The organism is Bacillus sp. AFS018417 (assembly GCF_002560985.1).
Taxonomy (GTDB): Bacteria; Bacillota; Bacilli; order Bacillales; family Bacillaceae_G; genus Bacillus_A; species Bacillus_A rhizoplanae.
Genome location: NZ_NTTM01000053.1, coordinates 1 through 57671 on the forward strand (window position 1 = coordinate 1; position 57671 = coordinate 57671).

A 57671-nucleotide genomic window follows, 5' to 3' on the forward strand; every position below is an offset into this window, starting at 1 on the left:
CGTTCATGAAAGGAAGTTTCACTTTATAAAGTCGTTAAAAAGTTACAAAAGTTTCGCAATGGTTGTTTTTTGTTGTAAAATAAAAGTAGAGTATGTATATTCGGTTGTAATCATATGATGGAATATGTAAAGAAAAACTAAGAAATGAACGATAAAGATGTTTTTTTGTGATTTTTTCGGAATTTAAGAAAGTTTTAAAGGGGATTTTCACATAATTGTCGAACAATTCATGTAGTCTAGAAGCTAATACTTTATGTCGGGAGAAATCATTTGTAGGGAGGAAAAGCTGTGGAGAAAATTAAAGTGTGTCTCGTGGATGATAATAAAGAACTTATATCTATGTTAGAGAGTTATGTTGCCGCTCAAGATGATATGGAAGTGATTGGGGTAGCTTACAATGGTCAAGAGTGCTTAAATTTATTAAAAGAGAGACAACCGGATGTACTGGTCCTTGATATTATTATGCCACATTTAGATGGACTCGCAGTGTTAGAAAAAATGCGTCATATTGACCGTTTCAAACAGCCAAATGTTATTATGCTAACAGCGTTTGGGCAAGAGGATGTGACAAAAAAAGCTGTTGAGTTAGGTGCATCATATTTTATATTAAAACCATTTGATATGGAAAACTTAACAAGTCACATTCGTCAAGTGAGTGGAAAATCAAGCGCTACAATTAAACGTCCACTATCAGCTTTTCGTTCTGTAACAACGTCTGATGGAAAACCAAAAAATTTAGATGCGAGCATTACAAGTATCATTCATGAAATTGGTGTACCAGCTCATATTAAAGGGTATATGTATTTGCGCGAGGCGATCTCAATGGTATATAACGACATTGAGTTGCTTGGATCAATTACAAAAGTACTATATCCAGATATCGCAAAGAAATATAATACAACGGCAAGCCGTGTCGAACGTGCAATCCGTCATGCGATTGAAGTTGCATGGAGCCGAGGGAATATTGAATCTATTTCTTCTTTATTTGGTTATACTGTCTCCATGTCAAAAGCGAAACCTACGAACAGTGAATTCATCGCGATGGTTGCAGATAAATTAAGGCTTGAGCATAAGGCGAGCTGAATCAACGATATCAATAGATGAAGCGGTTTTGTTTATAAAAGTAAGTTCAGCAATAAATTTCTTTTTTAATCAATAAATCATTGATATACAAATCGATGAACATTCCTTTTATGGTAGTTTTAGATAACCATCATGAAAGGAATGTTCATTTTTTATACCGCATTAACGGGCAGTAAGCGCCTCACCTCAAGATTCAGAGAAAAGCAAAGAAGATAGGTGGGGGATAACTGCTGGCATGTGCCTGATTGGTTCAACTAACCATCAGCATCAGTGGGGGATGAAGAAAGCTTCCGGTGATGGAAGTTTCACTTCATAAGAAAAGTCCTGTGCATAACAGGACTGTCTATTCTGTATCTTTATTTTGTTTTTCTAATTCAACAAGTTTTTGAATTAAAATATGCTGAGGCATATGCATAAGCTGTTCAAGTGGAACACCGAGAGCTTCAGATAACTTAATAGCTGTGTCTGGTGAAAGTTGTAATGGTTTCATAAAAGTACCTCCTTTTTGTATAGTATAACATAAAGAGAAGTCGTCATTGGCGGGAGATTCGCTAATGGTAGTAGCTCGTAAGGTTTGTAACCTGCAATGATTTCTTACTAGCAGTTAGAGCAGATAAGATTTGAGGTGAGAAGATGACGCTTATTTTTGGACATCGCGGGGCTGCGGGAACATACCCAGAAAATACAATGGTTTCTTTTCAAGCGGCGGAGCAGTTCGGAGCGGATGGAATTGAATTGGATGTTCAGTTCACAAAAGATAGAAAAATTGTTGTTATTCATGATGAAACAGTAAATCGAACGACGAATGGAAAAGGTGCAGTTCGGAATTATTTATATGAAGATTTGCGTTCGTTAGATGCCAGTTATACATTTTATGATAAGGTCGGTGTGTGCCGTATTCCTTTATTAGAAGATGTGTTAGAATGGCTAGAAACAAACAACCTTTTTCTTAATATCGAATTAAAGAATAATAAGGTGCCGTATCGAGGGTTAGAAGAAGAGGTGATTACGCTCGTTCGAAAATATAATATGGAGGAGCGAATTATTCTATCTTCTTTTAATCATTATAGTATGAAAAAGTGTCATATGATGGCTCCTGATATTGAAACAGCAATTTTATATAAAGAAGGGCTGCATAGTCCGTGGGCTTATGTGAAAAAGATGGGAGCCAGTGCTATTCATCCGAACTATCGTTATATTTCGGATGGGATTATAGAATTAACGATGATAAATGGTGTAGCGGTGCGTCTATATACGATTAATGATGAAGAAGTGATGAGAAAGTTTTTGAGGATGAATGTGACCGCTATTATTACAGACTATCCAGAGCGTGTGAAAAAGCTATTACAAAGTGGAAAATGAGACCTTTCTTCAGAGAAGGTCTCATTTTTCGTATGAACGTTTGATATTGTGGAATATTTCAAGGTGAAGAATTCTATTCGGTTATTCGCAAGCAGTAAGCCCCCCACCTCAAGATGGAGAGAGAAGCGAAGAAGATAGGTGTGGGATGACTGCCCGTAAAAGCCCAATTGGTTCAACTAACTATCAGTGGGGGGATGAAGAAAACCCCACCGATAGAAGTTTCACTTTATCTTCGAAAGCGAGCTTGTACTTTATTTCGTTTTCGGTCACGATATAAAACGAATCCGCCAAAAATATAAAAACCAATCGCAAAGCAGAGTGCTCCAATTAAAAATTGTAACCATAATACAGGGATTGGAGAGAAAAGAATACCGAAGACAGTATCTCTCATCAGTTTAATACCTAGCACAGCTAGTAAAATAGGGATAACTGCTAAAAAAAGAGCGAGGTAACGCTGCATGTGGAAAACTCCTTTTCAGACAATTTAGTATATACAAAATGATGTTATAATTTGTATTCGTTTGTCAAGAGGTTTCGGAACAAGTAAGATAGAGGTGTGAAAAATTTTGCAGAGGTGCTGCGGAAGGATTGGTGGCATATGAGACAAAGAGCATTAATTATTGGAGCGGGTGCTGGGGGTAGTGCGATTCTAGGTCTGCTGCAAAAATCGAATATATTTGAAGTGGTTGCGATTGTGGATATTGATGAAAAGGCAAAAGGTATACAACTTGCAAAGGGTCTTTATATTTCTACAGGAAGTGATTGGGAAGCGTTTATACGAGAGGATATTGATGTCATCTTTGATATGACAGGTGACTACAGTGTGTATGAAAAGGTTTTAGTGAAGAAAAAAGAAGATGCACTGCTTGTCCCGGGTGACGTTGCGAATATTGTTGTTAAGCTTGCGCATGAAAAAGAAATGTTAATTGGGCAGTTGAAAGAACAAACGCAGCAGCGTGACCTGATTTTAAATTCAACGCACGATGGTATGATTGTTGTTAATAAAGATGGGAATGTACTATTATTCAATAAAAGTGCGGAAAGAATGATAGGCTATAAAAGCGAAGATGTTGTTAATAAGTACATTTTAGAAGTAATTCCAACAAGTAAGTTACTTCGTATTGTTCGTACGAAACAAATTGAGATTAATCAAGAATTAACATTACATAATGGAAAGAAAATTATTTCAACGCGCATTCCAATTTTAAATGAAATTGGAGAAGTGCAAGGGGCGTTTGCGGTTTTTAAAGATATTACCGAAATTGTAAATTTGGCTGAAGAAGTGACGAATTTAAAAGAAATTCAAACGCTGCTAGAAGCAATTATTCATTCTTCTGAAGAAGCGATTTCCGTTGTTGATGAACAAGGACGAGGGCTTGTTATTAATCCAGCCTATACAAAATTAACAGGTCTTTCTGAAGAGGATATTATTGGTAAACCGGCGACAACGGATATTGTAGAAGGAGAAAGTATGCATATGAAAGTGCTCCGGACACGCAGAGCAGTGCGTGGTATTCACATGAAGATTGGTCAAAAAAAGAGAGATGTTATTGTAAACGTAGCCCCGGTTATTGTTGATGGGATTTTAAAGGGAAGCGTTGGTGTGATTCGTGATGTATCCGAAATTCAAAAGTTAACAAATGAATTAAATAGGGCAAGACAAATTATTCGTACGTTGGAGGCGAAATATTCATTCGATGATATTGTTGGAACGTCAGAAGAGATTATAGCGGCAATTGAACAAGCGAAACTAGGAGCGAATACACCAGCGACGGTACTACTGCGCGGAGAGTCAGGAACTGGAAAAGAATTATTTGCGCATGCCATTCATAATGGCAGCAATCGGAAGTACAATAAGTTTGTTCGGGTGAATTGTGCAGCAATTTCCGAATCGCTATTAGAAAGTGAACTATTTGGTTACGAAGAAGGAGCATTTTCCGGCGCGCGACGCGGAGGGAAGCGTGGTTTTTTTGAGGAAGCAAATAATGGAAGTATTTTCTTAGATGAAATAGGAGAACTGTCTGCGAATACACAGGCGAAATTACTCCGTGTTTTGCAAGAGAAAGAAATTGTGAGGGTCGGAGGTACGAAGCCGGTTCCTATTAATGTTCGAGTTATTGCCGCAACGCATGTGAACTTAGAAAAGGCAATTTTAGATGGTGATTTTCGGGAAGATTTATATTATCGCTTAAATAAAATTCCGATTCATATTCCATCTCTCGGTCAACGTAAAGAAGATATTGCTGAAATTGCTGATCGGTTAATTCAAAAAATTAATCAAGATTATGGGCGCAATGTCGAAGGACTAACGGAATCAGCGGTGCAGTATTTGCAGTCGTATGATTGGCCTGGAAATGTTCGAGAGCTTGAAAATATTTTAGGGCGAGCAATTATTTTTATGAATTATAATGAAATGTATATTGATGTATATCATTTACCTCCGTTACATCAAGATGACCAATCTGAATTGAAAGGGAGCAATTTACTTCCTGACTTAGAAGAAAAGCCTCTTGATGATTTAGTAGCTGAATTTGAAGGGAATATTATTCATGAGTACTTATCTAGATTTGATGGGAATAAAACGAAAACGGCCCAAGCATTAGGGGTTTCGGTTCGGAATTTATATTATAAACTAGAAAAATACGAACGTGCAAAAAATGGCATGCAATAAATTTCATACCGTGCAAGAAATTGCACGGTAAATATAATGCGGCAAAATTAGACGGAATTTTTTGTTTAGTTACAAAATGTTGATTTTTCTACGTTTTGAATGCGTTTTCAAAAATATTTAAAGGGGATTTAAAAGTTGGCACGATATTTGCTTTAATATAAGCGAGGGACGACGAGGAAGGGTTGATTACAAAATATGAAGTTACAAACTTTAATTGATCAGGCAGCAGAGCAGCCGAAAAAAACAGTTGCTGTTGCAGTAGCTGAAGATCATGAAGTAATTGAAGCAGTTGCAAAGGCTGTTCAATTACAGTTAGCTCAATTTCGTCTATATGGAAATCAAGAAACGATTATGAATATGTTACAAGGACATGGATTACAGCCTTCAGAACATATTGAAGTAATCTCTGCTACATCTAATGCAGAAGCTGCTGAATTAGCAGTAAAAGCTGTAAGAGGCGGAGAAGCAGATGTACTTATGAAGGGGAATATTCCAACCGCTAGCATTTTGAAAGCAGTATTAAATAAAGAATGGGGTCTTCGTAAAGGCGGTGTGTTATCACACGTTGCAGCTTTTGAAGTACCCAATTATGATCGCTTTATCATTGTAACAGATGCAGCGATGAATATTGCTCCAGATGTGCAGCAAAAAGCGGCTATTGCACAAAATGCAGTTGAAGTTGCCCGGGCAATAGGAGTGGAAGTACCGAAAGTAGCTCCGATTGCTGCTGTGGAAGTTGTAAATCCAGTAATGCAAGCAACGATTGATGCAGCAATGTTAACGCAAATGAATCGTCGAGGACAAATTAAAGATTGTATCATTGATGGACCACTTGCTTTAGATATTGCCGTTTCACAAATTGCAGCAGAGCATAAAGGAATTCAAAGTGATGTAGCTGGCAAAGCAGATATTTTACTCGTCCCAACAATTGAAGCTGGAAATGTATTATATAAATCGCTTGTATACTTTGCAAATGCAAAAGTAGGAGCGATTATCGCCGGAGCAAAAGCACCGATTGTGTTAACATCTCGCGCAGATTCAGCAGAAACAAAAGTGTATTCATTAGCATTGGCAGTTACGACTGCTTCTAAATAAACTTTCTTGCAGTACATGTTTTATTTTCATTAATGATTAAGGAAATGAGTCCAGTATAACGGGCTAAAATCGAAAATGTTAAACATATCAAGGGGGAAATTACAATGACATTAGAAATTTTCAAATACTTAGAAACTTACGATTACGAGCAAGTAGTATTCTGTCAAGATAAAGAATCAGGATTAAAAGCAATTATTGCAATTCATGATACAACTCTTGGACCAGCTCTTGGCGGAACAAGAATGTGGACATACGATTCTGAAGAAGCTGCAATTGAAGATGCTCTTCGTCTTGCAAAAGGAATGACATATAAAAACGCAGCTGCTGGTTTAAACTTAGGCGGTGCAAAAACAGTTATTATCGGCGATCCACGTAAAGATAAGAGCGAAGCAATGTTCCGTGCATTAGGCCGTTACATTCAAGGTTTAAATGGCCGTTACATTACAGCAGAAGATGTTGGTACAACTGTAGATGATATGGATATTATTCATGAAGAGACAGATTTCGTAACAGGTATTTCACCTTCATTCGGTTCTTCTGGTAACCCATCTCCAGTAACTGCTTACGGTGTATATGTTGGTATGAAAGCAGCTGCAAAAGAAGCGTTCGGTACAGATAGCTTAGAAGGTAAAGTAATTGCTGTTCAAGGTGTAGGAAATGTAGCTTATCACCTATGTAAACACCTACATGCAGAAGGTGCAAAATTAATCGTTACAGATATTAATAAAGAAGCTGTACAACGTGCTGTAGATGAATTTGGTGCAACTGCTGTTGAACCTAACGAAATTTACGGTGTAGAATGTGATATCTATGCACCATGTGCATTAGGAGCAACAGTAAATGATGAAACAATTCCACAATTAAAAGCGAAAGTAATTGCTGGTTCTGCAAATAACCAATTAAAAGAAGATCGTCATGGCGATATCGTTCATGAAATGGGTATCGTATATGCACCAGACTATGTTATTAACGCAGGTGGCGTAATTAACGTAGCGGATGAGTTATACGGATACAATAGAGAGCGTGCATTAAAACGTGTAGAAGCAATTTATGACACGATTGCAAAAGTAATCGAAATTTCAAAACGTGATGGCGTGCCAACATATGTAGCGGCAGATCGTCTTGCTGAAGAGCGCATCGCAAGCTTAAAAAATACACGCAGCACATTTTTAAGTAACGGCCACAACATTTTAAGCCGTCGCTAATTAATAGAAAAAGTAAATATGAAAGCAGTAGCGGCTTCATTTAGACGTTGCTACTGTCTTTCTAAATATAAATGGTGGAGGGAGCAGCTTTGTCCGTGAATCGAATTCTTGTCATTAATCCTGGTAGTACATCTACGAAGATTGGTGTTTTTGATAATGAAAGACCTGTTTTAGAAGAAACAATTCGTCATGACGAAGAACAGATTGGGAAATATAAGCGTATTATTGATCAATATGAATTTCGCAAGCAAACTATTTTAGAGGTGCTTCATTCCCATGGCATTAATATTTCTAAGTTAAATGCTGTATGCGGACGCGGCGGATTACTTCGCCCGATTGAAGGCGGTACGTATACAGTAAATGAAGCTATGCTAGAAGATTTAAAAAATGGTTATAGTGGCCATCATGCTTCCAATTTGGGAGGTATTTTAGCATATGAAATCGCTTCTGGACTTAACATTCCAGCGTTTATTGTTGATCCAGTAGTTGTAGATGAAATGGATGATATTGCCCGTATTAGCGGAATAGCTGGCATGGAGCGAAGAAGTATTTTTCATGCGCTAAACCAAAAAGCAGTAGCTCGTAAAGTTGCAAAAGAACTTGATCGTAAATATGAAGATTTAAACTTATTAATTGCACATATGGGCGGCGGTATTTCAGTTGGTGCTCATAAAAAAGGAAAAGTTATTGATGTAAATAACGGTTTAAATGGAGAAGGACCATTCAGCCCAGAACGTGCAGGAACAGTTCCGGTAGGTCAGCTTGTAGAAATGTGCTTCTCTGGTGACTATTACCGTGATGAAATGATGAAAAAAATCGTTGGACAAGGAGGCTTAGTAAGCTTACTTGGTACAAATGATGCAATTAAAGTAGAAAAGATGGTAGAACAAGGTGATCCAGAAGCAACACTTGTTTATACAGCGATGGCATATCAAGTTGCAAAAGAAATTGGCGGATCAAGTGCAGTTCTTCATGGGAAAGTAGATGCAATTGTTTTAACTGGTGGACTTGCATATAGTAAAATCCTTGTTGATGAAATTAAAGAGCGCGTTCATTGGATTGCCGATGTAATTGTACATCCAGGAGAAGATGAACTACAAGCATTAGCAGAAGGTGCGCTTCGTGTACTTCGTGAAGAAGAAGTTGCAAAAGAGTATGTTGTAAGGGAAAAAGAAACCGTAGCTAGGGGTTGAAAAATATGGCAAAAGAGTACGATTTAGTTATTGTTGGTGGCGGTACAGGCGGATACGTTGCTGCTATTCGTGCATCACAATTAGGACTAACAACAGCGCTTGTTGAAAAAGAGAATCTTGGTGGCACATGTTTACACAAAGGTTGTATCCCAAGTAAAGCGTTGCTTCGTAGTGCGGAAGTATACGCAACGGCGAAAAAAGGGGAAGAATTTGGTGTTGTTACAAGCGATGTTTCATTAAACTTTGCAAAAGTACAAGAACGTAAAGAAAAAATCGTTAGCCAACTTCATAAAGGTGTTCAGCATTTAATGAAGCAAGGGAAAATCGATGTATATGAAGGAATTGGTCGTATCCTTGGCCCATCTATTTTCTCACCGATGCCGGGAACGATTTCTGTTGAATTAGCAAGTGGTGAAGAGAATGAAATGCTTATTCCGAAAAACGTAATCGTTGCAACAGGATCACGTCCAAATTCTTTACCAGGACTTGAGCTTGATGGTGAATATGTTATGTCATCTGACCACGCTTTAAAAATGGAAGCGCTTCCTGAATCTGTTATTATTGTTGGTGGCGGTGTAATCGGTATTGAGTGGGCGTCTATGCTTGCTGATTTCGGTGTCGAAGTAACTGTACTTGAATATGCAAAACATGTTCTTCCACTTGAAGATCAAGACGTTTCTAAAGAAATGCAGCGTTTGCTTAAGAAAAAAGGTATTAAGATTGTAACTGGTGCAAAAGTATTATCAGAAACTTTAGTAAAAGATAATGGTGTTACAATTCAAGCGGAATTTAACGGTGAAAATAAAGAATTTAAAGCTGAAAAAATGCTTGTATCTGTTGGAAGACAAGCAAACACACAAAATATCGGCTTAGAAAATACAGATATCGTTGTTGAAAAAGGTTATATTCAAACAAATGAATATTATCAAACGAAAGAATCACACATTTATGCGATTGGCGATGTAATTGGCGGCTTGCAACTTGCACACGTTGCTTCTCATGAAGGAATTGTAGCAGTTGAACATATTGCTAGAAAAGAGCCGATGCCAATTGATTACTCTATGGTATCTAAATGTGTATATAGTAGCCCAGAAGTTGCTTCTGTCGGTTTAACAGAGCAAGAAGCAAAAGAAAAAGGCTATAAATTAAAAATAGGTAAATTCTCATTCCGTGCAATCGGTAAAGCGCTTGTATATGGAGAATCTGATGGTTTTGTGAAACTTGTTGTTGATGAAGAAACAAATGATATTCTTGGTGTTCATATGATTGGACCACACGTAACAGATATGATCTCAGAAGCAGGTCTTGCAAGAGTATTAGATGCAACGCCTTGGGAAGTTGCACATACAATTCATCCGCATCCATCATTATCAGAAGCAATTGGTGAAGCTGCGTTAGCAGTTGATGGAAAAGCGTTACACGGATAAAAGTGAACCATTGGGAATGGATAGTGTATCGTTCTTGCTTTATAATAGAGCGGGGTAAAAAGGATTTAGGAGGGTGTTAAAATGGCTGAAGTAAAAGCAAAGCGCCATGAAGAGCTTGGCTTAAGCGATGAGCAAGTATTAGAAATGTATCGCACGATGTTACTCGCACGTAAAATTGACGAGCGTATGTGGTTATTAAACCGTGCAGGGAAAATTCCTTTTGTAATTTCTTGTCAAGGACAAGAAGCTGCACAAGTAGGCGCAGCATTTGCACTTGATCGCGAAAAGGACTACGCATTACCATATTACCGTGATATGGGTGTCGTGTTAGCATTTGGTATGACAGCAAAAGAGCTTATGCTATCTGGATTTGCAAAAGCAGAAGATCCAAACTCTGGCGGACGTCAAATGCCTGGACACTTTGGACAAAAGAAAAATCGCATCGTAACAGGTTCTTCACCAGTTACAACGCAAGTACCGCACGCAGTAGGTATTGCATTAGCAGGACAGATGGAAGGAAAAGATTTAGTAACGTTTGTTACATTTGGAGAAGGTTCTTCTAACCAAGGTGACTTCCATGAAGGTGCAAACTTTGCAGGAGTACACAAATTACCAGTTATTTTCATGTGCGAAAATAACAAATATGCAATCTCTATCCCAGTTGAAAAACAATTAGCTTGTAAAAATGTATCTGATCGTGCAATCGGTTACGGTATGCCAGGATACACAGTAGACGGAAATGATCCGCTTGAAGTATATAAAGCTGTAAAAGAAGCGGCAGATCGTGGTCGCCGTGGTGAAGGTCCAACATTAATTGAAACGGTATCTTATCGTTTAACAGCTCACTCTAGTGACGATGATGATCGTGTGTACCGTGACAGAGAAGAAGTAGAAGAAGCAAAGAAAAAAGATCCAATCTATACATTTGCAAACTACTTAAAAGAAGTAGGTATTTTAACAGAGGAATCTGAAAAACAAATGTTAGATGACGTGATGCATATCGTAAACGAAGCAACAGAATATGCAGAGAATGCTCCGTATGCAGATCCAGAATCTGCATTAAAGCACGTATACGCGGAATAAGGGGGAACGTTTCATGGCTGTAATGTCTTATATTGACGCGATTACATTAGCAATGCGCGAGGAAATGGAACGCGATGAGAAAGTATTTGTATTAGGAGAAGACGTTGGTAAAAAAGGTGGCGTATTTAAAGCGACAACTGGATTATATGATCAATTTGGTGAAATGCGCGCGCTTGATACACCACTTGCAGAATCGGCAATTGCTGGGGTAGCAATCGGTGCAGCGATGTATGGAATGCGCCCAATTGCAGAAATGCAATTTGCAGACTTCATTATGCCAGCGGTAAACCAAATTGTTTCTGAAGCAGCAAAAATTCGTTACCGTTCTAACAATGACTGGACTTGTCCAATCACGATCCGCGCACCATTTGGCGGCGGTGTTCACGGTGCATTGTATCATTCTCAATCTGTAGAAGCACTTTTTGCAAATCAACCTGGTTTAAAAATTGTCATTCCTTCTACACCGTATGATGCAAAAGGTTTATTAAAAGCAGCAATTCGTGATGAAGATCCAGTATTATTCTTTGAACATAAACGTGCATATCGCTTAATTAAGGGTGAAGTGCCGGAAGATGATTATGTATTACCAATCGGAAAAGCAGACGTAAAACGTGAGGGTGATGATATTACTGTTATCACATACGGATTATGTGTTCACTTTGCTCTTCAAGCTGCTGAAAAATTAGCACAAGATGGCATTTCTGCTCACATTCTTGATTTACGTACTGTATATCCGTTAGATAAGGAAGCAATTATTGAAGCAGCTTCAAAAACAGGTAAGGTTCTTCTTGTAACGGAAGATAATAAAGAAGGAAGCATTATGAGTGAAGTAGCAGCAATTATCGCAGAAAATTGCTTATTCGACCTTGATGCACCAATTGCTCGTCTTGCAGGTCCAGACGTTCCAGCAATGCCATATGCACCAACAATGGAAAAATTCTTTATGGTAAATCCAGATAAAGTTGAAAAAGCAATGCGCGAACTTGCGGAATTTTAATCGGGGGGACTATACATGGCTGTAGAAAAAATTACGATGCCTCAGCTTGGGGAGAGTGTAACGGAAGGTACAATTAGTAAATGGCTTGTTTCTGTTGGTGATCATGTAAATAAATATGATCCGCTTGCAGAAGTAATGACAGATAAAGTAAACGCAGAAGTACCATCTTCTTTCACTGGGGTTGTTACAGAGTTAATCGCTGGCGAAGGTGATACATTAGCTGTTGGTGAAGTGATTTGTATGATTCAAGTTGAAGGTGCAAATGAAGTAGCTGCAACAGCTGTAGAAGAAAAAACAGAAGAGGCACCAAAAGCAGAGACAGCTGCATCAGCACCAGCAGCGCCAAAAGCGAAGCAACCAACTGATGGTAAGCCACGCTTTTCACCAGCTGTATTAAAACTTGCAGGTGAACATAATATTGATTTAGATGTAGTAGAAGGTACGGGAACAAATGGCCGTATTACGCGCAAAGATATTTTAAAATTAGTGGAATCTGGAAATATTCCACAAGCAGGTGCGAAGAAAGAAGCAGCAGCTGCACCAATTACGCAAGAAGCACCAAAGGCTGCGCCAGCACCAGCAGCTCCAAAAACAGAAGCGGCAAAACCAGTATCTGTACCAACAATGCCTGGAGATATTGAAATCCCAGTGACTGGTGTGCGTAAAGCGATTGCTGCAAACATGCTGCGCAGTAAGCATGAAGCACCGCATGCTTGGATGATGATTGAAGTGGATGTAACAGACCTTGTTTCATACCGTAATTCAATTAAAGGTGAATTTAAAAAGCGTGAAGGCTTCAACTTAACATTCTTTGCATTCTTTGTAAAAGCTGTTGCACAAGCATTAAAAGAATACCCACAAATTAATTCTATGTGGGCTGGCGATAAAATTGTTCAGAAGAAAGATATCAATCTTTCTATCGCAGTTGCAACTGACGATGAACTATTCGTTCCAGTTATTAAGCATGCTGATGAGAAAACAATTAAAGGTATCGCTCGTGAAATTACTGAGCTTGCAACGAAAGTACGTACGAAGTCATTAAAAGCTGACGAAATGCAAGGTGGAACATTTACAATCAATAATACAGGATCGTTTGGTTCTGTTCAGTCTATGGGTATTATTAATTATCCACAGGCGGCAATTTTACAAGTGGAATCTATCGTGAAACGTCCAGTGATTATGGATAATGGTATGTTCGGTGCACGTGATATGGTTAACTTATGTCTATCCCTTGACCATCGCGTACTGGACGGATTCATTTGCGGTAAGTTCTTAGGCCGTGTGAAAGAAATTCTTGAGAATACGTCTGCAGATAACACTTCTGTATATTAATCATAGGAAGGCCCGCCAATTGGCGGGCTTTTTTTACGTATATGAATGAGAAGTTTTTAAGTGGAAGCATATTTCCTATGTAAATTTGCAACTTAGCTGAAGATTTACATTGTTTTTTACATAGACAATACGGATAAACATAAACTAAAAGGAGGAATTTTGTTAAGGGGTGCCATTTATGCATATATTTGAAGGAGCAAAGCATCTTTCGAATTTCGAATGGGTGATCCGTGCCATATTGGCATATATGTTTTTAATTATTGTTGCAAAAGCAATGGGACAACGCTCTATTGCTCAGCTTCGTTTTTTAGATCTTGTGCTAGTACTATTATTAGGCGGAAATATATCGAACGCATTATCTGATGAAAGAGTAGGCCTTCTCGGTTCTCTGATTACAACATTTGTTCTCGTAGTACTTCATATAGTAAGTTCCGTTTTGACATTAAAGGTGGATTGGTGGAGACGTTTTTTAGAGCCTGCACCGATTATTCTGATACATAATGGTTCTGTTCAGTTTAATAATCTAAAGAAGGCACGGATTACAGTAGAGTATTTATTTTCTGAGCTGAGATTGCAAGGTATTACAGATATTCAAACAGTAAAACTAGCCTTATGGGAAGCAAGTGGAGTTGTTTCTGTATTTCAATATGCAGCATATGAAAAAGTGTCTCGAAAAGATATGAAAATATATGCAGAGCAATCACCTATTACATTTATCTTGGTAAAGAATGGGGATATCCAAAAGGATGTTCTCGCTTTAATAGAAAAAACAGAAGAGTGGGTAAAAGATGAGTTAAAGCAGAAAGTACCAATTCAATTGATTCAATTAGCAACGATAGATGAAAAGGGACAAATAAACATTTTGCTTAAAAAGTAAAAAAATTACGCATTTTTCCATTTTATACATATGATACAATGGTGTGGACAACGAAATAAAAAAGAAGGGTTTGTTACGATGGGATATGTCGAAGAGTTACGAAAAATAGTTGGTCATCGCCCTTTAATTTTAGTCGGTTCAGTTGTTCTTGTATTGAATGAAGATGGAGAAGTGCTATTACAACAAAGGCAAGAACCGCATGGGAAATGGGGACTTCTTGGTGGATTAATGGAGTTACGGGAATCACCAGAAGAAACAGCGTGTCGTGAAGTTTATGAAGAAGCCGGTATTCATGTGAAAAATTTGCAGTTAATTAATGTGTTTTCGGGTGCCAAATATTTTGTGAAACTAGCAAATGGTGATGAGTTTCAAACCGTAACGGCTGCATATTATACGAGTGATTATGAAGGAGAACTTTCTGTAAATAAGGAGGAAGCGATACAACTAAAGTTTTTTCCGATTACAGAGTTGCCAGAGTATATTGTAGGATCGCATAAAAAAATGATTGAAGCATACGTAGAAATAATACAAAGCAAGTAAAAATGTCATATAATGGTGATATAGAAATGCAAAAACACAGTTCCGGTTGGTAGTCCGGACGCATAATTTTTATGTCAGTAACCTTCCCCTCCGGGATGTCCAGCATTTCTGAATATGTTTTTAAAGGAGGGGCTGTCAGTGAAATTGACAGTATATCATGATGGTCAGTATTTTGTAGGAATGATTGAGCGAGAAGAATCCGGGAAATTGTATGCAGTGCGGTACATGTTCGGTGCTGAACCGTCAGATGAAGAAGTACTTTTGTTTGTACAGGATATGTTGTTACCGTATTTTGATCGTTTTGCAATATGCGGAGTAGAAATCAAACAGCAGCAACGTCCGAAAAATGTAAAGCGTCTTATTCGGCAAGCAGCAAAAGAATTAAAGACATCAAAATTTACGAAAGCACAAGAAGCTATTCAGTTATCGTATGAAGCTCATAAACAAGAGAAGCAGGTGCAATCGAAAGAGATGCAGGAAATCGAGAAACGGAGAAAACGTGCAATAAAAGTACAAAAAGCGAAGCAGAAACATCGTGGCCATTAAGAAAAACGTCTTAGAGCGGGGGCTCTAAGGCGTTTTCCTTAATGAATTATGACTACAAAGCAAGTAAGTTTACTTGTATTTTAGAAATAGTTATTGGTAAGATACAGATAGGTATATGTGAGGAGGGAAAACTTTGATGAATTTCAACTTTTTTATGAATGATGTTGTCCGTCAAGCACGCGAAGAAATCGTGGCAGCTGGCTATACAGAATTAACAACAACAGAAGCGGTAGAGGAAGCATTACAAAAGAAAGGCACAACGCTTGTAATGGTAAACTCTGTGTGTGGTTGTGCAGGTGGTATTGCACGTCCAGCAGCAGCACATTCGGTTCATTATGATAAACGCCCAGACAATCTTGTTACTGTATTTGCAGGTCAAGATAAAGAAGCAACGGCACGTGCTCGTGAATATTTTGAAGGATATCCACCGTCTTCTCCGTCGTTTGCATTATTAAAAGACGGTAAGATTGTGACAATGGTTGAGCGTCATGAAATTGAAGGCCATGAACCAATGCAGGTAATTGCTAAATTACAATCGTACTTTGAAGAACATTGTGATGAAATGTAATATACCTTTTTAGAACCGTTAAGAATAGAATCTTAACGGTTCTTTTTTTACATAAAATCAGCTGTTTATGCATAAAATTATACAGTGTACACACTGTTAATGATGTTGTGGAAAGAAAAAATAAATTAATTTTTATTTTATTTATTGCATAAAAATTAATTTATTGCTACAATACATTCAACGAATAAAAATTCTATAAAATCTTTAAATATACATTAACTAGGAGGAGAAGTAATGAAGAAATTTTTATCCATTTCATTTGCACTTATTTTAATCGTAAGTATATTCGGAGCTTGCAGTAAGCGTGAAGAAGCAGGAAGTACTGATAAAAATAAAGTTTTAGTTATGGGAACTTCTGCAGATTACAAACCATTTGAATATGTCGATGCGAAAAAGAGTGAAGATATTATCGGTTTTGATATCGATGTTATGAACTATATCAGTAAAGAATTAGGCTATAAAGTTAAAATCAAAGATATGGATTTTAGCGGACTGTTAGCATCATTAGAAGCTGGAAAAGTTGACTTTGTAATGGCTGGACTGACACCGACAGCAGAACGTAAGAAAAACGCTGATTTTACAGATATTTATTTCACGTCAAAAAATGTGATTATTTCTAAAGAAGGTTCAAATATTAAAACATTGCAAGACTTGCAAGGGAAAAAAGTAGGGGTACAAACAGGATCAATTCAAGAAGAAAAGGCAAAGGATCTACAGAAACAAGTATCGTTCCAGTCTGAAGGACGCGATCGTATACCAGAACTAATTCAAGAAATTCAAGCAGGTCGTTTTGATGCAATTATTTTAGAAGATACAGTAGCAAAAGGATATTTAGAAAAAAATAAAGAGTTAAAGAGTGTAGAAATTCCGGAAGCTGCGGATGAAGCTGGTTCAGCAATTGCACTTCCGAAAAATAGTGATAAGACAGCGGAGTTTAATAAAGTGATTAAGAAAATGAAAGAAAATGGAGAAATGGATAAATTAGTGAAGAAATGGTTTGGCGGCGAGCAATAAGCCGCCTTTCCATATTATGGAGAGGAATGACTTAGGATGAACTTGGATTTTTCGCAAATTACGCCGTCAATACCATATATGTTAAAGGGCTTAGAAGTAACATTGAAAATTGTTTTTGTATCTTCTTTGCTCGGCTTTGCGCTAGGTGCGTTATTAGCGCTTTGTAAAATTGCCAGAATTAGAGTTTTAAGTATTATTGCTGATTTTTATACATCTATTTTTCGTGGTACACCGCTTGTACTACAATTAATGCTTATTTATTACGGTCTCCCTCAAATTACAGGATATGATATTTCAGCATTTTTAGCAGCAGTTTTAGCATTTAGCTTAAACTCAGGTGCATATATGTCAGAAGTTATTCGCGCTGGAATTCAGGCGGTTGATAAAGGACAAACAGAAGCAGCGATGGCTCTAGGTATTCCATATGGAAAAATGATGCGAAATATTATTTTTCCGCAAGCATTAAAAAATATTTTACCTGCATTAGTAAATGAGTTTGTTACATTAACGAAAGAGTCGGCAGTTGTTACTGTGATAGGCGCAACAGATTTAATGCGCCGCGCATATATTGTTGGTGGAGAGACATTGTCATATTTTGAACCACTTTTATTTGTCGGTATGATTTATTACATCCTTGTTATTATTCTTACATTCATCGGCAAAGCGGTTGAAGGGAGAATGAAGAAAAGTGATTAAAATTACAAACCTTCATAAATCATTTGGAAATAACGAAGTATTAAAAGATATTACAACAACAATTGGACAGGGCGAAGTAGTAGCGATTATTGGGCCGTCTGGTTCAGGAAAATCAACGTTTTTACGTTGCATGAATTTATTAGAAGTACCATCGGACGGACAAATTTGGATTGGCAATCAAGAGGTAACAAATCCAAATACAAATATTATGGAAGTTCGTCAGCATGTTGGGATGGTATTTCAGCATTTTCACTTATTCCCTCATATGACAGTGTTAGAAAATATTACGTATGCTCCTCTTACGGTAAAAGGTGTCTCAAAGGACGATGCAGTGAAAAAGGCTGAAGAATTATTAGAAAAAGTGGGATTACTTGAGAAAAAGGATGCATATCCAAATCGCCTTTCTGGTGGACAAAAACAGCGTGTTGCAATTGCAAGAGCCTTGGCAATGGAACCAGACGTTATGCTTTTTGATGAACCGACTTCAGCACTGGACCCAGAGATGGTAAAAGAAGTACTGGAAGTTATGAAATCTCTTGCAACGACAGGAATGACGATGGCAATTGTTACGCACGAAATGGGCTTCGCAAAAGAAGTAGCAAATCGTGTTCTGTTTTTGGATGGTGGAAAACTTGTAGAAGACGCGAACCCAGAGCAATTTTTTACAGCACCGGAAAGCAAACGTGCACAAGAATTTTTACAAAAAATGTTGTAACATGTAAAAATTACGTGAATAATAATGGAAAAAGGATGACATTGTGTCATCCTTTTCTTTATACTTATTTTGAAAGAAGTTCGTACATAATAGGAGCGTTAATATGTTTAAAATTGGATATCGAACAGTGAAAACAGCAGCTGGAACTGCCTTGGCTGTGTGGATTGCTCAATTATTTCATTTGGAGTTTTATAGCACAGCCGGCATTCTTGTTATTCTATGTGTGCAAAATACAAAAAGAAAATCATTAGAAGTATCTATTCATCGCTTTTTAGCTTGTTTACTTTCTATGGTGTTTGCATTTTTTATTTTTGAATCGATAGGATATACATCGCTAGCACTTGGACTTCTATTACTTCTGTTTATTCCAACTGCAGTTATGCTTAAGATTCAAGAGGGGATTGTTACAAGCTCTGTTATTGTTATGCATTTATTTTCATTGCAAAAAATTACGTGGTCAATTGTTGGAAATGAGATTGCAATTTTAACGGTTGGAATTAGCGTTGCTTTGTTAATTAATTTGTACATGCCAAGTGTTGAAAGTGAGTTAAAAGATTATCAACAAAAAGTAGAATCTAATTTTAAAACGATTCTTTTTGAAATGGCTGCATATTTAAGAAATCGTGATAGTGTGTGGAATGGAAAAGAGCTAATTGAAACGGAAACATTACTTGAGAAGGCAAAAGAATTGTCTTTTAAAAAGCTGGAAAATCAGTTTATGCGTGAAGATGATTATTACTATCGTTATTTTCAAATGCGTCAGCAACAGTATGAAATTTTAGAAAGAGTTATGCCGCTAGCCGCTTCGTTATCTTGGTCGTATGAACAGGCGGGGATGGTGGCGGATGTAATTGAAAATGTTGGGAATGCAATTCGCCCAGAAAGTACGGGGGTTATTTCATTAAGGCAACTTCAGGAGATGCGAGAAATCTTTCGAGAAATGCGGCTTCCAGAAACACGAGAAGAATTTGAAATGCGGGCCAAGCTCGTTCAGCTCGTGTATGAAATAGAACAATATTTACTTATTAAAAGTCGATTCAAAGGGAAATATAACATCAAAGAATTAATATAAGAAGGAAGGAATGAGGTATGCCATATCTTCTTTCATTCATATTATTTGTTTCCCTATCGCCGCTTTGGCCGCTCGGTGATAATCCACGTGTTGGCGATCCGCTTATTATCGTCAATAAACAAACGAACCAGCTTGCATATATTCATGATGGAAAGATACAAAACACATTTCCAGTTGGGACAGGTAAAACGAATGATTTAACGCCAGAAGGTACATTTGATGTTGTGATGAAAGTGAAAAATCCATATTATATTGCAAAGAACATCCCAGGTGGTTCCCCGAAAAATCCGCTCGGTTCTAGATGGATTGGGTTTAATGCCCGAGGTACAGATGGTAGTAAATATGGAATACACGGAACAAATCAGCCAAGCTCGATTGGCAAATATATTTCGCAAGGTTGTATTCGCATGTATAAAAAAGATGTAGAGTATTTATACGATCAGGTTCCAATTGGAACAAAAGTATGGATTGTTAAGTCGAAAAAGTCATTTGAGCAGCTTGCGAAAGAAAAGGGTGCGATTGCTTACGAAAAAAGCCAACAGTATATGTTGGCTTTTTGTCATATCACATCTTGTCTTGACATGTGTATATATAACATGCGTTAATGAGAGATATATAAAGATTTGGTGAAAAGGGGTTGCTGTTGTGTATATAAATCAGAGCTTACCATACATCCAATTTTTTGTAGGTTTTCTTTCCGTTATTGCTTTTATATTGGCTATTTTTAATATCTTTCCACTCACTATAGCTATCTTCTTTATTTCTCTTCTCAATTTTACTTTTGCAATAGGTGCTTTTTATCAGCAACATTACAGCAGCTTCATACTAGCACTGGCGATGGGATTTGCATTTAGTGTCGCTGGCGTTGTGATTATAATAAAATAACAAGGACAAAGTAGCCCTTGTTTACCAAAACATGCTTATCCCAGTAAGTAGTGTTGTTACAAGCATTGCAATTAACATAACATAAACCATAATTTTTTGAGTTTTTTTATTCATGTTGATCCTCCTTGCGAATCTCTTCTATCTATTGTAACGAGAAATAAAAAAGGAGACAAGGGATTTACTTAGACAAAATTGAAAGTAGATAAGTTGCTATATTTCTAAAAATCTGAATAAAAAGACGATAAAAAGAAGGCATTTTAGTGATGGATATTGTTGAACGAATGATAATAAGAGAAGCAATTTAGTAAAGAGATATAATGTAAATAACCTCTTGTACCACCTCTTTCGAAAATTTTACGAAATTCTGTTATAATAGTCATTGTTACATACATAACAGGAGGCGCATTCTCATGATTAATCAAGAACGTTTAGTGAATGAATTTATGGAACTTGTGCAAGTAGACTCTGAAACAAAATACGAAGCTGAAATTTGCAAAGTATTAAAAGAAAAATTCTCTTCTTTAGGCGTTGAAGTATTTGAAGACGATACAATGGGTGAGACTGGTCATGGTGCTGGTAACTTAGTTTGTACATTACCTGCAACAAAAGAAGGAGTAGATACAATCTACTTTACTTCTCATATGGATACAGTTGTTCCTGGTAAAGGAATTAAGCCTTCTATTCAAGATGGTTATATCGTATCAGACGGCACAACGATTTTAGGTGCTGATGATAAAGCTGGACTTGCATCAATGTTTGAAGCAATTCGCGTGTTAAAAGAGAAAAATATTGCGCACGGAAAAATCGAATTCATCATTACAGTTGGTGAAGAATCTGGTCTTGTTGGTGCAAAAGCATTGGATCGTGAACGTATTACAGCGAAATATGGCTATGCATTAGATAGCGATGGAAAGGTTGGAGAAATCGTTGTTGCAGCGCCAACACAAGCAAAAGTAAACGCAATTATTCGCGGTAAAACAGCTCATGCAGGTGTAGCACCAGAAAAAGGTGTATCTGCGATTACAATTGCCGCAAAATCCATTGCAAAAATGCCGCTTGGCCGCATTGATTCTGAAACAACTGCAAATATCGGTCGTTTTGAAGGCGGTACACAAACAAATATCGTTTGTGACTATGTAGAAATTTTTGCTGAAGCACGTTCCTTAGTAGACGAAAAAATGCAAGAGCAAGTTCGCAAAATGAAAGAAGCATTTGAATCTACAGCTAAAGAAATGGGCGGACAAGCAGAAGTAGAAGTAAAAGTAATGTACCCAGGATTCAAATTTGCTGATGGCGATCACGTTGTAGAAGTTGCTAAACGTGCTGCTGAAAAAATCGGTCGTACACCATCCCTTCACCAAAGCGGTGGTGGTAGCGATGCAAACGTAATTGCGGGTCACGGTATTCCAACAGTAAACTTAGCAGTTGGTTACGAAGAAATTCATACAACAAACGAAAAAATACCTGTTGAAGAATTAGTAAAAACAGCAGAAATGGTTGTTGCGATTATTGAGGAAGTAGCGAAGTAATCAAAGAATCGGCTAAGTTGAAACGCATGGGTGAAATTACCCATGCGTTTTCTTATTACTTAACGTAAATGTTCTTCAACTAGCTTAACAATGTAATAGTTCTTTTAGTGTTTTTACATTTTGATGATATATTTGTGGAGAAGGCCAATTTTTGTAGTCGTTAGGTAATGGAATAGTTTCGATCTCGTTGTTTTTTTGTGCAATTGCAGTTAAGTTATGTATATAATCGATTACTTGTAAGAAATTGATCTTTGTACCAATCGAACCATGCCCTGATATGGCTATATCAATATCCATACTTTCAACCTCTTTTAAAATATGAATCCAACTTTGTGGATTTGATTCTTCGAAAAATGTGGGATGGCAATCAACAAATAATAAATCACCCATGAATATTATTTTATCTTCTGGAATATAAAGCATAGCATCGCAAAGGGAATGCCCGCCGCCTAATGTGAAAAGCTTTGCACTACGTTTCGTTCCACGGAAAATGACTTCATCTTTAAATGATTGTTGTGGTAGTACTAACTCTAGTGTAGGTAATGAGATTTCTAACTCACTTAAAAAATTGATTTGATGTTCTAAGTTAATATCATAAGTTTGAGTTACTTGGTCCTTTAAAGAGCAAATATAATTTCTTAGACCATGAATATCATTTTTTTGTTTAGTGATCCGTGATGGATGAATAGTCTTCATTTTGTCATATGTAATTTGGCTTGAAATAATAGTGCTATCCTTAAACGTTTGGTTACCTCGAATGTGGTCTCCGTGCCAATGACTGTTTATCACCCATGTAACGGGCTGATTTGTTATAGTTTCTGCTGCATATTTTAAATCTTCGGCAGCTTGTTGTGTATTAAATGTATCAAAAACAATGGTTGTATCCCCTAAATCAATAAAACCAGCATTTGCTGCAGCACCGCCACCTTCTTTTGCAATTGCCGCATATATCCCGTTACGAATTTTTTCGAGTCTAAAGTGTTTGCTATCAAATTCTTCATTCATTTTCTTCTCTCCTTAAGAGTGTTAGTTATTTGGATTCTACTGCCTTTACAAGGCGGATAAACCAGTACAAAAAAATCCATGGAAGAATGTACAAAGTTGAAAATGACAATAGAGACGAAAGAAATCCGTGAGCATCAACGCCTATGATTGGAAGTAGGGAATAGATGAGCAACAAAAAGAAAACAGATAGTAAAATTAGATAAAGGGGTTTTGGATATGTAGTCATTTCTTTTTTAACCTCCTTAAAATTCCCGTGTGGACGTACTTCTATATATTAACAATTTCCTCCTCTCTAATATTGATTTTTTTATAATGTTTTTGATAAAATAAGAACGAATGTTCTTGTGAGGTGAGAAAGATGCGCGAAATGTATCCGAAAAATGGCCGCGTCATTTTGCATGTTGATATGAATTGTTTTTATGCATCTGTTGAAATCGCACATGATGCATCGTTGCAAGGTAAAGCGTTAGCGATAGCTGGGGATGCGAAGGAACGGAAAGGAATTATTGTAACGTGCAGTTATGAAGCAAGGGCGAAGGGAATTCGTGCGACAATGCCTGTTTGGGAAGCAAAACGATTATGTCCGGAACTTGTTATAAAACATCCAAACTTTGAGTTATACAGAGAGGCTTCTTTTGCTTTGTTTCAAATTCTTGCGCGGTTTACAGAAAAAATCCAACCTGTTTCAATCGATGAAGGGTATTTAGATATTACAGATTGCTATGGGCTCGGTTCACCGTTAGAAATTGCTCAAATGATTCAACAAACATTACTAACAGAATTACAGCTTCCATGCAGCATTGGGATTGCTCCAAACTTATTTCTAGCCAAAACAGCCTCTGATATGAAAAAGCCGCTAGGTATTACAGTGCTTCGTAAACGTGATGTACAAGAGCTTCTTTGGCCGCTTCCAGTTGAAAAGATGCATGGGATTGGGAAGAAAACAGCAGAAAAATTAAAAGATGTACATATACATACGATTGGTGACTTAGCCGTTGGAAAAGCTCATATTATTCGTTCTGTGATTGGAAATCATGGGCTGGATTTGCAAAAACGTGCAAATGGCATAGACAATAGAGATGTTGATCCAAGTCAAATGGGACAATACAAAACGATCGGAAATTCTATAACGTTGCCAAAAGATGTGGACGAAGAGAAGGAATTGCTAGATATGTTAGAGCGCTTGTCTCAATCTGTGAGCCGAAGATTACAAAAACGTGCTCTCGTTACATATAATATTCAAATTATGATTAAATACTATAATCGCCGAACGATTACGCGCAGTAAAATGTTAGAAAATGCAATTTGGGAATCACCAGATATTTTTCAAGCAACAATAAGGCTATGGAAAAAACATTGGGATGGTGACCCTGTGAGATTACTTGGCATTACTGCCTGTGAATTAGAATGGAAAACAGAAGCGATTAAGCAGCTTGATTTATTTTCTTTTGAAGAAGATGCGAAGGCAGAACCGCTTTTGACAGTGATGGAACAACTAAATAGTAAATATGGTACGAAGGTTATTCAGCACGGCAGTCAAGTGTTTCGACAACAAGAGAGAACATTTCAGCAGAATTTAGAGAATAAATTTATATGAAACATTAATATGTAATAGCATTTGCTATAGAAAAATCTCGCAGGAGGTATCTTCTGCGAGATTTTAGAGACAATAAAATTTTTCTTAAGAAACATGATAAGTTGTTGTTAATACTTTTTAAATTCACTTTTAACGAGCGGTAGGGAATACTCTCTTAACGGCTTCATTAAATTCTTCAACTAACCCTTCTACTGGCTCGCCTCGCTTGATTTTTTCTGCATAGTCCCTCATCCGATTGGCAAAATCAGGGTTTGACGATACAAATACATTTCGAATATCTGGATCTGTAGCTCTTACTTGATCGGCAATTTTCTTTTCTAGCTGATCTGTTATGTTTCCTTGTACTCCATTTTTTAAGACAACTGCAACATAGGCATTGTTGTTTGTAACGATGACATTTGCCTGGTCGACTTCATCTAATTCAGCAATTCGGTCAGCGGCCTTATTAGCCACTTCTAGTCGTGTTTGGTTGTTATCATTTATACGATTATTTCTATCGTTTTGAATACCAGCATTGTTGCCTTCGTATCGAACATTTTGCATTGCATTATCTTTACGATTGTTCAAAGCTTTTTCTTTTTGATTTCCTGCGCATCCAAACAATGAAATAATTGATAGAAAAAATACAACAAGGATGTTTATTTTTTTCATATATGCTCCTCCTTACTCAATTTTATATTTTAAAATGACCAATTCTTTGGTTTTTATGCGTAAATCATGGAAGAATCATATGAAAATAAAGTGAAACTTCCATCAGTGGGGGGGCATACTGACCGTTAATGCGGGATAATTTAAAGGTACTATTATGTGGAAGAGATTGAATACTTTGAAGTGCACTGAGAAAGGCTGGCAAAATGCCAGCCTTTCATATTTAAAATTAAGCTAAGAGCTTGTATATAAAGTCTTCTCTTCAGCGTACAATACATTTTTAAGCTTTACTTAATCCACAATCGTTATTAATTTTGATTCCATTACTTCTTTTGTTTATTTGGAGTTATTTCATTACCAAATTCCACATTTGCCAAATTTAAATTGTTTGGCATAACTGTTTTTGTTGTATTTTTAAGGCCTCGAAAGAAACGTTGAGCCGGCCGCATCATATTGAAGTTTCGGCGTGCTGCTAAACCAAAAACTGTTCCTATACCTAGTAAAGAAATCCAAATCCAATTTCGAGTGTTTCGTCTATTTCTAAACAATCGGAACACTTGCTGAGTTCCTCTTCTAAAAGCGAATAATGATATGAACCATCTTAGAATATTCATGTTCGACTCCTTGTAGAAAAATTTATGAATAGATATTAAGCTCCATTCTACATGATTTATATTGCGAAATTTATGGAGATTTATGATGGCAACTTATGCTAATGTATTTTCCAGAATATAAAAAGAAAAGCTTCGTATAATAACAGAAGCTAATGTAAAGACAATGAGGTGATTACATACATGCCAATGTTGGATGTGGACGGTAGCAACCTATACTATACGGTAAAGGGACAAGGGATTCCTATTGTTTTTATTCATCCTCCTGTACTTACTTCTGTAAATTTTGAGTACCAAGTAGAAGAATTATCTCAAAAGTTTCAAGTTGTTACTTTTGATATTAGAGGTCACGGAAGAAGTCAGTATTCAAAACAATCGATAACTTATCCATTGATCGTTGAAGATATTAGATGTTTATTGGATCATTTGAACATCAAAAGAGCATTTATATGCGGGTATTCAATTGGAGGTTCTGTCGTATTGGAATTTTTGTTGCATTATGCGGATAGGGCCTTAGGGGGTATTGTAATCGGAGGGATATCAGAAGTAAAGGATAACTATCTAAGGAATAAAATTTCTTTAGGTATAACACTTGCAAAAGCACGAGCTATTCATGTTCTAACATTGTCCATTGCATGGAGCAATTCGAATACACAGAAATTATTCGTAAAGATGTTTAAAGAAGCGCGAAAAGGAAATGCGAAAAATATCGAACAATATTATCGTTATAGTTTGCATTATAATTGTACAAGTCAACTTAGAAAGATTAAGCTTCCTGTTTTGTTAGTTTATGGTAAGGAAAATAAACCATTTTACAGTTATGCGAAGCTACTGTATGAAAAATTGCCATGTAATAAATTAAATTTTATTGATAATGTAAAGCATCAGATTCCCACAAAAGCAGCGAAGGATTTAAATGAAATGATTAAGCAATTTGTAACAATACATAACAATTGATAGGAATTTTGTATTTATCCCGCATTAACGGGCAGTAAGACCCCCACCTCAAGATGCAGAGAAAAGCAAAGAAGATAGGTGGGGGATGAAGAAAACCCCCACTGATGGAAGTTTTACTTTATCACTCATATGCTCCCTATCTTCTACATTGCTTAACATATTTATTTAATATATAAGTATAACGTTTGTGGAAGATTAACTTTTACGGATTTTTCAAGATGATAAATCCGTGATTTATATGCATCATAATTCAAAAACGGCGCCTGTCTATGTACTTCATTTTGTATTTAAACAAGTCGTTTTGCTTATTCATCCCAACATAAAAAGGTATCGGAAGCCGATACCTTTTTATGTTTTAATACGTAAACATATTATGACATAGAAGGACTTTCGTAAATCACAATGTCTGTATTAGTTGGCGTAGAAATACGCTGTGCATAATATGTGATGGAAGAAGAGATGTATTCTGGTACCGCTTGAACTGTATGCAATGCTATATACTCATGAATTAATTCTTTTAATGTAGACCATTGTAATTCTGCTGGTGTTTCAGAGATAAATGAACTTACCCAGCGATCAAAAGAAGAAGAAAAGTCAGTTTGTAAACGAAATAATTCTTTCATTGTTTCAGCCACCTTGTATAAATAATAGTATTATTTTACTACAAAAAACGAACGAGTGTGAATTTTTTTGTAATGAATGTTCGTATTGTATAGTTGTCTAGATAAGTGGTTTATACAAAGTTTATTTGCCATTTTTGTTTATATTCCGTAAGATAGCGATAGATATTATGAAATGCTTGGAGGATGCAACGTGGAATTTGTATTTTTAGGAACGGGAGCTGGTGTTCCTTCAAAGGGAAGAAATGTATCAGCGATAGCTTTGCAATTATTAGAAGAACGAGGTGCAACGTGGCTATTTGACTGCGGTGAGGCAACGCAGCATCAAATTTTACATACATCAGTGCGTCCGCGTCGCATTGAGAAAATATTTATTACGCATTTACATGGGGATCATATTTTTGGATTGCCAGGTTTGTTAGGCAGCCGTTCTTTTCAGGGAGGAACAACTCCGTTAACTGTATATGGCCCAAAAGGGATTAAACAGTTTGTTGAAGTAGCGTTGGCAGTGAGTACAACACATGTAAAATACCCGATAGAGATTATAGAAATTACCGAAGAAGGTATTGTATATGAAGATAAGCAATTTCTTGTGGAAACGAAACGATTGTCACACGGCATTGAATGTTTTGGCTATCGTATTGTAGAAAAGGATATTCCAGGGCATCTTCTTGTAGATAAACTATTAGAGGAAGGAATTAAACCGGGACCAATCTTTAAGCGGTTAAAGGATGGAGAAACAGTAGAGATTGAGGATGGGCGTATACTTTGCGGAAAGGATTTCATTGGACCACCTCAAAAGGGACGAATTATTACAATTTTAGGAGATACACGTTATTGTGAAGCGAGTATTGAATTAGCACAAGATGCTGATGTACTTATACATGAAGCGACGTTCGGTGCCGAAGATTCACAGCAAGCTTATGATTATTACCATTCTACAACACAACAAGCGGCAAATATTGCGCTGCAGGCAAATGTAAAACAAATGATTTTAACTCATATTAGCTCTCGTTATCAAGGTGAAGCATGTAAAATGCTCGTCGAAGAAGCGAAACAAGTATTTCCAAACACGGAAATCGCAGCGGATTTGAAAAGTTTTCCTGTATCAAAATAATGAAAAAACCATGACAGAGATAACGGATGTATCTGTCAAGGTTTTTTCATTGTATCGTTTTCGTAAAATAGAGAAGAACTATTAACGGTAAAATACTATCGAACTGAATGTATGAAAAGTTTGTGCTTAATTTGAAATATTAAAAAGTTTAAATTCCGTAAAAAAAGAGATATAATGAAAGCGTATCCAATATATTTGTACGTTATAAATTTAGGTTTTGTTTGTTTTTGTAAAAAAATGAAATAAATCAAGAAGTGACAAGATGATTCTTATATATTATGATAGCTGATGGTGTGTATCAGTTTATTGAATTGATTCTATAAATTTATTAGTACAAATAGAAAAACAAAAAAGCAACAGATTAATAGATTATTAGTAAATAACTTTTTCATAATGAAGATTTAGGGGGAACTATTATGAAATATCGCTCAGTTTTTGATATTATTGGTCCAGTTATGATTGGTCCATCTAGTTCGCATACTGCAGGTGCAGCAAGAATGGGGCAAGTTACTCGTCAGCTGTTCCGTCATGAACCTGAGAAAATTATCATTTCTTTATACGGTTCGTTTGCGAAAACGTATCGAGGTCACGGTACGGATGTAGCGCTTGTTGGAGGAATACTAGGATTTGAAACGGATGATCCTCGTATTCCACAAGCACTTGAAATTGCAAAAGCAAGTGGAATTGACGTTACATTTATTGAAGAAGAAGCACAAGCAGTGCATCCAAATACAGCGAAAATTCGTTTGTACAAAGATGAGGATGAAATTGAAGTGGTTGCTTGCTCAATCGGCGGTGGGAAAATTGAAGTTGTGGAGCTAAATGGATTTGATTTGCAATTAACAGGCACAAGTCCGGCGCTCCTTATCGTAAATAATGACCGTTTCGGAGCAATTGCTTCTGTTACATCTATTCTTGCAAAGCACGAAATCAATATTAGCATGATGAGTGTTTCACGTAAGGAAAAAGGAAGAAAAGCATTAATGGTTATTGAAACGGATGAATTGTTAGCAAATGAAATAATCGAGGAAATTAAAGCGCAGTCAAATATTTGTCAAGTAACAATTATGGATTAATAGCAGGGGGGACACAACATGTTTCGGAACGTAGCGGAACTGGTTGCACAAGCAGAAGAGAAAAATGTAAAAATCGCAGAGATTATGATTCAATGTGAAATGGAAACAAGAAACCTTTCTCGTGAAGAAGTAATCGCTGGTATGGAAAAAAATTTAGTTGTAATGGAAAAAGCAGTTGAGCGCGGAATTCAAGGCGTAAAATCTCCGACTGGACTGACTGGTGGAGACGCAGTGAAAGTACAAGCGTACATGAAAAGCGGAAAAGGGTTGTCTGGGGATACAATTTTAGATGCGGTAAGTAAAGCTGTCGCAACGAATGAAGTAAACGCTGCTATGGGTATTATTTGTGCGACGCCAACAGCTGGTTCAGCTGGGACAGTACCAGGTGTGTTATTTGCGCTAAAAGAAAAATTAAACCCAACACGTGAAGAAATGATTGAATTTCTATTTACAGCTGGTGCGTTTGGTATGGTTGTAGCTAACAATGCTTGTATTGCTGGAGCAGCTGGTGGGTGCCAAGCGGAAGTTGGTTCAGCAAGTGGTATGGCAGCGGCAGCAGCTGTTGAAATGGCTGGAGGTACACCACAGCAGGCGGCAACAGCGATGAGTATTGCGCTTAAGAACATGCTCGGTTTAGTATGTGATCCTGTTGCAGGTCTTGTAGAAGTACCATGTGTAAAACGCAATGCAGCTGGCGCATCAAATGCGATGATTGCAGCTGATTTATCATTAGCTGGTGTAACGAGTGCCATTCCATGTGATGAAGTAATTGAAGCAATGTACCGCATCGGGCAATCGATGCCAAGTGCGCTTCGTGAAACAGCAGAAGGCGGTCTTGCGGCAACGCCAACGGGGCGTCGTATACAAGAAGAAATTTTTGGGAAGAAAAGTGAATAAGAGAAAAACCTTGCTTACTCAGCGAGGTTTTTTTATTTTTCATTTACAAATTTCTCTAACGTTTCACCAAGCTCGTGAGAACGTTTTGTTGCTTCTGTAATACATTGAATAAGTGCTTCTTGAAATTGAAAGCTTTTCAATACTTCAATGCCAGCTTCCGTCGTTCCTCCTGGTGATGTAATTTCTTTTCGTAATATAGAAGGGTGCTTTGTATTTGTTTTTAACATCTCTGCGGCACCAATCATTGTTTGGAGAATAAGTGATTTTGCAACAGTTTCCTCTAGGCCGATTTGTTTTGCGGCATTTTCCATTGCTTCGACAACGTAATAAATATAAGCTGGTCCACTTCCTGATAAAGCGGTGACAGCGTGCATGTGCTTTTCTTCTACAACAGAAACAAGACCAATTGTTTCAAAAAGCGTTTTTGCAAGCATGATATGTTCTTCTTTTGCGTGAACAGAAGGAGAAATAGCAGTAGCGGATTTTAAAATCGTCGATGATGTATTTGGCATTGCCCGGATGATAGGAACATTTTTTTGTAATAAATTAGTAATGGATGTCGTAGATACACCTGCTAATAATGAAATGATTAATTGATTCTCTGTAATGTAATCTTGTAATGGAGTAAGAGCCTCCACAACATCTTTTGGTTTCATTGCTAAAAATATGATATCGGCATGAGCAAGCAGCTCTTTTTTATCATGTGTACCATGTACTCCGTAGCGATGATGTAACTCTTGCAGTCTTCTTTCATTAGAGCGGTTACTGACAGTAATTTGTTCCCCTTTTACAACGTGAGCTTGTAATAAGCCGGCAAGGGTAGCTTCGGCAATTGAACCTGCACCGATAAAAGCGATTTTTTGTAGTGACATGATGAGTCCTCCTTTTACTATGTATATGAGAATAACTTATAAATTTACATACATTCGGTTCTTTATAGAAAATCCCTCCTTTTTATCTGAAAATAATGACAAATATTTATGTAAGATGTAAACTGAAGGAAGATTCATTTTTTGAAACGGAAAGAAAGAGGGGGCGAACATGTATGACAGTCATTCATCGAATGGAAATTCCTGTTCCATTTGCAGTTGAAGTAGTCAATGTTTTTTTAGTAGAGGGAGAGACACTCACATTAATTGATACAGGAACAAATACAGAAGAAGCGAGACTTGCACTGGAGAAGCAACTAGGTGCGTTAGGATATCAGATAGAAGATATTGAAACGGTTGTTCTTACACACCATCATGCAGATCATTGCGGATTATTGGATATATTTTCTGAACGAACAAATATTGTTGGACATCCGTGGAATGAACCGTGGATTACACAAGATCCGCAATTTCTAAAGCGTTATCAACAGTTCTTTTTAGAAGCATCTGTGCAATTTGGGGTTCCAGAAGTCTTGTTACCACAAGGTGCATTGTTAACGAAAACACTGATTTATTCTTGTAAACGTTCGCTTACACATACTGTACGAGAAGGAGATAGTATTGCTTCTTTACCGGAGTTTACGGTGATTGAAACACCGGGGCATGCCTCTACTCATATTTCTTTATACCGTGAAAGAGATGGGTTGTTAATTGGCGGGGATGCGCTGATTGGACATATTTCTTCTAATCCAATTCTAGAGCCGCCATATGAGGGAGAAACAGAACGAGCACAACCGATGCTGCAGTACAATGAAACATTAAAGCGTTTAGCTCGTATGAATATTTCACGTGTTTTATCAGGGCATGGAGAAGATGTTCTTGATGTAAAAGGGCTGGTAAATGAGCGATTACAAAAACAAGGGGCAAGAGCTTTTAAAGTATTAAATTTATTAAAAGAACAACCGATGACAGCATTCGAGGTGTGTGTCAAACTATTTCCTACGTTATATGAAAAGCAGTTGCCGCTTACAATCTCTGAAACAGTTGGACAATTAGACTTTTTAGCATATAATCAACAAGTGATGATTGATAAGTCATCAGAACAATGGATTTACTATGCAAAGTAGGTGACAGCCATGAGCCGACGTTTACAAGACAAAGTAATCGTCATCACAGGAGCTTCAAGTGGAATTGGAGAAGAGCTAGCGATGCAAGTAGCGGAGCAAGGTGCAATCACTGTACTAATTGCTCGTACAGAAGAAAAACTGCGAGCGCTCAAGCAAAAAATTGAAACAGCATATCGTACTTCTTGTCATTACTATGTTTTGGATGTTAGTAATGAAGAAGAAGTGGAGTTTGTTTTCACACAAATACTTCATGATATAGGACGTATTGATATATTAGTCAATAATGCTGGTTTTGGCGTTTTTAAAACATTCGTTGATGCATCGGTACAAGAAGTAAAGGATATGTTCGATGTAAATGTATTCGGTTTAGTAGCATGTACGAAGGCAGTTTTGCCTTATATGTTGAAACGAAATAGCGGGCATATTGTGAATATCGCTTCACTAGCAGGGAAAATTGCAACGCCAAAATCAAGTGCATATGCAGCAACAAAGCATGCAGTATTAGGGTTTACAAATAGTTTGCGCATGGAACTTGCAAATACAAACATTACTGTAACAGCAATTAATCCAGGTCCAATTGATACAAACTTCCATACGATAGCAGATCAATCTGGTACATACGTAAAAAGTGTCGAACATTACATATTAAAACCAAACTATGTAGCGCAGCAAATTGTAAAAGCAATCGAAATGAAAAAGCGTGAAGTGAATTTACCCAAGTGGATGAATTTAGGACCGATTATTTTTTCATTGTTTCCAGGGTTATTCGAGCGTGTAGCTGGAAAATCATTAAGTAAAAAATAGGAGANNTCTCCTATTTTTTACTTAATTAAATTGTCTATTGCTGATTTTAGTTCAATATTTTCTTTGTAATAATATCTCTCTTTAAGATAACGTAATATATTCGTATACGACATCCTCTATCGCCTCATACAAATCAATCTCTGTATTACTAGAAAGTATGTTTTGAATACGTTTTATAAGCATTTTATAGTCTTCTTGTGAAGTTGGCGTACATTGATATTGTTGAAAACTTTTTGTAATCATTTTTTGGATTAATTTTTCATTCATGATTTTTCCCACCTACATGTATATATGTATTGTTTTTATTGTACTTGAATTAGAAAAGAAAGTCTCTATTTTGTTTGTTTGCATAAAAATTCATCTACTTTGAAAGTTTTATTAGTAAAATGACTTTTAATATAGGTTTTTATTATTTAAAAATTTATAAATATTTAATTGACTCTATAAATATACAGTATTATAATCATACTTAAATCTAAAAGGTAATGAGGAGGAATTATGAAAGCGGCAATTATTGGGGCAACTGGATACGGAGGACTTGAGCTTTTACGGTTATTAACACATCATCCAAGTTTTACAGTGACATCGGTACATTCTTTTTCGCAAATTGGAGACGTCATGACAACACCTTATCCCCATTTATCTACTTTTGTTTCTCACACATTAGCAGAAGTAGATGTTGAAGGAATTGCAAAAGAAGCAGATATTGTATTTTTAGCAACTCCGGCTGGGGTGTCAGCAAATTTGACTCCAAGTTTACTAGAAGCGGGTATGAGAGTTATTGATTTATCAGGAGATTTTCGAATTCGAAAGCCGTTTATATATGAAGAGTGGTATAAAAAAGAAGCTGCGAAAGAAGAAGTGTTACAACAAGCTGTGTATGGATTAACGGAGTGGAAAAAAGGTGAGATCGCAACAGCAAACTTAATTGCGAATCCAGGATGTTATGCAACAGCAACATTACTGGCGGCAGCTCCTTTAGTAAAAAACGGAATAATTGAAGTGGATTCACTTATTATTGATGCAAAATCAGGGGTTTCTGGAGCTGGAAAGACACCAACAAGTATGACGCATTTCCCAGAAATTCACGATAATTTATACATTTATAAAGTAAATGAACATCAGCATGTTCCGGAAATTGAGCAAATGCTACAAGAGTGGGATGAGAGCATGAAACCAATCACATTTAGTACACACCTTATTCCGATTACAAGGGGAATTATGGTAACACTCTATGCAAAGGTAAAGCAAGAGATAACAGATGTTACACTTCAGCAAATTTATGAAGAGAGTTATTGTCACTCACCGTTTGTAAGAATACGAGAAAAGGGAGTTTTTCCAAGCCCGAAAGAAGTAAGGGGATCTAACTTTTGTGATATCGGAACAGCTTACGATAAGCGGACGGGACGAATTACGATTGTAGCAGTCATTGATAATGTAATGAAGGGTGCAGCTGGGCAGGCTGTACAAAATGCAAATATATTGGCAGGAGTGAAAGAAACGGAGAATTTACACTTTATGCCGCTATATCCGTAAGGGGGAAGAATCATGATTGAAACAGTATTATGCACGAAGATAGAAAACGGTTCGATTGTAACACCAAAAGGATTTGCAGCAATTGGAATTCATGCGGGGTTAAGAAAAGAGAGAAAAGATATAGGAGCAATTGTGTGTGAAGTGCCAGCTAGCTGTGCGGCTGTTTATACACAAAATCAATTTCAAGCAGCTCCTCTTATTGTTACGAAAGAAAGTATTGCTGCCAAGGAAAAATTACAAGCTATTGTTGTCAATAGTGCAAATGCAAATTCTTGTACAGGCGAACAAGGACTACAAGATGCATATGAAATGCGTGCATTAGCAGCTAAGCAGTTTCATGTAGAGGAGCATTATGTTGCGGTAGCGTCTACAGGAGTTATTGGAGAGCCTCTACCGATGGAAAAAGTGCGAAGCGGTATTTCTTTTTTACAACCATCAAAAGAATTAGAGATTGCGGCATCATTTTATGAAGCGATTTTGACAACAGATTTAGTTGCGAAACAATCGTGCTATAAGCTCTCTATTGAAGGAAAAGAGGTTGCAATTGCCGGGGCTGCAAAAGGTTCAGGAATGATTCACCCGAATATGGCAACGATGCTTGGGTTTATTACGACTGATGTAAATATAGAAAGTGAAGCGTTGCAAAGAGTATTGTCACAAATTACGAATCATACATTTAATCAAATTACGGTCGATGGAGATACGTCTACGAATGATATGGTACTTGTTATGGCAAGCGGCCTATCAAACACAACCGCAATATGTGAAGAACATCCAGAATGGGAGAAGTTTTTGATGGCACTTGAAAAGGTGTGTGAAGATTTAGCAAAGCAAATTGCGAAAGATGGAGAAGGGGCGACAAAGTTAATTGAAGTAAATGTGCATGGCACACGCACTGTAGAAGAAGCAAATATGATTGCGAAGAAAATTGTCGGTTCCAATCTTGTAAAAGTAGCTGTATACGGCGAAGATGCAAACTGGGGACGTATTATTAGCGCAATTGGACAAAGCGGCATTGTAATTGAAACGAGTACGGTGGATATTAATGTTCAGTCGATTGCAGTATTAAAAGGTAGTGAACCGCAACATTTTTCAGAAGAAGAGATGAAACAACTGTTGCAGCAATCAGAGATTGTTATAGATGTATATGTACATCTTGGCAAAGCCAGTGGAAGAGCATGGGGATGCGATTTAAGTTATGAATATGTGAAAATTAATGCTTGTTATCGCACATAAGGAGAGAAGAAATGAGAGAGCGTATTGTAATAAAGTGTGGCGGTAGTATGTTAGCTCGTTTAGGTGAAACATTTTTTCAATGTATGAAACAAATGGCACAAATATATGACGTGATTGTTGTTCATGGCGGTGGGCCTGAAATTGATGCGATGCTTAATAAATTAAGTATCCCAATTGAAAAGAAAGATGGACTGCGTGTAACAACAGCAGAGGTAATGGAAGTTGTGCAGATGGTTTTATGCGGTAGTACAAATAAGACATTTGTTTCAAAGTTAAATGAACAAGAACTTGGAGCAATTGGATTATCCGGCTGTGATGGGAAGTTATTGCAAGTTGTTCCGTTAGAAGAGAAGTTTGGCTTTGTCGGTGAAGTGCAATATGTTCAAACGATGTTACTAGAACATTTGTTAGTAAATCAGTTTATTCCTGTTGTTGCACCAGTTGGAGTCATGGCTGGACAGGTATACAACGTCAATGCAGATACAGCGGCAGCAGCAATTGCGACAGCGATGAATGCGAAAAATTTAATTTTTATTACAGATGTAGATGGTGTCATATATAAGGAGGAGCTCCTTGAGCAAGCAGAGGAAAAGCAGCTTCTAGATCTTATAGACAATGGAATTATTACTGGTGGAATGATTCCGAAAGTGAAAGCAGCACTGAAGTCACTAGAACTAGGTGTAAAGGATGTTGTAATTGTAAACGGTACACAACGTTTTCTGACAAATAAAGGAGAGTGGATTGGTACAACAATAAAAAAAGGGGGGATCTATAATGGGACAGCATGTTTTTCCAACATACAGTAGACGAAACATTGAAATTGTGAAAGGCAGCGGCACAAAGGTTACAGATAAACAAGGAAAGCAATATTTAGATTTCACTTCTGGAATTGCGGTATGCAATTTAGGACATTGTCATCCAGCGGTGGTAAATGCTGTGGAAGAACAGTTAAAGACAATATGGCATATTTCAAATTTATTTCCCCATACAGTGCAAGAAGAAGTCGCTGCGCTATTAACGAAAGATCGAGGATTAGACTATGCATTTTTTTGTAATAGCGGAGCCGAAGCGAATGAAGCAGCGCTGAAGTTAGCGCGTAAGCATACAGGGAAATCAGTCGTGATTACGTGTAAACAATCGTTTCACGGACGAACGTTTGGAACAATGAGTGCAACAGGGCAATCTAAAATCCATGATGGATTCGGCCCGCTCCTCCCGAGTTTTCTGCATCTTCCTTTTAATGATATTGCTGCGTTTCAAGAAGCGATGAATGAAGAAGTCGCAGCTGTTATGGTGGAAGTTGTGCAGGGAGAAGGTGGCGTTCTTCCTGCAGATATCACATTTTTACGTGAAATCGAGAAGTTGTGTCATGCACACGATGCACTTTTTATCGTAGATGAAGTGCAGACCGGAATTGGAAGAACAGGGACGTTATTTGCATACGAACAAATGGGGATTTCCCCTGATATTGTCACAGTTGCAAAAGCGCTTGGAAATGGTATTCCAGTTGGAGCGATGCTTGGGAAAAAGGAATTAGGATCTGTTTTTTCCCCTGGGACACATGGTTCGACGTTTGGCGGGAATTTTATCGCGATGACAGCTGCAAAAGAAGTATTACAAATTATTTCACAACCTTCTTTTTTGCAAGAAGTACAAGAAAAGGGAGCATATTTTTTACGAAAATTACAAGAAGAATTACAGGATATGAATTGGATTATTGATATTCGCGGGAAAGGACTTATGATTGGGGTTGTTTGTAAAGGAGAAGTTAGTCCTATGATAACGGCGTTAGAGGAAGAAGGGCTTCTTGTTTTGCAAGCCGGGTCAAATGTGCTGCGTATATTACCGCCACTTATCGTAACGAAAGAAGAAATCGATGAAGCAGTACATATGATAAATCGTGTATGCAAACAAGTATTGATTAAATAGAGGAGGAATTCATATGAAAACAATGTCTGTACCTAAACTTCAAACAAAGGATATTTTAACATTAGAAGAATTAACGAAAGAAGAAATCATTGCAATTATTGAGTTTGCGATGTATGTAAAAAAAGAAAAAACATTGCCCTTATTAAATGGTAAAATTTTAGGATTAATCTTTGATAAGCATTCTACTCGTACACGTGTATCATTTGAAGCTGGTATGATTCAGCTTGGAGGACACGGTATGTTTTTAAGCGGTAAAGAATTGCAGCTCGGTAGAGGAGAAAGCATTGCAGATACGGCCAAAGTGCTGTCACAATATATTGACGGAATTATGATACGAACATTTTCACATGCGGAAGTAGAAGAATTAGCAAAAGAAGCGACAATTCCAATTATTAATGGATTAACAGATGATCACCATCCATGTCAAGCGCTGGCAGATTTAATGACGATTTATGAAGAAGTGAATACATTCCAAGATATCAAACTTGCTTACGTTGGAGATGGAAATAATGTTTGTCATTCATTGCTGCTTGCAAGTGCAAAAGTGGGAATGAATATTACAGTTGCAACGCCTCCAGGATATGAAGCGGATGAAGAGATTGTAAAACGTGCAATAGAAATTGCAAAGGGAACAGGAGCTAAAATTGAAGTTACGCATAATCCAAAAGAAGCTGTTAAAGAAGCAGATTTTATTTATACAGACGTTTGGATGAGCATGGGCCAAGAAAATAGTAAGGAGAAATATGAATTATTTCAGCCATATCAAGTAAACGGGCAGCTCACTCAGTATGCAAAATCAACTTATCGTTTCTTACATTGTTTGCCTGCTCATCGTGAAGAAGAAGTAACCGCAGCAATTATTGATGGGCCACAATCAATTGTATTTCAGCAAGCCGGCAATCGTTTGCATGTACAAAAGGCATTATTAGTCAGTTTATTACAAGAAAAACAACCTTCTTCATAATGGAAGGTTGTTTTTTATTTAAAATGTCTTATTGAGATTTCGCATTTTCTCTTTGTATACTTTATAATAGTAAATAACAGAAAAATATAAGAGAGATGATTCAGATGCGAGTAAATAAGAAAACGTATTCATTCTTTCAGCGTATTTGGCGAGGAATGAAATTAAATTATTATAAATTATTGCGTGCACCAGAGGGTGCGAAAATTGTATCAAGAGGATTTGCTGTTGGTTTTGGAATAGAAATGCTAGTTATTCATACAGCTTCTCTCATATATCTTATTTTTTATCCACTCGTTCGATTATTGAACGGTTCGTTTCCTGCAGCTATTATCGGTAATCTTATTGGAAAAGCATCATTTTTACCTGTTATTCTAATTCCGTTCGCACATGCACTTGGAAAACTTATTTATCCATTTGAAGTAAAAACAATGCCGTATCACCACTATACAATAAAAGACTTTTTTTCAAGTAATGGGCTAACGATGTTAAAAAACCTGTTACAAAACGAAGTGTATGTAATAATCGGAATGACAATCATAGGAATTGTATTCGGCATAATTGCCTATTTTGTTATGTACTATTTATACGAGAAAAACCGCAAACTGAGATTGACAAGAAGAAAGAAACAAATAAAAAGACCCATTACACAAATATAATGAATGCACATCAAATTTCCTTTTTGAATATGCTTCTAAAAAGGGGGAAATTTGATGTTTTTTTCTTATTATGCTCCTAGGTACTATCCGCATATTGTATATTATCCTGTCCCATATGTAAGACAGATGCAACCATCACAAGAAACGAAACCGTATTTAACTACTTGGCCGTATTCCAATGTATATTATGGAAATTATTATGAAGCATAAAGCTGCCTCCGTTTAGAAGCAGCTTTATATATTTGCTTTCATAATTAAGTTTTGAATTGTTTGTAGCGAATGGGTAAGTTGTTCCCGGTCGCTTGCTGATAACGTTTGTAAATTTTCTTTCAGTTTTTCTAAAAGGAATTGTTTGTATTGGTTTACCAATAATTTCCCTTCAGCTGTAAGAGACATTAAAATAACACGCCGATCTTTTTCGCTATAATGGCGCTCTACAAGTTCTTCTTGAATGAGTTTGTTTAGCAATGGTGTCATATTCGGTCTCGAAATAGCTAGACGTTTTCCGATTTCTGAAACTGCTAATGTATCCCGTTCATGCAATAACAATAACACCTGTGTATGTGATGGTGGCATATGTCGACGAGAAGAGAACTCTCCAGGAAGCATAAACTTGCGATAAAAAAGAGGCACTAACGAAAGAAGATGATCAACGATACGCTCCCACTCACGTGACTCCATATAACAGGCCCCCTTCTATTCTTATTGTAACAAAAAATCACGATGTATAAAAATAGAATTATTTGCTTTTATATTGATTCCGCCCAAACAAGCGGTATGTGTGAGTGGTACAAGATGGAAGCCCGTCTGTAACGGCCCGATTGGTTCAACTAACCGTAAGTAGGAAAATCGCCTACTTACGGAAGTTTCACTTTATATGATAACACTTGCTGTACAAAGGATTCTGCAATTTTTTCATATCCTTTATCATTCGGATGAACTTGGTCGTATAGTAAGTCTTTTTGATCAGTTGGTAATAATTTACGAATCGGTAATACGAGTGAAGGTTGATTTTCTTTTGAAATCGAATATATTGTTTTGTTCCAGCTATCTAAGAAAACATTTGCGTAAGAAGCAATAGGATCTTCGAGTTTTAATGGGTTATAGAGCTCAGATAAAATGATGAGTGCATTCGGATTAGACATACGAATGGTCTTTACGATGTTTTGTAAATCGCGTTCAAAACGATCTTGCTCTTCATTTAATAATTTCATTCCTTCCGTAATACCGACATTTTTGTTTATGTGTAAAATGTTATTCCCACCAATACTAATTGTAATAATGTGGGCATCTTTTATTTTTTGTTTTACTTCTTCTGTTTGTACCATTTGAAGTAAACCATCTGTTGTTAAGCCGTTTACAGCAAGGTTATCGACAGTAATTTGTTTGTGCAATTGCTCTTCTAATTCCTGAGAAGCAATTTGTGTATAGCCACCTTGTGTAGACCCGTAGCCTTTTGCAAGAGAATCACCTAAGACAAGATGATGTAGTGTTGCATCTGTTTGTGAATCAATCCAATGCGGAGCAGTTGCTGTTGGAGATTCCTTTTGAACATTTGTCTCATGATTCTTTTCATAATCCAAAAATATAATGATAAGAAGGAGGAGACAAAGTGCAGATAAAATGATTTTTTTCATCGTTATACCCTCCTTATAGATGGTTATTGTACCATATTCATTAGGAGAAGTAATGGAGTAGGCATTATGTTATGACTTCAAAAAACTTTTACATTATTTTTACAGAAAATTTGTGGAAGTCTGTCAAAATTCGTTGACGATATAAATTACTGTTCGTTATGATAAATATCAGACGGGTAGATTTATTATTATGTTCTCAAATGAGGTAAGACAACTAACTTCTTTAAGAATCTGATTGTGTGAAGGGATACACACCTAATATTCTACTTTGTCGCAGGGGATTATTTTATAAGGGGGATTTTTTTGTGAAAAAATCAACAAAAATGTTGGCTGGTGCTGCGCTTGTATTAGGAGTTATTGCTCCGCAAATATGGCCTACACCTGTACATGCAGAGGAAGAGGGAAGTACTGTAAAACTAAGAATATTAGAAACATCTGATATTCATGTGAACTTAATGAATTATGATTATTATCAAACAAAAACAGATAATAAAGTAGGATTAGTTCAAACAGCGACTCTTGTTAATCAAGCGAGAGAAGAGTCGAAAAACTCTGTTTTATTTGATGATGGGGACGCGCTGCAAGGAACACCGCTTGGCGATTATGTAGCAAAAGTAAAAGGGTTAGATGGAAATTATGTGCATCCATTATATCGTTTAATGAATATGATGAAGTATAACGTTATTTCACTTGGAAACCACGAGTTTAACTATGGTTTAGACTTCTTAAACAAAGCGATTAGCAAAACAGAGTTCCCTGTGATTAACTCTAATGTATATAAGGATGATAAAGATAGTAATGAAGAAAATGATCAAAATTACTTCAAACCGTATCATATATTTGAAAAAGAAGTAGAAGATGAATCTGGTCAGAAACATAAAGTGAAAATTGGCGTAATGGGCTTTGTTCCACCGCAAATTATGAGCTGGGATAAAGCGAATTTAGAAGGAAAAGTAAAAGCGAAAGATATTGTAGAAACAGCGAAGAAATTAGTACCTCAAATGAAGGCAGAAGGTGCAGATATTATTGTTGCATTGGCGCACTCTGGCATTGATAAGAGTGGATACAATATTGGAATGGAGAATGCTTCTTTTTATTTAACGAATATTGATGGTGTCGATGCGGTATTAACAGGACATTCCCATGCGGTTGTAACCGATACATTTAATGGCGTTCCGGTTGTAATGCCTGGTGCATTTGGAAGTAACTTAGGAATTATTGATATGGAATTGAAACAAGTTAATGGAGAATGGGAAGTACAAAAAGATAAATCTAAACCTTCTGTTCGTCCAATTGCAGACAGTAAGGGAAATGCTTTAGTAGAATCGGATCCATCTTTAGTAGCAGCAATAAAGGATGATCATGAAGCGACAATTAAATATGTAAATACACCAGTTGGTGAAACGACAGCACCAATTAACAGCTATTTTGCGCTTGTACAAGATGATCCATCTGTTCAAATTGTAACGAATGCGCAAAAGTGGTATACAGAGCAGAAGATGAAGGGCACAAAATTTGAAGGTTTGCCAATTTTATCAGCAGGTGCACCGTTTAAAGCGGGTGGACGTAACGGATCTACATATTATACAGATATTCCAGCTGGAACGCTTGCAATTAAAAACGTTTCGGATTTATACGTATATCCAAATACATTATATGCAGTGAAAATAAATGGCGCTCAGTTGAAAGATTGGTTGGAGATGTCTGCTGGTCAATTTAACCAAATTGATTCAAGTAAAACAGATGAGCAAAAATTAGTGAATATAAATTACCCAACATATAACTTCGATGTGTTAGATGGAGTTAAATATGAAATTGATGTAACACAGCCAGCTAAGTTTGACAAAGATGGAAAAGTTGTAAATGAAGCTGCAAATCGTATTGTGAACTTAATGTATGATGGAAAACCGGTAACTGACAATCAAGAGTTTGTTGTAGCAACGAATAATTACCGTGGTAGCAGTCAAACATTCCCAGGTGTAAGTAAAGGAGAAGTGATTTTGCAATCTCCTGATGAAACGCGTCAAATTATTGTAGAATATATGAAACAAATGAAAACAATTAACCCGACAGCAGATAAAAACTGGACGTTTAAACCAATTGCTGGTGAGAAATTGAATATAACATTTGATTCTTCACAGAACGCCCAAAAATATATAGAAAAAGACGGGAATATTTCTTATGTTGGTCCATCAGAAAATGAATTTGCGAAATATGCGATTGATTTAACGAAAAAGAATGAATCAACTGGTGGAGATAACGAGACTAATCAACCAACGACGCCACCTGATAATAATAACGGTGGAGATCAACCGAAAACACCAGAAGATAATAATAACGGGGAAGAGACGCCGACAACTGCAGATTCGGTTCAAGATCAACCGCAAACAGATAATAGCTTGCCGAAAACAGGGGCGAATGTGTTTACGACATTAGCAGCAGGACTTGCATGTATTGGTGCAGGTGCGCTAGTGCTATTTAGAAGAAAGAAATTAAATAAATAATAAAGAAAAGTCCACTGCTATGCAGCGGACTTTTCTTTATGTTCTTTATCCCATGAAAGGCCAAAGCCTGTGAATCCCACGAGTAAAGTGATAATTGGGCAAAGTAAGCAGAAAACTGTGTATGGAAGGTAGCTCACCGTTGGTACGTTTAGGACACTTGTGAGAAACACACCACTAACTCCCCATGGTACAAGTGGATTAATAACTGTACCTGCATCTTCTAATACACGTGATAGATTGCGGCGTTTTAATCCCATCTCATCGTATTTTTCTGCAAATGCTTGACCTGGTAAGATGATTGATAAGTATTGTTCGCCAAGTAAAAAGTTAACACCGATTGCAGTAATTGCTGTAGAGAAGATTAAACGTCCGCTCGTTTTGACAAAGCTTGAAATTGCTGCCATAAGTTGCTTAATAATTCCCATTTCTTGTAGCAATCCTCCCATGCCAAGAGAAAGGAAAATAAGGGCAACAGACATTAACATACTTTGTAATCCACCGCGTGTTAATAAACTATCAATATCTTTTACACCTGTATGCGATACATATCCGTTTTGCATAATATTAATTAAATTTGTAAGAGATGTATTTGGAGTAAAAATAAATAGAATGATAATGCCTGAGATAATACCAGCAAGTAAAGTTGGAACTGCTGGTACTTTTTTTACAGCTAATACAAATAGCACAAGAACTGGCAGTAAAGTAATTACAGAAATTGTTGTATGTTCTTGTAATGTTTCTGTGAAAGATCCAAACTGAAGTTTTCCAGAAGTTCCTTTCCCAAGAATGAAGAAAATAACGAGTGAAATAATAAATGCCGGTACAGTCGTCCAAAGCATATTTCGAATATGGTCAAACATGTCAACTTTAGAGACAGCAGGTGCTAAGTTTGTTGTATCAGAAAGAGGTGACATTTTGTCTCCAAAGAAGGATCCGGAAATAACAGCACCAGCAACTAAAGCAGCGTCGTAGCCAAGAGCACCTCCCATTCCCATGAAAGCAATTCCAACTGTAGCAGCTGTTGTAAAGGCACTGCCAATACTAGTGCCGATAATAGAGCATACGATAAAGACTGTTGGTAAGAAGATTTTCGGTGAAACAATTTGAAAACCGTACACCATTAATGTTGGAATTGTCCCTGCAGCAATCCAAACGCTAATTAATACACCGACAAGTAAAAAGATAAAAATAGATGGCAGACCAGCTGAAATTCCATTTCTCATTCCTGTTTCCATAACAGACCATGGAATTTTTTTTGCGAATCCAAACGCTAATAATATGACAATCCCAAATAAAATAGGAATATGAGGCATAACTTGTAATTGAATGACGCTAAAACCGATACAGAAAAAGATAAGAGCTGTTAGTATAATAGATGCTCGTTTTGAAATCATGATAATAAATCCTCCCTAGATGTTATGTTTTACTATGATTTGAAAAAATACGCCAATATCGAATAATTCCCCCGGCCGTTGAAAATCGCATACTACTTCTCTCCTTTTTTAAAAATAAAAAACGCCCCTGCAATATATGCAGGGACGAAAATGATCGCGGTACCACCCTAGCTTGTGAAATGTACGTATGACAATTAAAGGTATACACCGATTAATCAAAATAAAAAACGCCCCTGCAGTATATGCAGGGACGAAAATATCGCGGTACCACCCTAAATTGTGAAACAAAAAACATTTCACCACTTTGCAGAAATAACGGTCTGTAACCGTCTTTCACTACTCCAACTGTTTCGTAAAAGAAGCTTAAGGGGGTAATTCATACTCCGTTCTGTACTGATTCGCACCAACCATCAGCTCTCTGAAAGCATGAAACGAAATACTACTAAATCCTATCATTGCCGATTCATATCGTGTTAGTAAATTTTTATCATAAAAAAGAGAAGGATGTCAATAGTTATTTTTGAATTTATACGATAGGAATAATGTAAAGAAAATTATGAAAAAAATATCAATAATGTACGTTATAATGAACAAGAAAGGAGGGGAAAACATGAAGATGAAAATTATAATTGTTTCTATGGTGTTCACAGTCGTCGGCGGTGCTGGAGTTTATACAGCGTTTGCGGCATCTCCTAATTTAATAAAGACAAGTGCTGAAAAACCACAAGAAACGGTACAACAAAATAAAGAAGAAAAGAACGTAGGTGAAGAAGAGAAAATACAGAAAACAGCCAATAAATTAGGAGTTTCTACAGAAGGAAAAACAAAAGAACAGATCCAAAAAGAAATAGATGCAGTGCGTTATGAAAAGCGACAAGAGCTTCTTCGAGAGCATGCAAAAGAGCTGGGAATTGAAATAGAAGGCAAAACAGATGAACAATTGATTCAGGAGATTGGTAAAATTCAGCACGGTAAATAGGACGACTTATCATAGGATAAGTCGTTCTTTTTTAAGAATATTATTGCATTGAAAAAGAATTGACAGTGTTTGTTTTATAATGTTAACCTTAAATAAAAATAAGTTAACATTAGAGGTGACAATCGTGACTGTAAGAAGTACTGATCAAACTTTTACATATGAGGAACTAGCTCAAAAAAATAAAGACTATGTGTGGCATCCATTTACCCAAATGAAAGATTTCTTGGAGGATGATCCAGTCATTATTGAAAGAGGAGAAGGAAGAAAATTATACGATGTGAATGGAAAAGGATATTGGGACGGTGTATCATCCATTTGGCTTAATGTTCACGGCCACCATGTACAAGAGCTGGATGATGCTATTCGTGAGCAACTAAATAAAATAGCGCACTCTACATTGCTAGGTATTGCGAATGTGCCAAGTATTTTGTTGGCCGAAAAAATTATTGAAATTGTACCAAATGGACTGAAGAAAGTTTTTTATTCTGACTCCGGTGCCACATCGGTTGAGATTGCAATTAAAATGGCATTTCAATATTGGCAGCATAAAGGAAAACCTGAAAAGAAAAGGTTTATTACGATGAAAGAAGCGTATCATGGTGACACAATTGGAGCGGTATCTGTTGGAGCTATTGATATGTTTCACCAAGTGTATAGTACGCTTCTATTTGATACGTTAAAAGTACCATATCCGTATACATATCGTTCTCCTTATGGGGAAAATCACCAAGTTATTGTGAAAAAACATTTAGAAGAAATGGAAGAGATGTTGCGACAAAATCACGAAGAAGTAGCAGCTGTTATTGTAGAGCCTCTTGTGCAAGGAGCGAGCGGCATTATTACAATGCCAGAGGGCTATTTAAAAGGATTGCGAGAACTTTGTACAGCTTACAATGTTCTTCTTATTACAGATGAAGTAGCCACAGGATTTGGCAGAACAGGTAAAATGTTTGCATGTGAACATGAGGGCGTTACTCCGGATATTTTAACGGCTGGAAAAGGGTTAACAGGAGGATATTTACCAGTTGCAATTACAGTAACAACCGATGAAATTTATAATGCTTTTTTAGGTGACTATGAGGAGCAAAAAACATTTTTCCATGGTCATAGTTATACAGGGAATCCACTAGGTTGTGCAGTAGCACTTGCGAATTTGAAATTATTTGAAACTACAAACCTTATAGAAGCTGTTGCTCATAAAGCGGAATATATTGCAAAACGGTTAGAAGTTTTTCATGAATTTAAACATGTGGGAGATATTCGTCAGCGTGGTTTTATGATTGGTCTTGAGCTCGTAGAAAACAAAGAAACGAAAGAAGGGTATTCTTGGCGGGAACAAATGGGTGTGAAGGTTTGTAGAAGAGCACGTGATTTAGGTATGATTCTTCGTCCATTAGGAAATGTTGTTGTATTTATGCCGCCGCTCGCTTCTACAATAGAAGAACTTGATGATATGATTACGATTTTACATCAAGCAATTCAAGAAGTAACGGAGGGATACTGATGAGAGGTTTCTTTGTGACAGCAACTGATACTGAAGTAGGCAAAACGGTTGTAACAGGTGCATTAGCAGGTGTACTTCGTCAGCGCGGTCATAATATCGGTGTGTATAAACCACTGCAAAGCGGTCATCTTTCCTCTCATCCAGAAGGTGATGCTGCCCGCTTGAAAGCAGCGGCAAGTGTGATGACATCATGCGAAGAGATTTGTCCTTATTCAGTTGAAGAACCGCTTGCACCGCGTTTAGCTATGAAACGAGCAGGAAGACAAGTACTATTATCAGATATTACAAAGCATTACAAAGAATTATCAAAACAATTTGATTCTTTGTTTGTGGAAGGGGCTGGTGGGCTTGTAGTTCCTTACACAGAAGATGCTCTCGTTGTCGATTTTGCGAAACAGTTACAATTACCGTTACTTATTGTAGCACGTCCAACACTTGGTACAGTGAATCATACTGTTTTAACTATTTCTTATGCAAAAGCACAAGGACTATCAGTCGCAGGTGTCATTTTTTCTGGGTGCCAACAATATGAAAAAGAGAGAGTGCTAGAAAATAAAAAAATGATTGAAGAGTTAAGTGACGTACCGGTTATTGGATTATTACCAGCGCTTCGTGAAGGATTTACACGAAATGAACTATTACAAGCAGCAGAAGAGAGCATTGCTATCTCAAAATTAGAGGAGTTTTTGCGTCATGAATCCAGCGTGGGAAGCACATTTTCAGTCTAAATTAACGAGTCTTACAGAAACATCACAGCACCGAACATTATTCGTGACGGAACATGCAGAAAAAACGTGGCTCGTTCGAAATGGAAAGAGGCTGCTAAATCTAGCCTCAAATAATTACTTAGGATTAGCTGGAGATGGACGGTTAAAAGAAGCTGCAATGGAAGCAACAAAAAGGTATGGGACAGGAGCAACAGCATCCCGTTTGGTTGTAGGTAACTATCCGTTATATGAAGAAATTGAACAACGTATATGCGCATGGAAAGAAACTGAAAAAGCACTAATTGTGAATAGCGGCTACACAGCAAATGTTGGAGCGATTTCTTCACTTGTAGGCCGGCATGACATTGTGTTTAGCGATAAGCTCAATCATGCAAGTATCGTAGATGGCATCGTATTAAGCGGTGCAGAGCATAAGCGCTATCGTCATAATGATATGGAACATTTAGAGAGATTGCTGAAATCTGCTCCAGCAGAAAAACGAAAGCTGATCGTCACAGATACTATTTTTAGCATGGATGGAGATAGGGCTCATCTAGAGGATTTAGTAATGCTGAAAGAAAAGTACGGAGCGCTTCTTATGGTTGATGAGGCGCATGCTGGCGGAGTTTACGGCAAGAATGGAGCAGGCCTTGCTCATAAGCATCCAGAATTGGCAAAGTGTGTAGATATTCATATGGGTACGTTTAGTAAAGCGCTAGGTTGTTATGGTGCTTACATTACCGGACGAGCTGTTTGTATTGATTATATGATCAATACTATGCGCAGTTTAATTTTTACAACTGCTTTACCTCCAGGAATGCTTGGAGCAATCGGGGAAGCAATTGAAATTGTAAGCAAAAATGAAGTGTATCGTCAAAGGTTAATAGAAAATGGCCAATATTTCCGCACCACTCTGCAAGAAGCTGGTTTTCAGATTGGAGAAAGCACCACGCATATTGTTCCTGTTATTGTGGGTTCTAATGAAGCAGTGCTTCGTTTTAGTATGAAATTGCAAGAGGCAGGAATAGCGGCAATTGCCATTCGTCCCCCTACTGTTCCACAGCATAGTTCACGCATTCGGTTTGCTGTAACAGCACAGCATGCGAATGATGATTTACAGTGGGCAGCCCAGCAGATTGTACAAATTGGAAAGGAGGAAGGGGTGATTTCATGAAGCAATTTAGCCTTGTGCTTATTCCTGGATGGGGCATGGAGGAACAAATTTGGGAGTCGTTTCTTCCATATGTACATGATTTTCCAGTACACGTTGTTCATTGGCGGAATGTTGAAGAGCAACAGGATTTTGAACGACGAATCATAGAGGTAGCTAAAGATAAAGAAGTGATTTTAATTGGCTGGTCACTTGGTGCATTGGCAACCCTTCAAGTTTATAATTCATTGCAAACGAAAGGGATCGTTTTATTAGGAGGAACAGCGAAATTTACAATGGACTCTGATTATGTACATGGATGGAAAGGGTCTTTTGTCGAAAGACTGAAACGAAGTCTTCTCAAACAAAAAGATGCTACGTTGAAAAAATTTTATGTAAGCATGTTTTCAAAGACGGAGCAGGAAATGGGAGAGGAGCAGGCATTTCTAAAAATAGCTGAGGAGTTTCAAGGTGATTCGATTGACTCTTTGCAATGTGGACTTGATTACTTAATAAAAACAGATGCCAGAGAACAGCTGCAGCAAATAGATGTTCCGTTATTACTTCTTCATGGAAAAGCTGATGCCATTTGTCCTCCTTCTGCGGCGCAGTATATACGCGAAAAAACAAATGCATCGCTAACGATTATAGAGGAAGCTGGACATGCACTTTGTTTTACACATGCAGAACGATGTGCTAAAGAAATTTTACAGTTTGTAAGGGGGATACAACAAAATGATCAACAAGACGTTATTACAAAAACGATTTAATCAAGCTGCTGTATCCTATGATCAATATGCAAATGTACAAAAAAAGATGGCAGACAAGCTGCTTGCTTATATGAAAGAAAATTACGATGTAACGGCGCAAATTCGTATTTTAGAGCTTGGATGCGGCACAGGTTATGTAACAGAGAAGCTAGCGACATCTTTTCCAAATGCGACAATTACAGCTGTTGATTTTGCAGAAGGTATGATTGCGAAAGCAAAAACACAGTGTAATGTGGAGTCTGTTACATTTCGATGTGAAGACATTGAACATATTAAACTTTATGAACAATATGATGTGATGATATCTAATGCAACGTTTCAATGGTTAAATGATTTATCAGCTGTATTAACGAATTTATATAAAAATTTACGTGAAGATGGTGTGCTACTATTTTCAACATTTGGATATAAAACGTTTCATGAGCTGCATACGTCATTTCAACTTGCAAAAATAGCGAGTGCAATAGAGGATACAACAACTGTTGGTCAAATTTTTTTAACAGGACTACAGTTGCAAGAATTATGTAAAAGAATAACAGGGGATATACATGTTGCTGAAACATGTTACATAGAAACTTTTGCTACAGTTCGTGAATTTTTACAATCTATTCGTAAAGTTGGGGCTACGAACAGTAATGAAGGATCCTATTGCCAAAGTCCTTCTATCTTTCGTAATATGCTTCGCATATATGAACAAGATTTTATGGAAGATGGAAGAATTGCAGCAACATATCATGCTTTATTTTCTTATATGAAAAAAGAGGGGAAGAGAATAAATGAAACATGTACAAACGAAAACAAATTGGAAGCAAATCGCATCTGAGGTCGTGCAAGGAAGAGCTGTAACGAAAGAAGAAGCATTCAATATTCTACAAGCAGATGATACAGAAATTTTAGAGATTATGAATGCTGCATACGTGATTCGTAATCATTATTTTGGAAAAAAAGTAAAACTAAATATGATTATTAATACGAAATCTGGTCTATGCCCGGAGGATTGTGGGTATTGTTCCCAATCAATCGTATCAGAGGCTCCCATTGATAAGTATGCTTGGTTAACGCAAGAGAAGATTGTAGAAGGTGCACATGAAGCGATTCGACGCAAGGCAGGTACATATTGTATTGTTGCTTCCGGCCGCCGTCCAACTAATAAAGAAGTAGAACATGTCATTGGAGCGGTAAAAGAAATCCGTGATACGACTGATTTGAAGATTTGCTGTTGTTTAGGATTTTTAAATGAAGATCAAGCGCAGCGTCTTGCAGAAGCTGGTGTGCATCGTTACAATCATAATTTAAATACGCATGTAGATAATTATGAGAGTATTTGCTCAACTCATACGTACGACGATCGTGTTGATACAGTTGAAAAAGCGAAGCATGCGGGTATATCACCATGTTCGGGTGCTATTTTCGGAATGGGAGAAACGAAGGAGCAACGTGTAGAAATTGCATTTGAATTGAAACGCATAGATGCGGATTCTATCCCATGTAATTTCCTTGTTGCTGTAAATGGAACACCGTTAGAAGGGCAAAAAGAATTAACACCAGTAGAGTGCTTAAAAGTATTAGCAATGATGCGCTTTGTGAATCCGTCAAAAGAAATTCGGATTTCTGGTGGACGTGAAATTAATTTACGCTCTGTTCAACCACTTGGTTTATTTGCTGCAAACTCAATCTTTGTTGGTGATTATTTAACGACAGATGGCCAAGAGCCAACAGCAGACTGGGGAATGATTGAAGATTTAGGGTTTGAAATTGAGGAATGTGCGTTGTAATAAAGTGAAACTTTCATCAGTGGGGGTCTTACTGTCCGCGAATAGCGGGATAAAGTTACATGGATTTTAGTTGTGAGAAATCAATAAAGATTAGGGAAGAAAGCTCTTGATATAGGAGCTTTCTTTTTTGTAAATAAAATGTAATAAAACGTATATAACCCTTGTGGCCATTCAACTTGTAAGGCGATGAACATGATATGCAGCCGAATTTCCCGCTCCGCAATTGTACATAGTAAGAGAGATATCAACAACGGTTTGGAGAGATTTGTATGCATAAATATATATTAGCAATTATGAGCTTTCTTATTTTGTTAAAAGCAATTAGTGCAGACCCAGTGAAAGCAATTGAAAATCCTGAACAGAAAGATATGCAAGCGAGAATTGAGCAGCATTTTCGGCATCAAGCTGAGTATTTTGGAATTGAAACAGAAGGAAAAGATTTAAAAGAAGTGGGCAGAGAGCTTCATATTGCGCAAGAGGAACAGAGAAAAGAAAAAATGAGAAAGCAAAAAGAGGCCGAAGCCTCTTTTGGTTGTTTGCTCGAAATCTAACCGGCCATAAGAGCCCGATTGGTTCAACTAACCTTTTGTGAGGAAAAGCACCTCACAAAAGGAAGTTTCACTTTATGCCCATTGGCGGGATAGGTTTGCCATTTCAATGGCTGCAACAGCAGATTCCCAGCCTTTATTTCCAGCTTTTGTACCAGCACGTTCAATTGCTTGTTCAATTGTTTCTGTTGTTAATACGCCGAAGATAACTGGGATTTCTGTTTGTAATGAAAGCGAAGCCACACCTTTTGCAACTTCATTACAAACATAATCATAATGCGTTGTTGCACCGCGGATTACTGTTCCAAGTGTAATAACTGCATCGTATTTTCCGCTGTTTGCCATTTTCTTCGCGATTAATGGAATTTCAAATGCACCAGGAACCCAAGCGACATCAATGTTACTTTCTTCTACTCCGTGACGCTTTAAACCGTCTAATGCACCGCCTAATAACTTGCTTGTAATAAATTCGTTAAAACGACCAACGACAATACCTACTTTTAATCCTGTACCAACTAAATGACCTTCGAATACCATAATGTATCTCTCCCTTAATCTATTATAAATTTAATAAATGACCTAATTTTGTTGATTTCGTTTGTAAATATGCCTTATTTTCTTCTTTTGCCGGCATTTGCAATGGTACGCGTTCGACAACTTCTAGATCATAACCTTGTAAGCCCGCGATTTTACGTGGGTTATTTGTTAAGAGGCGAAGTTGCTGTAATCCTAAATCTTTTAAAATTTGTGCGCCAATACCATAGTCGCGAAGATCAGCTGCAAAGCCAAGCTTTTCATTTGCTTCTACAGTATCGTAACCTTCTTCTTGCAGCTTATATGCGCGTAATTTATTAAGCAGTCCAATGCCGCGTCCTTCTTGACGCATGTATAGAAGAACCCCTTTTCCTTCTTGTTCAATTTGAGTAAGGGCTGCATGAAGCTGCGGACCACAGTCGCAGCGGCAAGATCCAAATACATCGCCAGTTAAACATTCAGAATGGACGCGTACAAGCGTTGGCTTACCTGTGGAAACATCCCCTTTTATAAGAGCGATATGTTCTTTATCGTCAAGAGAATTGGAGTAGCCAATTGCTTGGAATGTACCAAAATCCGTTGGTAAAGTAATTTCGACTTCGCGCTGTACAAGTGTTTCATGATGACGGCGATATGCAATTAAGTCTTCGATTGTAATCATTTTAAGATTAAATTGCTTTGCAATCTCTAATAAATCAGGAACTCGTGCCATCGTACCATCTTCATTTATAATTTCACAAATAACGCCTGCTGGTTCTGCACCGCATAATTTTGCTAAATCTACAGCAGCCTCTGTGTGCCCAGCGCGGCGGAGAACACCACCTGCTTTTGCGATTAAAGGAAAAATATGTCCAGGGCGCTTAAAATCACTTGCTTTAGCTTTAGGGTTTAGTAGCTCCTGTACAGTTGTCGCACGTTCATGAGCACTAATACCGGTTGTTGTTGAAATGTGATCGATGCTAACTGTAAAGGCAGTGCCGTGAGAATCTGTATTATTTGAAACCATTGGCTTTAGTTCCAAACGATCGGCATAGTCTTCTGTAATCGGAACACATACAAGACCGCGCCCGTGTGTAATCATGAAATTGATTGTTTCCGGTGTAATGTACTCACCTAAGGCAATAAAATCCCCTTCGTTTTCTCTATTTTCATCATCACATACGATGACAACTTTTCCTTGCTTTAAATCTTCTAGCGCTTCTTCAATACGATGAAACATTTCATTTCCTCCCTTATAGGAATCCGTTGTCTTGTAAAAAGCTTTCTGTAAGCGAGCTTTTTTTAGGTGCTGCCTGCGTAATAAAACGTTCAATATATTTTCCAATCATATCGCATTCAATATTCACGATATCGCCGGCAGTTTTCTTTCCGATTACTGACTGACTTAACGTATGTGGAATGAGAGAGATTGTAATGGATGAGTCATCAACACCAAAAATCGTAAGACTCGTACCATCGATGGCAACGGATCCTTTTTGTAAACAATAACGAAGTAGTTCATTGGGTAATTGTATTTTGTAATATACGGCATTATAGCTTCGTTTTTTATTAACAATTGTTCCAATACCGTCAATATGTCCTGTAACGAAATGTCCACCAAAGCGACCATTTGCACTCATAGCGCGCTCTAAATTTACCTCTGCACCGCGGCTAAGAGTTTGCAGCGAAGTTGCTCGCATCGTCTCCGGCATAACATCAACGGTAAAAGAGTGTGTTGTAAAAGAAGTGACAGTTAAACATATCCCGTTTACAGCAATGCTGTCGCCTAAGTTTACATCCGACAAAATAGTTTGTGCGGAAATTGTAAGTTGCATTGCTTCGCCGGTTTGCTGCATGTTAGCAATTGTTCCAAGCTCCTCAACAATTCCTGTGAACATAAGGCACCTCTTTTCTTGGTGTAGCAACGACTTTTATGTCATCGCCGATTTGTTCCATCGATTGAATGTGCAAGGTAAGTGCATCTTGCAGTTTTGTGAAACCATTTCCGCCAAACCATGTTGGAGCATCTTTACCACCAATTAGTTTTGGACTAATATACGTAATCAGTTCCTGAAAGCATTTCGCTTCTAAGAAACTCGCATGAATAGTTTGTCCGCCTTCGACAAAGAGAGAAAGAATATTTTTTTCTCCAAGAAGATCAAGCATTCCGCTTATTTCAATGTTACTTGTCTTCATTTGCAATACGGATACCATATCAGATTGAAATTTTGCAATTTTTTCTTTTGAAACGCTATTTCCAACAACAATCCATGTTGGCACCTCTCCATCTGTAATCACATGGGATGAAAGTGGAGTTCGTAAATGCGTATCAAGTACGATGCGAATCGGATTTTTCCCGCCATTTACAAGGCGCGTTGTTAAATGCGGATTATCAGCAATTATTGTATTTACACCAACGAGAATGGCATCGTGTGTATGACGATAACGATGTACATCAGCCCGCGATGCTTCACCTGTAATCCATTTACTTTCTCCTGTACGAGTAGCGATTTTTCCATCTAGACTCATTGCTGTTTTTAAGGTTACAAATGGACGCTTTGTTTTCATGTAGTGAAAAAAGTAACGATTTAATTCTTTTGCTTCCTTTTCGAGTACACCAATTGTTACGTCAATTCCAGCCTCTTGTAAACGCTTGACACCTTGACCTGAAACAAGCGGATTACTATCGAGCACTGCAATGACTACTCGGCTTACGTTCTTTTTTATAAGTAAATCACAGCAAGGGGGGGTTCTTCCATGATGACTGCATGGTTCTAACGTTACATATACTGTTGCACCATGGGCATTTTCACCCGTCATGTGTAGAGCGTGAACTTCAGCGTGTTCAGTTCCTGCTCGTAAATGAGCTCCTACTCCAATGATATTTCCATCTTTTACAACAACAGCACCGACCATTGGATTAGGACTTGTTTGACCAGCTGTATTTTTTGCTAATTGCAAAGCAAGTGCCATATATTCTTGATCTGTCATAAACTCACCTCTCTTAAAAAATCAAAAAACCCCAAGGACATAATCCTTGGGGTGAGAGAGACGATGTTTCTAGAAATATAAGAAGGATACGAGAGTATGCTTAAGAAACCTAGCAAATATCGATTTTTTCACATGCTAGTGTTATCCCGTTATTTCAGCAGAGAACCAAATGGTATACGAAAGAAAACAAGTGTATGTTTAAAAATAAACAATACAAATGCACATGCTGAAATAAACGTTGTATCCTATTATACGTACTAGAAAACATATCCTTCTCCCATCCAGACTATACTGTCGGTTCTAGATTCTCACTAGATCCACCGTTTTCAACTTGAAAACGGGTCACGGACTTAGAAGTGTGAACTTCATCACCGCCGGTTGGGAATTTCACCCGACCCCGAAGGATGCTGTTTGCTCACATTATAGCACAAAAAAGAAAAAAGGCTATAAAAAATATTTGAATGTGAAGAATTACATGAAAATAAAAGAGGAGCTAAAGCTGCATCAGCGGCGGGATTAATTTGCTATACTAGTGTAGAAAAGGTTTTATATCGTGTTTAAAACGAGGTGAGAGTATGAAAAAATATATTGCTGTAGGAATAGGCGGTATTATTGGAGCTTTGGCTCGCTATGGAGTAGGCCAATTGCTTGAACCAACATCTTCTGCTGGTTTTCCATTAGCAACATGGTTAGCCAATATGAGTGGTAGCTTTTTATTAGCATTTTTAACGATGTCTATTTTTCGGATGAAACAAGTTTCACCGCTTATGATAAGTGCTGTTGGTACAGGAATAATTGGTGCGTTTACAACATTTTCAACGTTTAGTGTAGAAACACTGAAGCTACTACAGCATGAAGCATTCACAATGGCATTTTTATATGTGGGCGCAAGTATGATAGGGGGATTACTTTTAGCTTTTAGTGGATTTTATGCTGGGAATATGCTGTATGAACGCAGGTTGAGGGAAGAAGGAAACATATGAGTATTCTACTTGTCAGTATCGGGGGCTTTTTCGGTGCAATTACACGTTTTTTTATTAGTACTGTAGCGAAAGAAAAGTACGGAAATGCTTTTCCATATGGAACATTTTTTATAAATATAATCGGCTCATTTTTACTTGGTATGTTAAATGGTGCTGAAGTAGCTAAAATGTGGATATTGTTATGTGGTACAGGATTTATGGGAGCATTTACGACGTTTTCAACATATCAGCTAGAAATGGTACAACTTATACATACACGAGAAGGGAAAAAGGCATTACTATATTTTGTTATGAGTTATGCAATAGGTATTGGCAGTGCTTTTGTTGGATTTTATATTGGGAACATGTAAAAATACGCGCACATTTTCTTGTGCGCGTGTTTTTTATTCTTTCGGTGCACGTACAACAGATTCAAATTTTCCTTTATGTGAACCATCGCAATACGGCATATTCTGGGATAATCCACAACGGCATAGAGAAAATGCCGGTTTAGCTGGAAATACATTCCCTTCAGCATCGATTAGTTCCACATCCCCTGTAATACGGAACGAACCATTATTATTTACTTTAATTTGTACTTTTTCCATTGTTACACCTCCTTACCAAACGCTTATGTCTATCATATACTTACTAGAATTACTTGACAATGTTTAGAAACAATGCTTTTTGTGAGAAAA

Annotated in this window: 63 protein-coding genes, 1 riboswitch and 1 other annotated feature; of the genes, 46 read left to right on the plus strand and 17 right to left on the minus strand. The window is 37.2% G+C overall.

The features are described from left to right. The first annotated feature begins 288 nt into the window (after positions 1-288). Entirely contained in the window at positions 289-1083 is a 795-nt protein-coding gene (gene spo0A / locus CN326_RS19305) for a sporulation transcription factor Spo0A (RefSeq protein WP_098310592.1), read from the plus strand. A gap of 343 nt (positions 1084-1426) precedes the next feature. Here the strand turns inward: spo0A and CN326_RS19310 are convergent, their stop codons facing one another. Continuing rightward, positions 1427-1573, minus strand: coding sequence for a YycC family protein (locus tag CN326_RS19310; RefSeq protein ID WP_098310593.1), 147 nt, complete (start codon positions 1571-1573; stop codon positions 1427-1429). 143 nt (positions 1574-1716) lie between these two features. Between CN326_RS19310 and CN326_RS19315 the strand changes: the two genes are divergently transcribed. Beyond that, positions 1717-2445, plus strand: a complete 729-nt coding sequence (locus CN326_RS19315) for a glycerophosphodiester phosphodiesterase (RefSeq protein ID WP_098310594.1) — start codon at positions 1717-1719, stop codon at positions 2443-2445. 226 nt (positions 2446-2671) lie between these two features. Here CN326_RS19315 and CN326_RS19320 read toward each other — a convergent pair whose 3' ends face one another. Continuing rightward, on the minus strand, positions 2672-2905 hold the full coding sequence (locus CN326_RS19320; RefSeq protein ID WP_098310595.1) for a DUF2627 domain-containing protein: 234 nt from the start codon (positions 2903-2905) through the stop codon (positions 2672-2674). A 138-nt stretch (positions 2906-3043) separates the two neighbouring features. Here CN326_RS19320 and CN326_RS19325 point away from each other — a divergent pair, with 138 nt between their 5' ends. From CN326_RS19325 to CN326_RS19410, 18 genes are all read left to right on the plus strand, one after another. After that, entirely contained in the window at positions 3044-5116 is a 2073-nt protein-coding gene (locus tag CN326_RS19325; protein ID WP_098310704.1) for a sigma-54 interaction domain-containing protein, read from the plus strand. A gap of 195 nt (positions 5117-5311) precedes the next feature. Further along, entirely contained in the window at positions 5312-6211 is a 900-nt protein-coding gene (gene yqiS, locus CN326_RS19330) for a phosphate butyryltransferase (RefSeq protein WP_098310596.1), read from the plus strand. A gap of 104 nt (positions 6212-6315) precedes the next feature. Further along, a complete protein-coding gene (locus tag CN326_RS19335; RefSeq protein ID WP_098310597.1) occupies positions 6316-7416 on the plus strand; it encodes a leucine dehydrogenase in 1101 nt (366 codons plus the stop codon). Between the two features lie 89 nt (positions 7417-7505). Continuing rightward, positions 7506-8609 (plus strand): butyrate kinase, encoded by a 1104-nt coding sequence (buk, locus tag CN326_RS19340; protein WP_098310598.1) that lies wholly within the window; start codon positions 7506-7508, stop codon positions 8607-8609. Positions 8610-8614: 5 nt separating this feature from the next. Continuing rightward, on the plus strand, positions 8615-10036 hold the full coding sequence (gene lpdA, locus CN326_RS19345; RefSeq protein ID WP_098310599.1) for a dihydrolipoyl dehydrogenase: 1422 nt from the start codon (positions 8615-8617) through the stop codon (positions 10034-10036). Between the two features lie 81 nt (positions 10037-10117). Further along, a complete protein-coding gene (bfmBAA, locus tag CN326_RS19350) occupies positions 10118-11119 on the plus strand; it encodes a 3-methyl-2-oxobutanoate dehydrogenase subunit alpha (protein ID WP_098310600.1) in 1002 nt (333 codons plus the stop codon). Positions 11120-11132: 13 nt separating this feature from the next. Next, the gene (gene bfmBAB / locus CN326_RS19355; protein WP_098310601.1) at positions 11133-12116 is read left to right on the plus strand and encodes a 3-methyl-2-oxobutanoate dehydrogenase subunit beta; all 984 of its coding nucleotides are present in this window, start codon (positions 11133-11135) and stop codon (positions 12114-12116) included. Positions 12117-12131: 15 nt separating this feature from the next. Continuing rightward, complete coding sequence (locus tag CN326_RS19360) at positions 12132-13448, plus strand: dihydrolipoamide acetyltransferase family protein (RefSeq protein WP_098310602.1); 1317 nt, start codon at positions 12132-12134, stop codon at positions 13446-13448. A 178-nt stretch (positions 13449-13626) separates the two neighbouring features. Next, positions 13627-14325, plus strand: a complete 699-nt coding sequence (locus CN326_RS19365) for a DUF421 domain-containing protein (protein ID WP_098310603.1) — start codon at positions 13627-13629, stop codon at positions 14323-14325. Positions 14326-14403: 78 nt separating this feature from the next. After that, entirely contained in the window at positions 14404-14865 is a 462-nt protein-coding gene (locus CN326_RS19370) for an NUDIX hydrolase (RefSeq protein WP_098310604.1), read from the plus strand. Positions 14866-15003: 138 nt separating this feature from the next. Beyond that, the gene (locus CN326_RS19375; protein ID WP_098310605.1) at positions 15004-15411 is read left to right on the plus strand and encodes a YjdF family protein; all 408 of its coding nucleotides are present in this window, start codon (positions 15004-15006) and stop codon (positions 15409-15411) included. 136 nt (positions 15412-15547) lie between these two features. Further along, positions 15548-15979: a BrxA/BrxB family bacilliredoxin gene (locus CN326_RS19380; RefSeq protein WP_141525084.1), complete on the plus strand. Its 432-nt coding sequence runs from the start codon at positions 15548-15550 to the stop codon at positions 15977-15979. Between the two features lie 234 nt (positions 15980-16213). Next, a complete protein-coding gene (locus CN326_RS19385) occupies positions 16214-16993 on the plus strand; it encodes a transporter substrate-binding domain-containing protein (protein ID WP_098310607.1) in 780 nt (259 codons plus the stop codon). Positions 16994-17029: 36 nt separating this feature from the next. Further along, on the plus strand, positions 17030-17689 hold the full coding sequence (locus tag CN326_RS19390; protein ID WP_098310608.1) for an amino acid ABC transporter permease: 660 nt from the start codon (positions 17030-17032) through the stop codon (positions 17687-17689). After that, complete coding sequence (locus CN326_RS19395) at positions 17682-18404, plus strand: amino acid ABC transporter ATP-binding protein (protein ID WP_098310609.1); 723 nt, start codon at positions 17682-17684, stop codon at positions 18402-18404. The genes CN326_RS19390 and CN326_RS19395 overlap by 8 nt, the downstream gene beginning before the upstream one ends. Positions 18405-18507: 103 nt before the next feature. Continuing rightward, a complete protein-coding gene (locus tag CN326_RS19400) occupies positions 18508-19476 on the plus strand; it encodes an aromatic acid exporter family protein (RefSeq protein ID WP_098310610.1) in 969 nt (322 codons plus the stop codon). Between the two features lie 17 nt (positions 19477-19493). After that, positions 19494-20081 carry a L,D-transpeptidase gene (locus CN326_RS19405; RefSeq protein WP_098310611.1) on the plus strand — a complete coding sequence of 196 codons (588 nt, stop codon included), beginning with the start codon at positions 19494-19496 and terminating at the stop codon, positions 20079-20081. 40 nt (positions 20082-20121) lie between these two features. Then, positions 20122-20361: a DUF3894 domain-containing protein gene (locus tag CN326_RS19410; RefSeq protein ID WP_098310612.1), complete on the plus strand. Its 240-nt coding sequence runs from the start codon at positions 20122-20124 to the stop codon at positions 20359-20361. Positions 20362-20382: 21 nt separating this feature from the next. Here the strand turns inward: CN326_RS19410 and prli42 are convergent, their stop codons facing one another. After that, positions 20383-20475 carry a stressosome-associated protein Prli42 gene (gene prli42, locus CN326_RS24730; protein ID WP_098310613.1) on the minus strand — a complete coding sequence of 31 codons (93 nt, stop codon included), beginning with the start codon at positions 20473-20475 and terminating at the stop codon, positions 20383-20385. 296 nt (positions 20476-20771) lie between these two features. Between prli42 and CN326_RS19420 the strand changes: the two genes are divergently transcribed. Next, on the plus strand, positions 20772-21890 hold the full coding sequence (locus CN326_RS19420) for a tripeptidase T (RefSeq protein WP_098310614.1): 1119 nt from the start codon (positions 20772-20774) through the stop codon (positions 21888-21890). Positions 21891-21974: 84 nt separating this feature from the next. Here CN326_RS19420 and CN326_RS19425 read toward each other — a convergent pair whose 3' ends face one another. Next, on the minus strand, positions 21975-22895 hold the full coding sequence (locus CN326_RS19425; protein WP_098310615.1) for an MBL fold metallo-hydrolase: 921 nt from the start codon (positions 22893-22895) through the stop codon (positions 21975-21977). Between the two features lie 358 nt (positions 22896-23253). Between CN326_RS19425 and CN326_RS19435 the strand changes: the two genes are divergently transcribed. Further along, complete coding sequence (locus CN326_RS19435) at positions 23254-24492, plus strand: DNA polymerase IV (RefSeq protein ID WP_098310617.1); 1239 nt, start codon at positions 23254-23256, stop codon at positions 24490-24492. 129 nt (positions 24493-24621) lie between these two features. Here CN326_RS19435 and CN326_RS19440 read toward each other — a convergent pair whose 3' ends face one another. Both CN326_RS19440 and CN326_RS19445 read right to left on the minus strand, forming a co-directional pair. Then, a complete protein-coding gene (locus CN326_RS19440) occupies positions 24622-25143 on the minus strand; it encodes a YhcN/YlaJ family sporulation lipoprotein (RefSeq protein WP_098310618.1) in 522 nt (173 codons plus the stop codon). A 320-nt stretch (positions 25144-25463) separates the two neighbouring features. Continuing rightward, positions 25464-25754, minus strand: a complete 291-nt coding sequence (locus tag CN326_RS19445; RefSeq protein ID WP_098310619.1) for a hypothetical protein — start codon at positions 25752-25754, stop codon at positions 25464-25466. Between the two features lie 180 nt (positions 25755-25934). Here CN326_RS19445 and CN326_RS19450 point away from each other — a divergent pair, with 180 nt between their 5' ends. Next, the gene (locus CN326_RS19450) at positions 25935-26708 is read left to right on the plus strand and encodes an alpha/beta fold hydrolase (protein ID WP_098310620.1); all 774 of its coding nucleotides are present in this window, start codon (positions 25935-25937) and stop codon (positions 26706-26708) included. 371 nt (positions 26709-27079) lie between these two features. Here CN326_RS19450 and CN326_RS19455 read toward each other — a convergent pair whose 3' ends face one another. Then, positions 27080-27331, minus strand: a complete 252-nt coding sequence (locus CN326_RS19455; protein WP_098310621.1) for a DUF3932 family protein — start codon at positions 27329-27331, stop codon at positions 27080-27082. A 190-nt stretch (positions 27332-27521) separates the two neighbouring features. Between CN326_RS19455 and rnz the strand changes: the two genes are divergently transcribed. From rnz to sdaAA, 3 genes are all read left to right on the plus strand, one after another. Then, positions 27522-28445, plus strand: a complete 924-nt coding sequence (gene rnz / locus CN326_RS19460; RefSeq protein ID WP_098310622.1) for a ribonuclease Z — start codon at positions 27522-27524, stop codon at positions 28443-28445. Positions 28446-28861: 416 nt separating this feature from the next. Beyond that, the gene (gene sdaAB, locus CN326_RS19465) at positions 28862-29521 is read left to right on the plus strand and encodes an L-serine ammonia-lyase, iron-sulfur-dependent subunit beta (RefSeq protein WP_098310623.1); all 660 of its coding nucleotides are present in this window, start codon (positions 28862-28864) and stop codon (positions 29519-29521) included. A gap of 18 nt (positions 29522-29539) precedes the next feature. After that, positions 29540-30418 (plus strand): L-serine ammonia-lyase, iron-sulfur-dependent, subunit alpha, encoded by an 879-nt coding sequence (gene sdaAA / locus CN326_RS19470; RefSeq protein ID WP_098310624.1) that lies wholly within the window; start codon positions 29540-29542, stop codon positions 30416-30418. A 32-nt stretch (positions 30419-30450) separates the two neighbouring features. Here sdaAA and proI read toward each other — a convergent pair whose 3' ends face one another. Further along, positions 30451-31290 (minus strand): pyrroline-5-carboxylate reductase ProI, encoded by an 840-nt coding sequence (proI, locus tag CN326_RS19475; RefSeq protein ID WP_098310625.1) that lies wholly within the window; start codon positions 31288-31290, stop codon positions 30451-30453. A 173-nt stretch (positions 31291-31463) separates the two neighbouring features. Between proI and CN326_RS19480 the strand changes: the two genes are divergently transcribed. Beyond that, positions 31464-32414 (plus strand): MBL fold metallo-hydrolase, encoded by a 951-nt coding sequence (locus CN326_RS19480; protein ID WP_098310626.1) that lies wholly within the window; start codon positions 31464-31466, stop codon positions 32412-32414. Positions 32415-32423: 9 nt separating this feature from the next. Then, positions 32424-33218, plus strand: coding sequence for an SDR family oxidoreductase (locus CN326_RS19485; protein ID WP_098310627.1), 795 nt, complete (start codon positions 32424-32426; stop codon positions 33216-33218). 81 nt (positions 33219-33299) lie between these two features. Here CN326_RS19485 and CN326_RS19490 read toward each other — a convergent pair whose 3' ends face one another. Continuing rightward, entirely contained in the window at positions 33300-33485 is a 186-nt protein-coding gene (locus CN326_RS19490) for a YqzH family protein (protein WP_098310628.1), read from the minus strand. A gap of 231 nt (positions 33486-33716) precedes the next feature. On the opposite strand from CN326_RS19490, the gene argC reads away from it, so the two are divergent. From argC to CN326_RS24735, 7 genes are all read left to right on the plus strand, one after another. Then, a complete protein-coding gene (gene argC, locus CN326_RS19495) occupies positions 33717-34754 on the plus strand; it encodes an N-acetyl-gamma-glutamyl-phosphate reductase (protein ID WP_098310629.1) in 1038 nt (345 codons plus the stop codon). Positions 34755-34763: 9 nt separating this feature from the next. Then, on the plus strand, positions 34764-35990 hold the full coding sequence (argJ, locus tag CN326_RS19500; protein ID WP_303745197.1) for a bifunctional glutamate N-acetyltransferase/amino-acid acetyltransferase ArgJ: 1227 nt from the start codon (positions 34764-34766) through the stop codon (positions 35988-35990). Positions 35991-36001: 11 nt separating this feature from the next. Continuing rightward, positions 36002-36796, plus strand: a complete 795-nt coding sequence (gene argB, locus CN326_RS19505; RefSeq protein ID WP_098310631.1) for an acetylglutamate kinase — start codon at positions 36002-36004, stop codon at positions 36794-36796. Then, positions 36765-37919 (plus strand): acetylornithine transaminase, encoded by a 1155-nt coding sequence (locus tag CN326_RS19510; RefSeq protein ID WP_098310632.1) that lies wholly within the window; start codon positions 36765-36767, stop codon positions 37917-37919. Before argB ends, CN326_RS19510 begins: the two co-directional genes overlap by 32 nt. A 13-nt stretch (positions 37920-37932) precedes the next feature. After that, on the plus strand, positions 37933-38883 hold the full coding sequence (gene argF / locus CN326_RS19515) for an ornithine carbamoyltransferase (RefSeq protein WP_098310633.1): 951 nt from the start codon (positions 37933-37935) through the stop codon (positions 38881-38883). A 104-nt stretch (positions 38884-38987) separates the two neighbouring features. Beyond that, on the plus strand, positions 38988-39539 hold the full coding sequence (locus CN326_RS19520; RefSeq protein WP_098310634.1) for a DUF2062 domain-containing protein: 552 nt from the start codon (positions 38988-38990) through the stop codon (positions 39537-39539). Positions 39540-39593: 54 nt separating this feature from the next. Then, a complete protein-coding gene (locus CN326_RS24735; RefSeq protein ID WP_176524696.1) occupies positions 39594-39749 on the plus strand; it encodes a hypothetical protein in 156 nt (51 codons plus the stop codon). Between the two features lie 24 nt (positions 39750-39773). Here CN326_RS24735 and CN326_RS19525 read toward each other — a convergent pair whose 3' ends face one another. Both CN326_RS19525 and CN326_RS19530 read right to left on the minus strand, forming a co-directional pair. Further along, entirely contained in the window at positions 39774-40220 is a 447-nt protein-coding gene (locus CN326_RS19525; RefSeq protein ID WP_098310635.1) for a MarR family winged helix-turn-helix transcriptional regulator, read from the minus strand. Between the two features lie 176 nt (positions 40221-40396). After that, positions 40397-41176 (minus strand): GDSL-type esterase/lipase family protein, encoded by a 780-nt coding sequence (locus tag CN326_RS19530; RefSeq protein ID WP_098310636.1) that lies wholly within the window; start codon positions 41174-41176, stop codon positions 40397-40399. 305 nt (positions 41177-41481) lie between these two features. Here CN326_RS19530 and CN326_RS19535 point away from each other — a divergent pair, with 305 nt between their 5' ends. Beyond that, positions 41482-43680 (plus strand): bifunctional 2',3'-cyclic-nucleotide 2'-phosphodiesterase/3'-nucleotidase, encoded by a 2199-nt coding sequence (locus CN326_RS19535; protein WP_098310637.1) that lies wholly within the window; start codon positions 41482-41484, stop codon positions 43678-43680. 17 nt (positions 43681-43697) lie between these two features. Here the strand turns inward: CN326_RS19535 and nhaC are convergent, their stop codons facing one another. Beyond that, on the minus strand, positions 43698-45074 hold the full coding sequence (gene nhaC, locus CN326_RS19540; RefSeq protein WP_098310638.1) for a Na+/H+ antiporter NhaC: 1377 nt from the start codon (positions 45072-45074) through the stop codon (positions 43698-43700). A 243-nt stretch (positions 45075-45317) separates the two neighbouring features. After that, positions 45318-45539 (minus strand) — a binding site (T-box leader). A 121-nt stretch (positions 45540-45660) separates the two neighbouring features. Here nhaC and CN326_RS19550 point away from each other — a divergent pair. The 8 genes from CN326_RS19550 (at position 45661) to CN326_RS19585 (ending at position 52510) form a co-directional block, all read left to right on the plus strand. Further along, positions 45661-46053, plus strand: a complete 393-nt coding sequence (locus CN326_RS19550; RefSeq protein ID WP_141525085.1) for a hypothetical protein — start codon at positions 45661-45663, stop codon at positions 46051-46053. Between the two features lie 79 nt (positions 46054-46132). Beyond that, positions 46133-47557, plus strand: coding sequence for an adenosylmethionine--8-amino-7-oxononanoate transaminase (bioA, locus tag CN326_RS19555; RefSeq protein WP_098310640.1), 1425 nt, complete (start codon positions 46133-46135; stop codon positions 47555-47557). Beyond that, positions 47557-48285, plus strand: coding sequence for a dethiobiotin synthase (gene bioD, locus CN326_RS19560; RefSeq protein WP_098310641.1), 729 nt, complete (start codon positions 47557-47559; stop codon positions 48283-48285). Before bioA ends, bioD begins: the two co-directional genes overlap by 1 nt. Next, on the plus strand, positions 48251-49438 hold the full coding sequence (gene bioF / locus CN326_RS19565) for an 8-amino-7-oxononanoate synthase (RefSeq protein WP_098310642.1): 1188 nt from the start codon (positions 48251-48253) through the stop codon (positions 49436-49438). The genes bioD and bioF overlap by 35 nt, the downstream gene beginning before the upstream one ends. Further along, complete coding sequence (locus tag CN326_RS19570; RefSeq protein WP_098310643.1) at positions 49435-50184, plus strand: alpha/beta fold hydrolase; 750 nt, start codon at positions 49435-49437, stop codon at positions 50182-50184. The genes bioF and CN326_RS19570 overlap by 4 nt, the downstream gene beginning before the upstream one ends. Further along, positions 50150-51007, plus strand: a complete 858-nt coding sequence (gene bioC / locus CN326_RS19575) for a malonyl-ACP O-methyltransferase BioC (protein ID WP_098310644.1) — start codon at positions 50150-50152, stop codon at positions 51005-51007. The genes CN326_RS19570 and bioC overlap by 35 nt, the downstream gene beginning before the upstream one ends. Beyond that, positions 50961-51959: a biotin synthase BioB gene (gene bioB, locus CN326_RS19580; RefSeq protein ID WP_098310645.1), complete on the plus strand. Its 999-nt coding sequence runs from the start codon at positions 50961-50963 to the stop codon at positions 51957-51959. The genes bioC and bioB overlap by 47 nt, the downstream gene beginning before the upstream one ends. Positions 51960-52228: 269 nt before the next feature. Then, on the plus strand, positions 52229-52510 hold the full coding sequence (locus tag CN326_RS19585) for a hypothetical protein (protein WP_098310646.1): 282 nt from the start codon (positions 52229-52231) through the stop codon (positions 52508-52510). A gap of 72 nt (positions 52511-52582) precedes the next feature. Here CN326_RS19585 and ribH read toward each other — a convergent pair whose 3' ends face one another. From ribH to ribD, 4 genes are read right to left on the minus strand one after another with little or no spacing between them, the layout of a single operon-like run. Next, positions 52583-53044: a 6,7-dimethyl-8-ribityllumazine synthase gene (ribH, locus tag CN326_RS19590; RefSeq protein ID WP_098310647.1), complete on the minus strand. Its 462-nt coding sequence runs from the start codon at positions 53042-53044 to the stop codon at positions 52583-52585. Between the two features lie 22 nt (positions 53045-53066). Next, entirely contained in the window at positions 53067-54260 is a 1194-nt protein-coding gene (locus CN326_RS19595) for a bifunctional 3,4-dihydroxy-2-butanone-4-phosphate synthase/GTP cyclohydrolase II (RefSeq protein ID WP_098310648.1), read from the minus strand. Between the two features lie 13 nt (positions 54261-54273). Continuing rightward, a complete protein-coding gene (gene ribE / locus CN326_RS19600) occupies positions 54274-54918 on the minus strand; it encodes a riboflavin synthase (RefSeq protein ID WP_098310649.1) in 645 nt (214 codons plus the stop codon). Then, a complete protein-coding gene (ribD, locus tag CN326_RS19605; RefSeq protein WP_098310650.1) occupies positions 54899-56011 on the minus strand; it encodes a bifunctional diaminohydroxyphosphoribosylaminopyrimidine deaminase/5-amino-6-(5-phosphoribosylamino)uracil reductase RibD in 1113 nt (370 codons plus the stop codon). The genes ribE and ribD overlap by 20 nt, the downstream gene beginning before the upstream one ends. A 265-nt stretch (positions 56012-56276) precedes the next feature. Then, positions 56277-56420: riboswitch (FMN riboswitch) on the minus strand. A 166-nt stretch (positions 56421-56586) separates the two neighbouring features. On the opposite strand from ribD, the gene crcB (CN326_RS19610) reads away from it, so the two are divergent. Both crcB (CN326_RS19610) and crcB (CN326_RS19615) read left to right on the plus strand, forming a co-directional pair. After that, positions 56587-56994: a fluoride efflux transporter CrcB gene (crcB, locus tag CN326_RS19610; RefSeq protein WP_098310651.1), complete on the plus strand. Its 408-nt coding sequence runs from the start codon at positions 56587-56589 to the stop codon at positions 56992-56994. Further along, positions 56991-57344: a fluoride efflux transporter CrcB gene (gene crcB / locus CN326_RS19615; protein ID WP_098310652.1), complete on the plus strand. Its 354-nt coding sequence runs from the start codon at positions 56991-56993 to the stop codon at positions 57342-57344. The genes crcB (CN326_RS19610) and crcB (CN326_RS19615) overlap by 4 nt, the downstream gene beginning before the upstream one ends. 33 nt (positions 57345-57377) lie before the next feature. On the opposite strand, the gene CN326_RS19620 is transcribed toward crcB (CN326_RS19615), so the two are convergent. After that, positions 57378-57581, minus strand: coding sequence for a CDGSH iron-sulfur domain-containing protein (locus CN326_RS19620; protein ID WP_098310653.1), 204 nt, complete (start codon positions 57579-57581; stop codon positions 57378-57380). Positions 57582-57671 lie beyond the last annotated feature (90 nt).

Coding starts and splice junctions, on each gene's coding strand:
- CN326_RS19420 (WP_098310614.1), top strand. CDS start 20,772: ATGATTAATCAAGAACGTTTAGTGAATGAATTTATGGAACTTGTGCAA.
- CN326_RS19570 (WP_098310643.1), top strand. CDS start 49,435: ATGAAGCAATTTAGCCTTGTGCTTATTCCTGGATGGGGCATGGAGGAA.
- CN326_RS19405 (WP_098310611.1), top strand. CDS start 19,494: ATGCCATATCTTCTTTCATTCATATTATTTGTTTCCCTATCGCCGCTT.
- CN326_RS19385 (WP_098310607.1), top strand. CDS start 16,214: ATGAAGAAATTTTTATCCATTTCATTTGCACTTATTTTAATCGTAAGT.
- bfmBAB (WP_098310601.1), top strand. CDS start 11,133: ATGGCTGTAATGTCTTATATTGACGCGATTACATTAGCAATGCGCGAG.
- bioF (WP_098310642.1), top strand. CDS start 48,251: ATGAATCCAGCGTGGGAAGCACATTTTCAGTCTAAATTAACGAGTCTT.
- CN326_RS19550 (WP_141525085.1), top strand. CDS start 45,661: ATGAACAAGAAAGGAGGGGAAAACATGAAGATGAAAATTATAATTGTT.
- bioA (WP_098310640.1), top strand. CDS start 46,133: ATGTTAACCTTAAATAAAAATAAGTTAACATTAGAGGTGACAATCGTG.
- CN326_RS19620 (WP_098310653.1), bottom strand. CDS start 57,581: ATGGAAAAAGTACAAATTAAAGTAAATAATAATGGTTCGTTCCGTATT.
- bioD (WP_098310641.1), top strand. CDS start 47,557: ATGAGAGGTTTCTTTGTGACAGCAACTGATACTGAAGTAGGCAAAACG.
- bioC (WP_098310644.1), top strand. CDS start 50,150: ATGATCAACAAGACGTTATTACAAAAACGATTTAATCAAGCTGCTGTA.
- CN326_RS19390 (WP_098310608.1), top strand. CDS start 17,030: ATGAACTTGGATTTTTCGCAAATTACGCCGTCAATACCATATATGTTA.
- CN326_RS19435 (WP_098310617.1), top strand. CDS start 23,254: ATGCGCGAAATGTATCCGAAAAATGGCCGCGTCATTTTGCATGTTGAT.
- CN326_RS19400 (WP_098310610.1), top strand. CDS start 18,508: ATGTTTAAAATTGGATATCGAACAGTGAAAACAGCAGCTGGAACTGCC.
- CN326_RS19335 (WP_098310597.1), top strand. CDS start 6,316: ATGACATTAGAAATTTTCAAATACTTAGAAACTTACGATTACGAGCAA.
- CN326_RS19530 (WP_098310636.1), bottom strand. CDS start 41,176: ATGAAAAAAATCATTTTATCTGCACTTTGTCTCCTCCTTCTTATCATT.
- proI (WP_098310625.1), bottom strand. CDS start 31,290: ATGTCACTACAAAAAATCGCTTTTATCGGTGCAGGTTCAATTGCCGAA.
- CN326_RS19325 (WP_098310704.1), top strand. CDS start 3,044: ATGAGACAAAGAGCATTAATTATTGGAGCGGGTGCTGGGGGTAGTGCG.
- argF (WP_098310633.1), top strand. CDS start 37,933: ATGAAAACAATGTCTGTACCTAAACTTCAAACAAAGGATATTTTAACA.
- ribH (WP_098310647.1), bottom strand. CDS start 53,044: ATGGTATTCGAAGGTCATTTAGTTGGTACAGGATTAAAAGTAGGTATT.
- argC (WP_098310629.1), top strand. CDS start 33,717: ATGAAAGCGGCAATTATTGGGGCAACTGGATACGGAGGACTTGAGCTT.
- CN326_RS19485 (WP_098310627.1), top strand. CDS start 32,424: ATGAGCCGACGTTTACAAGACAAAGTAATCGTCATCACAGGAGCTTCA.
- CN326_RS19455 (WP_098310621.1), bottom strand. CDS start 27,331: ATGAAAGAATTATTTCGTTTACAAACTGACTTTTCTTCTTCTTTTGAT.
- CN326_RS19585 (WP_098310646.1), top strand. CDS start 52,229: ATGCATAAATATATATTAGCAATTATGAGCTTTCTTATTTTGTTAAAA.
- sdaAB (WP_098310623.1), top strand. CDS start 28,862: ATGAAATATCGCTCAGTTTTTGATATTATTGGTCCAGTTATGATTGGT.
- crcB (WP_098310652.1), top strand. CDS start 56,991: ATGAGTATTCTACTTGTCAGTATCGGGGGCTTTTTCGGTGCAATTACA.
- nhaC (WP_098310638.1), bottom strand. CDS start 45,074: ATGATTTCAAAACGAGCATCTATTATACTAACAGCTCTTATCTTTTTC.
- CN326_RS19480 (WP_098310626.1), top strand. CDS start 31,464: ATGACAGTCATTCATCGAATGGAAATTCCTGTTCCATTTGCAGTTGAA.
- ribE (WP_098310649.1), bottom strand. CDS start 54,918: ATGTTCACAGGAATTGTTGAGGAGCTTGGAACAATTGCTAACATGCAG.
- bfmBAA (WP_098310600.1), top strand. CDS start 10,118: ATGGCTGAAGTAAAAGCAAAGCGCCATGAAGAGCTTGGCTTAAGCGAT.
- yqiS (WP_098310596.1), top strand. CDS start 5,312: ATGAAGTTACAAACTTTAATTGATCAGGCAGCAGAGCAGCCGAAAAAA.
- CN326_RS19440 (WP_098310618.1), bottom strand. CDS start 25,143: ATGAAAAAAATAAACATCCTTGTTGTATTTTTTCTATCAATTATTTCA.
- ribD (WP_098310650.1), bottom strand. CDS start 56,011: ATGACAGATCAAGAATATATGGCACTTGCTTTGCAATTAGCAAAAAAT.
- prli42 (WP_098310613.1), bottom strand. CDS start 20,475: ATGAATAAAAAAACTCAAAAAATTATGGTTTATGTTATGTTAATTGCA.
- lpdA (WP_098310599.1), top strand. CDS start 8,615: ATGGCAAAAGAGTACGATTTAGTTATTGTTGGTGGCGGTACAGGCGGA.
- CN326_RS19370 (WP_098310604.1), top strand. CDS start 14,404: ATGGGATATGTCGAAGAGTTACGAAAAATAGTTGGTCATCGCCCTTTA.
- CN326_RS19365 (WP_098310603.1), top strand. CDS start 13,627: ATGCATATATTTGAAGGAGCAAAGCATCTTTCGAATTTCGAATGGGTG.
- CN326_RS19425 (WP_098310615.1), bottom strand. CDS start 22,895: ATGAATGAAGAATTTGATAGCAAACACTTTAGACTCGAAAAAATTCGT.
- CN326_RS19510 (WP_098310632.1), top strand. CDS start 36,765: ATGGGACAGCATGTTTTTCCAACATACAGTAGACGAAACATTGAAATT.
- CN326_RS19450 (WP_098310620.1), top strand. CDS start 25,935: ATGCCAATGTTGGATGTGGACGGTAGCAACCTATACTATACGGTAAAG.
- CN326_RS19310 (WP_098310593.1), bottom strand. CDS start 1,573: ATGAAACCATTACAACTTTCACCAGACACAGCTATTAAGTTATCTGAA.
- CN326_RS19445 (WP_098310619.1), bottom strand. CDS start 25,754: ATGAATATTCTAAGATGGTTCATATCATTATTCGCTTTTAGAAGAGGA.
- CN326_RS19380 (WP_141525084.1), top strand. CDS start 15,548: ATGAATTTCAACTTTTTTATGAATGATGTTGTCCGTCAAGCACGCGAA.
- CN326_RS19520 (WP_098310634.1), top strand. CDS start 38,988: ATGCGAGTAAATAAGAAAACGTATTCATTCTTTCAGCGTATTTGGCGA.
- bioB (WP_098310645.1), top strand. CDS start 50,961: ATGAAACATGTACAAACGAAAACAAATTGGAAGCAAATCGCATCTGAG.
- sdaAA (WP_098310624.1), top strand. CDS start 29,540: ATGTTTCGGAACGTAGCGGAACTGGTTGCACAAGCAGAAGAGAAAAAT.
- CN326_RS19315 (WP_098310594.1), top strand. CDS start 1,717: ATGACGCTTATTTTTGGACATCGCGGGGCTGCGGGAACATACCCAGAA.
- CN326_RS19490 (WP_098310628.1), bottom strand. CDS start 33,485: ATGAATGAAAAATTAATCCAAAAAATGATTACAAAAAGTTTTCAACAA.
- CN326_RS24735 (WP_176524696.1), top strand. CDS start 39,594: ATGTTTTTTTCTTATTATGCTCCTAGGTACTATCCGCATATTGTATAT.
- argB (WP_098310631.1), top strand. CDS start 36,002: ATGAGAGAGCGTATTGTAATAAAGTGTGGCGGTAGTATGTTAGCTCGT.
- CN326_RS19320 (WP_098310595.1), bottom strand. CDS start 2,905: ATGCAGCGTTACCTCGCTCTTTTTTTAGCAGTTATCCCTATTTTACTA.
- CN326_RS19595 (WP_098310648.1), bottom strand. CDS start 54,260: ATGTTTCATCGTATTGAAGAAGCGCTAGAAGATTTAAAGCAAGGAAAA.
- crcB (WP_098310651.1), top strand. CDS start 56,587: ATGAAAAAATATATTGCTGTAGGAATAGGCGGTATTATTGGAGCTTTG.
- CN326_RS19360 (WP_098310602.1), top strand. CDS start 12,132: ATGGCTGTAGAAAAAATTACGATGCCTCAGCTTGGGGAGAGTGTAACG.
- CN326_RS19525 (WP_098310635.1), bottom strand. CDS start 40,220: ATGGAGTCACGTGAGTGGGAGCGTATCGTTGATCATCTTCTTTCGTTA.